66 protein-coding genes and 1 pseudogene (1 of these 67 running past the window's edge) are annotated in these 56,405 nt (G+C 71.1%); 64 read left to right on the top strand and 3 right to left on the bottom strand.

Annotation, left to right across the window (positions count from 1 at the left end; all coding sequences use genetic code 11):
* The 37 genes and pseudogenes from ABZX85_RS39575 to ABZX85_RS39395 all read left to right on the top strand — a co-directional run.
* A protein-coding gene (locus ABZX85_RS39575) for a hypothetical protein (RefSeq protein ID WP_355880366.1) crosses the window boundary here: on the top strand, nt 1-1,051 show its 3' portion. 131 nt of this gene lie to the left of the window's left edge; 1,051 of the gene's 1,182 nt are visible here — the last part of the coding sequence; its start codon lies off the left edge, out of view; its stop codon occupies nt 1,049-1,051.
* A gap of 11 nt (nt 1,052-1,062) precedes the next feature.
* Entirely contained in the window at nt 1,063-1,554 is a 492-nt protein-coding gene (locus ABZX85_RS39570) for a hypothetical protein (protein WP_355880363.1), read from the top strand.
* Between the two features lie 5 nt (nt 1,555-1,559).
* Nucleotides 1,560-2,006 carry a hypothetical protein gene (locus tag ABZX85_RS39565; protein WP_355880361.1) on the top strand — a complete coding sequence of 149 codons (447 nt, stop codon included), beginning with the start codon at nt 1,560-1,562 and terminating at the stop codon, nt 2,004-2,006.
* A gap of 2 nt (nt 2,007-2,008) precedes the next feature.
* Nucleotides 2,009-2,602, top strand: a complete 594-nt coding sequence (locus ABZX85_RS39560) for a hypothetical protein (RefSeq protein ID WP_355880358.1) — start codon at nt 2,009-2,011, stop codon at nt 2,600-2,602.
* A gap of 7 nt (nt 2,603-2,609) precedes the next feature.
* The gene (locus ABZX85_RS39555; protein ID WP_355880355.1) at nt 2,610-3,056 is read left to right on the top strand and encodes a hypothetical protein; all 447 of its coding nucleotides are present in this window, start codon (nt 2,610-2,612) and stop codon (nt 3,054-3,056) included.
* Nucleotides 3,057-3,145: 89 nt separating this feature from the next.
* Entirely contained in the window at nt 3,146-3,340 is a 195-nt protein-coding gene (locus tag ABZX85_RS39550) for a hypothetical protein (RefSeq protein WP_355880353.1), read from the top strand.
* Between the two features lie 591 nt (nt 3,341-3,931).
* Complete coding sequence (locus ABZX85_RS39545; RefSeq protein WP_355880350.1) at nt 3,932-5,254, top strand: TraM recognition domain-containing protein; 1,323 nt, start codon at nt 3,932-3,934, stop codon at nt 5,252-5,254.
* A gap of 26 nt (nt 5,255-5,280) precedes the next feature.
* Entirely contained in the window at nt 5,281-6,156 is an 876-nt protein-coding gene (locus ABZX85_RS39540; RefSeq protein ID WP_355880609.1) for a hypothetical protein, read from the top strand.
* Nucleotides 6,157-6,230: 74 nt separating this feature from the next.
* Nucleotides 6,231-6,794, top strand: coding sequence for a hypothetical protein (locus ABZX85_RS39535; RefSeq protein WP_355880348.1), 564 nt, complete (start codon nt 6,231-6,233; stop codon nt 6,792-6,794).
* Nucleotides 6,795-6,931: 137 nt separating this feature from the next.
* The gene (locus ABZX85_RS39530) at nt 6,932-7,732 is read left to right on the top strand and encodes a hypothetical protein (protein ID WP_355880345.1); all 801 of its coding nucleotides are present in this window, start codon (nt 6,932-6,934) and stop codon (nt 7,730-7,732) included.
* Between the two features lie 89 nt (nt 7,733-7,821).
* Complete coding sequence (locus ABZX85_RS39525) at nt 7,822-9,180, top strand: DNA cytosine methyltransferase (RefSeq protein ID WP_355880342.1); 1,359 nt, start codon at nt 7,822-7,824, stop codon at nt 9,178-9,180.
* 337 nt (nt 9,181-9,517) lie between these two features.
* Complete coding sequence (locus ABZX85_RS39520; protein WP_355880340.1) at nt 9,518-9,736, top strand: hypothetical protein; 219 nt, start codon at nt 9,518-9,520, stop codon at nt 9,734-9,736.
* 89 nt (nt 9,737-9,825) lie between these two features.
* A complete protein-coding gene (locus tag ABZX85_RS39515) occupies nt 9,826-10,413 on the top strand; it encodes a hypothetical protein (RefSeq protein ID WP_355880337.1) in 588 nt (195 codons plus the stop codon).
* Nucleotides 10,414-10,426: 13 nt separating this feature from the next.
* Nucleotides 10,427-10,951, top strand: a complete 525-nt coding sequence (locus tag ABZX85_RS39510) for a hypothetical protein (RefSeq protein ID WP_355880334.1) — start codon at nt 10,427-10,429, stop codon at nt 10,949-10,951.
* On the top strand, nt 10,948-11,442 hold the full coding sequence (locus ABZX85_RS39505; protein ID WP_355880331.1) for a hypothetical protein: 495 nt from the start codon (nt 10,948-10,950) through the stop codon (nt 11,440-11,442). The genes ABZX85_RS39510 and ABZX85_RS39505 overlap by 4 nt, the downstream gene beginning before the upstream one ends.
* Before the next feature lie 158 nt (nt 11,443-11,600).
* Nucleotides 11,601-12,254 carry a hypothetical protein gene (locus tag ABZX85_RS39500; RefSeq protein WP_355880328.1) on the top strand — a complete coding sequence of 218 codons (654 nt, stop codon included), beginning with the start codon at nt 11,601-11,603 and terminating at the stop codon, nt 12,252-12,254.
* Between the two features lie 15 nt (nt 12,255-12,269).
* Nucleotides 12,270-12,914, top strand: a complete 645-nt coding sequence (locus ABZX85_RS39495; RefSeq protein ID WP_355880325.1) for a hypothetical protein — start codon at nt 12,270-12,272, stop codon at nt 12,912-12,914.
* Nucleotides 12,911-13,102: a hypothetical protein gene (locus ABZX85_RS39490; protein WP_355880322.1), complete on the top strand. Its 192-nt coding sequence runs from the start codon at nt 12,911-12,913 to the stop codon at nt 13,100-13,102. The genes ABZX85_RS39495 and ABZX85_RS39490 overlap by 4 nt, the downstream gene beginning before the upstream one ends.
* A pseudogene (locus ABZX85_RS39485) lies at nt 13,089-13,430 on the top strand (DNA cytosine methyltransferase); the annotation flags it as partial. The gene ABZX85_RS39490 and the pseudogene ABZX85_RS39485, both read left to right, overlap by 14 nt.
* Before the next feature lie 145 nt (nt 13,431-13,575).
* A complete protein-coding gene (locus ABZX85_RS39480) occupies nt 13,576-13,905 on the top strand; it encodes a hypothetical protein (protein WP_355880319.1) in 330 nt (109 codons plus the stop codon).
* Nucleotides 13,902-14,183 carry a hypothetical protein gene (locus tag ABZX85_RS39475; RefSeq protein ID WP_355880316.1) on the top strand — a complete coding sequence of 94 codons (282 nt, stop codon included), beginning with the start codon at nt 13,902-13,904 and terminating at the stop codon, nt 14,181-14,183. Before ABZX85_RS39480 ends, ABZX85_RS39475 begins: the two co-directional genes overlap by 4 nt.
* Before the next feature lie 104 nt (nt 14,184-14,287).
* The gene (locus tag ABZX85_RS39470; RefSeq protein ID WP_355880313.1) at nt 14,288-14,605 is read left to right on the top strand and encodes a hypothetical protein; all 318 of its coding nucleotides are present in this window, start codon (nt 14,288-14,290) and stop codon (nt 14,603-14,605) included.
* Nucleotides 14,520-14,855, top strand: a complete 336-nt coding sequence (locus tag ABZX85_RS39465) for a DUF4913 domain-containing protein (RefSeq protein ID WP_355880310.1) — start codon at nt 14,520-14,522, stop codon at nt 14,853-14,855. The genes ABZX85_RS39470 and ABZX85_RS39465 overlap by 86 nt, the downstream gene beginning before the upstream one ends.
* Before the next feature lie 12 nt (nt 14,856-14,867).
* Nucleotides 14,868-15,623 (top strand): hypothetical protein, encoded by a 756-nt coding sequence (locus tag ABZX85_RS39460; protein WP_355880307.1) that lies wholly within the window; start codon nt 14,868-14,870, stop codon nt 15,621-15,623.
* A complete protein-coding gene (locus ABZX85_RS39455; RefSeq protein ID WP_355880304.1) occupies nt 15,620-16,126 on the top strand; it encodes a hypothetical protein in 507 nt (168 codons plus the stop codon). Before ABZX85_RS39460 ends, ABZX85_RS39455 begins: the two co-directional genes overlap by 4 nt.
* Before the next feature lie 36 nt (nt 16,127-16,162).
* Complete coding sequence (locus tag ABZX85_RS39450) at nt 16,163-17,002, top strand: winged helix-turn-helix transcriptional regulator (protein WP_355880301.1); 840 nt, start codon at nt 16,163-16,165, stop codon at nt 17,000-17,002.
* A gap of 116 nt (nt 17,003-17,118) precedes the next feature.
* Complete coding sequence (locus ABZX85_RS39445; protein WP_355880299.1) at nt 17,119-18,228, top strand: MFS transporter; 1,110 nt, start codon at nt 17,119-17,121, stop codon at nt 18,226-18,228.
* Between the two features lie 81 nt (nt 18,229-18,309).
* Nucleotides 18,310-19,002, top strand: coding sequence for an HAD family hydrolase (locus ABZX85_RS39440; protein WP_355880296.1), 693 nt, complete (start codon nt 18,310-18,312; stop codon nt 19,000-19,002).
* Nucleotides 18,999-19,538 (top strand): hypothetical protein, encoded by a 540-nt coding sequence (locus tag ABZX85_RS39435; protein ID WP_355880293.1) that lies wholly within the window; start codon nt 18,999-19,001, stop codon nt 19,536-19,538. Before ABZX85_RS39440 ends, ABZX85_RS39435 begins: the two co-directional genes overlap by 4 nt.
* A gap of 161 nt (nt 19,539-19,699) precedes the next feature.
* Complete coding sequence (locus ABZX85_RS39430; protein WP_355880290.1) at nt 19,700-20,647, top strand: hypothetical protein; 948 nt, start codon at nt 19,700-19,702, stop codon at nt 20,645-20,647.
* 92 nt (nt 20,648-20,739) lie between these two features.
* Nucleotides 20,740-21,042: a hypothetical protein gene (locus ABZX85_RS39425; RefSeq protein WP_355880287.1), complete on the top strand. Its 303-nt coding sequence runs from the start codon at nt 20,740-20,742 to the stop codon at nt 21,040-21,042.
* The gene (locus ABZX85_RS39420; RefSeq protein ID WP_355880284.1) at nt 21,039-21,899 is read left to right on the top strand and encodes a hypothetical protein; all 861 of its coding nucleotides are present in this window, start codon (nt 21,039-21,041) and stop codon (nt 21,897-21,899) included. The genes ABZX85_RS39425 and ABZX85_RS39420 overlap by 4 nt, the downstream gene beginning before the upstream one ends.
* A 229-nt stretch (nt 21,900-22,128) precedes the next feature.
* Nucleotides 22,129-22,326, top strand: a complete 198-nt coding sequence (locus ABZX85_RS39415; protein WP_355880281.1) for a hypothetical protein — start codon at nt 22,129-22,131, stop codon at nt 22,324-22,326.
* 250 nt (nt 22,327-22,576) lie between these two features.
* Complete coding sequence (locus ABZX85_RS39410) at nt 22,577-23,797, top strand: AAA family ATPase (RefSeq protein WP_355880278.1); 1,221 nt, start codon at nt 22,577-22,579, stop codon at nt 23,795-23,797.
* A complete protein-coding gene (locus ABZX85_RS39405) occupies nt 23,794-25,593 on the top strand; it encodes a hypothetical protein (RefSeq protein ID WP_355880275.1) in 1,800 nt (599 codons plus the stop codon). Before ABZX85_RS39410 ends, ABZX85_RS39405 begins: the two co-directional genes overlap by 4 nt.
* A gap of 257 nt (nt 25,594-25,850) precedes the next feature.
* Nucleotides 25,851-26,465, top strand: coding sequence for an NYN domain-containing protein (locus ABZX85_RS39400; protein ID WP_355880273.1), 615 nt, complete (start codon nt 25,851-25,853; stop codon nt 26,463-26,465).
* A 121-nt stretch (nt 26,466-26,586) separates the two neighbouring features.
* Nucleotides 26,587-27,975, top strand: a complete 1,389-nt coding sequence (locus ABZX85_RS39395) for an IS1380 family transposase (protein WP_355880270.1) — start codon at nt 26,587-26,589, stop codon at nt 27,973-27,975.
* A 629-nt stretch (nt 27,976-28,604) separates the two neighbouring features.
* On the opposite strand, the gene ABZX85_RS39390 is transcribed toward ABZX85_RS39395, so the two are convergent.
* On the bottom strand, nt 28,605-29,153 hold the full coding sequence (locus ABZX85_RS39390; protein ID WP_355880267.1) for a GNAT family protein: 549 nt from the start codon (nt 29,151-29,153) through the stop codon (nt 28,605-28,607).
* Nucleotides 29,154-29,164: 11 nt separating this feature from the next.
* The gene (locus ABZX85_RS39385) at nt 29,165-30,496 is read right to left on the bottom strand and encodes a hypothetical protein (RefSeq protein WP_355880606.1); all 1,332 of its coding nucleotides are present in this window, start codon (nt 30,494-30,496) and stop codon (nt 29,165-29,167) included.
* Nucleotides 30,497-30,728: 232 nt separating this feature from the next.
* On the opposite strand from ABZX85_RS39385, the gene ABZX85_RS39380 reads away from it, so the two are divergent.
* The 14 genes from ABZX85_RS39380 (at nt 30,729) to istB (ending at nt 44,040) form a co-directional block, all read left to right on the top strand.
* Nucleotides 30,729-31,133 carry a hypothetical protein gene (locus ABZX85_RS39380; protein WP_355880264.1) on the top strand — a complete coding sequence of 135 codons (405 nt, stop codon included), beginning with the start codon at nt 30,729-30,731 and terminating at the stop codon, nt 31,131-31,133.
* A 2-nt stretch (nt 31,134-31,135) separates the two neighbouring features.
* Nucleotides 31,136-32,608 carry an ATP-binding protein gene (locus tag ABZX85_RS39375; protein WP_355880261.1) on the top strand — a complete coding sequence of 491 codons (1,473 nt, stop codon included), beginning with the start codon at nt 31,136-31,138 and terminating at the stop codon, nt 32,606-32,608.
* Between the two features lie 83 nt (nt 32,609-32,691).
* On the top strand, nt 32,692-33,177 hold the full coding sequence (locus tag ABZX85_RS39370; RefSeq protein ID WP_355880259.1) for a roadblock/LC7 domain-containing protein: 486 nt from the start codon (nt 32,692-32,694) through the stop codon (nt 33,175-33,177).
* Nucleotides 33,174-33,614, top strand: coding sequence for a DUF742 domain-containing protein (locus tag ABZX85_RS39365; protein ID WP_355880256.1), 441 nt, complete (start codon nt 33,174-33,176; stop codon nt 33,612-33,614). Before ABZX85_RS39370 ends, ABZX85_RS39365 begins: the two co-directional genes overlap by 4 nt.
* Nucleotides 33,615-33,619: 5 nt before the next feature.
* Nucleotides 33,620-34,237, top strand: a complete 618-nt coding sequence (locus tag ABZX85_RS39360; RefSeq protein WP_355880253.1) for an ATP/GTP-binding protein — start codon at nt 33,620-33,622, stop codon at nt 34,235-34,237.
* Entirely contained in the window at nt 34,234-34,854 is a 621-nt protein-coding gene (locus ABZX85_RS39355; protein ID WP_355880250.1) for a GAF domain-containing protein, read from the top strand. The genes ABZX85_RS39360 and ABZX85_RS39355 overlap by 4 nt, the downstream gene beginning before the upstream one ends.
* Nucleotides 34,855-34,949: 95 nt before the next feature.
* Nucleotides 34,950-36,227, top strand: a complete 1,278-nt coding sequence (locus tag ABZX85_RS39350; protein ID WP_355880247.1) for an acyl-CoA dehydrogenase family protein — start codon at nt 34,950-34,952, stop codon at nt 36,225-36,227.
* Between the two features lie 220 nt (nt 36,228-36,447).
* On the top strand, nt 36,448-37,170 hold the full coding sequence (locus ABZX85_RS39345) for a hypothetical protein (RefSeq protein WP_355880244.1): 723 nt from the start codon (nt 36,448-36,450) through the stop codon (nt 37,168-37,170).
* A 156-nt stretch (nt 37,171-37,326) separates the two neighbouring features.
* Nucleotides 37,327-39,003: an SAM-dependent methyltransferase gene (locus ABZX85_RS39340; protein WP_355880241.1), complete on the top strand. Its 1,677-nt coding sequence runs from the start codon at nt 37,327-37,329 to the stop codon at nt 39,001-39,003.
* Nucleotides 39,004-39,059: 56 nt separating this feature from the next.
* Nucleotides 39,060-39,815, top strand: a complete 756-nt coding sequence (locus tag ABZX85_RS39335) for a GntR family transcriptional regulator (protein ID WP_355880238.1) — start codon at nt 39,060-39,062, stop codon at nt 39,813-39,815.
* A gap of 21 nt (nt 39,816-39,836) precedes the next feature.
* Nucleotides 39,837-40,748: an endonuclease/exonuclease/phosphatase family protein gene (locus ABZX85_RS39330; protein WP_355880235.1), complete on the top strand. Its 912-nt coding sequence runs from the start codon at nt 39,837-39,839 to the stop codon at nt 40,746-40,748.
* A gap of 44 nt (nt 40,749-40,792) precedes the next feature.
* Nucleotides 40,793-41,311, top strand: coding sequence for a GntR family transcriptional regulator (locus tag ABZX85_RS39325; protein ID WP_355880232.1), 519 nt, complete (start codon nt 40,793-40,795; stop codon nt 41,309-41,311).
* 236 nt (nt 41,312-41,547) lie between these two features.
* Nucleotides 41,548-43,179 (top strand): IS21 family transposase, encoded by a 1,632-nt coding sequence (gene istA / locus ABZX85_RS39320; protein WP_355880229.1) that lies wholly within the window; start codon nt 41,548-41,550, stop codon nt 43,177-43,179.
* A 6-nt stretch (nt 43,180-43,185) separates the two neighbouring features.
* Nucleotides 43,186-44,040 (top strand): IS21-like element helper ATPase IstB, encoded by an 855-nt coding sequence (istB, locus tag ABZX85_RS39315; protein WP_355880226.1) that lies wholly within the window; start codon nt 43,186-43,188, stop codon nt 44,038-44,040.
* A 185-nt stretch (nt 44,041-44,225) separates the two neighbouring features.
* Here istB and ABZX85_RS39310 read toward each other — a convergent pair whose 3' ends face one another.
* Nucleotides 44,226-45,698 (bottom strand): peptide deformylase, encoded by a 1,473-nt coding sequence (locus tag ABZX85_RS39310; RefSeq protein WP_355880223.1) that lies wholly within the window; start codon nt 45,696-45,698, stop codon nt 44,226-44,228.
* Nucleotides 45,699-45,932: 234 nt separating this feature from the next.
* On the opposite strand from ABZX85_RS39310, the gene queC reads away from it, so the two are divergent.
* The 13 genes from queC to ABZX85_RS39245 all read left to right on the top strand — a co-directional run bounded on the left by queC (nt 45,933) and on the right by ABZX85_RS39245 (nt 55,870).
* Entirely contained in the window at nt 45,933-46,640 is a 708-nt protein-coding gene (queC, locus tag ABZX85_RS39305; protein WP_355880220.1) for a 7-cyano-7-deazaguanine synthase QueC, read from the top strand.
* A complete protein-coding gene (locus tag ABZX85_RS39300) occupies nt 46,637-47,326 on the top strand; it encodes a 6-carboxytetrahydropterin synthase (protein WP_355880218.1) in 690 nt (229 codons plus the stop codon). The genes queC and ABZX85_RS39300 overlap by 4 nt, the downstream gene beginning before the upstream one ends.
* Nucleotides 47,296-48,048, top strand: coding sequence for a 7-carboxy-7-deazaguanine synthase QueE (locus ABZX85_RS39295; RefSeq protein ID WP_355880215.1), 753 nt, complete (start codon nt 47,296-47,298; stop codon nt 48,046-48,048). The genes ABZX85_RS39300 and ABZX85_RS39295 overlap by 31 nt, the downstream gene beginning before the upstream one ends.
* Nucleotides 48,038-48,682 carry a GTP cyclohydrolase I FolE gene (gene folE, locus ABZX85_RS39290; protein WP_355880212.1) on the top strand — a complete coding sequence of 215 codons (645 nt, stop codon included), beginning with the start codon at nt 48,038-48,040 and terminating at the stop codon, nt 48,680-48,682. Before ABZX85_RS39295 ends, folE begins: the two co-directional genes overlap by 11 nt.
* A gap of 242 nt (nt 48,683-48,924) precedes the next feature.
* Nucleotides 48,925-49,707, top strand: a complete 783-nt coding sequence (locus tag ABZX85_RS39285; protein WP_355880210.1) for a reverse transcriptase domain-containing protein — start codon at nt 48,925-48,927, stop codon at nt 49,705-49,707.
* Between the two features lie 5 nt (nt 49,708-49,712).
* On the top strand, nt 49,713-50,297 hold the full coding sequence (locus ABZX85_RS39280; RefSeq protein ID WP_355880207.1) for a formylglycine-generating enzyme family protein: 585 nt from the start codon (nt 49,713-49,715) through the stop codon (nt 50,295-50,297).
* A complete protein-coding gene (locus ABZX85_RS39275) occupies nt 50,294-50,749 on the top strand; it encodes a DUF6884 domain-containing protein (protein ID WP_355880205.1) in 456 nt (151 codons plus the stop codon). The genes ABZX85_RS39280 and ABZX85_RS39275 overlap by 4 nt, the downstream gene beginning before the upstream one ends.
* A complete protein-coding gene (locus tag ABZX85_RS39270; protein ID WP_355880202.1) occupies nt 50,746-51,780 on the top strand; it encodes a glycosyltransferase family 2 protein in 1,035 nt (344 codons plus the stop codon). The genes ABZX85_RS39275 and ABZX85_RS39270 overlap by 4 nt, the downstream gene beginning before the upstream one ends.
* Nucleotides 51,777-52,727 carry a radical SAM protein gene (locus tag ABZX85_RS39265; RefSeq protein ID WP_355880199.1) on the top strand — a complete coding sequence of 317 codons (951 nt, stop codon included), beginning with the start codon at nt 51,777-51,779 and terminating at the stop codon, nt 52,725-52,727. Before ABZX85_RS39270 ends, ABZX85_RS39265 begins: the two co-directional genes overlap by 4 nt.
* Entirely contained in the window at nt 52,724-53,269 is a 546-nt protein-coding gene (locus ABZX85_RS39260) for a phosphoribosyltransferase family protein (RefSeq protein ID WP_355880196.1), read from the top strand. The genes ABZX85_RS39265 and ABZX85_RS39260 overlap by 4 nt, the downstream gene beginning before the upstream one ends.
* Complete coding sequence (locus ABZX85_RS39255) at nt 53,266-54,390, top strand: glycosyltransferase family 4 protein (protein ID WP_355880193.1); 1,125 nt, start codon at nt 53,266-53,268, stop codon at nt 54,388-54,390. The genes ABZX85_RS39260 and ABZX85_RS39255 overlap by 4 nt, the downstream gene beginning before the upstream one ends.
* Complete coding sequence (locus ABZX85_RS39250; protein WP_355880190.1) at nt 54,390-55,262, top strand: 5'-3' exonuclease H3TH domain-containing protein; 873 nt, start codon at nt 54,390-54,392, stop codon at nt 55,260-55,262. The genes ABZX85_RS39255 and ABZX85_RS39250 overlap by 1 nt, the downstream gene beginning before the upstream one ends.
* Nucleotides 55,256-55,870 (top strand): PIG-L family deacetylase, encoded by a 615-nt coding sequence (locus ABZX85_RS39245; protein WP_355880187.1) that lies wholly within the window; start codon nt 55,256-55,258, stop codon nt 55,868-55,870. Before ABZX85_RS39250 ends, ABZX85_RS39245 begins: the two co-directional genes overlap by 7 nt.
* The last annotated feature ends 535 nt before the right edge of the window (nt 55,871-56,405 follow it).

Raw genomic sequence — 56,405 nt, 5'->3', positions numbered from 1 at the left:
CGGCCGTCTGACCATCGACACCGCACCCGACCAGCAGAACCTGTTCCTCCACGTGCGGCAGACCGTCGCGTTCCTGCGCCACAGCGGAGTCCAGGTCGAGGCCGCCCCGGAGTTCGACTACACCGCCGCCAGCCAGCCCCCGCTGCCGAGCCAGGCCCAAGCAGCCGCAGGTGCGGACCCTGTCGTCCGCCTCGCGCCGCCCGCCCAGTCCCTGGCGCCCGAGGTGGCCATCGGTCGGCATCCACAACTGGGCATCGTCGCCCGCATCCCCTTCGTCCAGCCGCACATGCGGCAGGCGCTCACCGAGGCGGGGTTCGTGCGCACATCGCCGATCTCCGACCTGTTCGCGCTCGACGAGCCAGAACACGAAGGCGATCTCCGTGCCACCCGCGCGGTCGCCCAGCTGCGCAACCAGAGCGTGCGTGTCGCGACCGACCTCGCCTTCGAGCCGCTTGGCAGCCCGTACGTGCCGACCGACCCGTTCGCCACCCGGCTCATCGCGGCCATGGACCGCACCCCGCAGTCCCCGGCACAGAGCCCGGCACCCGAGCACACGGACCTGTTCGCCACTCGGCTCATCGCCCCGCAGGACCGCAATCCGGCATCACCCACCCGCGCCGATGCCCAGTCCGACCCGTTCGGCACCGTCGTGCACACCGGGCCCAGCGCCCAGGACCGTGGCGCCGACGCGCTGCTGCACGACCGCGTGGCGATGAACGGCGAGGTCGCCGCGAGCCTGCGCGCCATCGACGCCCAACTTCGCGCCGACCCCGCCGGCGTCGACTTCTCCCGCGTGGAAACCGTGATCGCCCAGGCGGACACCGTCCTGGCCGGCAACAGCCGGGACCTCGCCGCTGTCGCCACCCGGCCCGCTACCGCCGCCTCCCGTCCGGGTCCCACCAGCGCCCGCACCCGCGCCGCGCTCGCGACAAGCGGCCGGGTCCGCTCCAGCGCCGCCCTCCACGCGCAGGGCGCCGCTTCCGCCGCTGCTGCTGTCCCCGCCGTCGACCCGCGCATCCAGTGGGCTGCCGGCCACTCGAACTCGCGTTAAGGAGAGCCAACTTGGCCGTCAAGAAGATCTGGTCCGTGGAGCACTCCTGCGGCCACAGCGTCGACCACGACCTGTCGGAACGCCCCGCCGACAAGCGCGCGGGCTTCACCCGCTGGCTGGCGGAACGTTCCTGCAAGGAGTGCTGGCTGACCGAGCGCCAATCGGACACCGCCTCCCGCGAAGCCTGGCTGGCCGAGCGCCGCGCCGCCGAGCAGCAGGCTGCCACCGAGTGGGCCGAGCAGTTCCGCATGCCCGACCTGGACGGTCCGCCCAAGGCCGTGCCGTGGGGCGAGCGCTGTCGGCACCAACTGGTCACCGGCGCCTACCGGGTGCTCGTCGAGGAGGGCGACCTGGACGAAGCCGACTGGCAGGAGATCGAGGACCAGGTGCGCCTGCTCGACACGGCGACCTGGTGGATCGACCAGCGCGACGCCGCCCCCGGCGATCTGCCCGAGCTTGTGGCCGCCGCGCAGGATGCCCGCACCACCGAGAACCCGTACTGAGCCGCGTGATCGAGCGCCTGTTCCACTTCTACGTCGAGGACTCCGAGCACGGCCCTTACCCCGGCCTGGTCGACCCCCGCGACACCCTCGGGCACATCGGCCCCCACTGCTCTCCCGCCTTCTCCCGGCGCACCGCCGAGCAGATCGTCGCGGACCTGCACAAGGACAACTGCGGGATGACCGCGCGCTGGGACTGCGAGGTACTGACCTTCGACTGGACGCCCGACTACGACGGTGATGGCGGCACCGAGTCCGTCGCCCCGGACGAGCGCGGGCTCTACCGGATCGGCGGTCGCTGGCCCTGGGAGTACGACGGCCCCCTCGAAGTCGCCGAGCGCCACCAGGCGGCCCTCGCCCGATCGGCCGCCCGGCCTGCCACCGCTCCGCCGCCAGCCGCAGAACCCGTTCCGGTCGCGGCGGCCCCGCCCGCCGCAACCGCGCCGGGGAGGTGACCGTGCACCCTTTCATCTCCCGCCACTTCTCGGCTCAGGACCTGATCGCCAGCCTGGTCACGGCGGCAGCCAACCGGGGACAGCGGCTGCGGCTGCTGGACGCCTGGAGTCCGGTCCCCGAACTCTCCCTGCTTGGCCAACAGGCGTTCGTCGCCGAGCTGACCGCCCACCTCTCCCGGACGGCAAACCCGGCCCAGGCGGTGAGGTCCCGGATGGTGTGGCAGTGCACGCTGCGCACCGACCCCGACCGGGCCCCGGCCCCCGACTACCGGTTCGCCGAGGTCGCCCGGCGGATCTTGGCCGCCACCGGGATCGCCGCACCGGACGACCCCGCCGCCTGCCGCTGGGTCCTCATCCGCACCGACCCGCACGAGGCCCGCCTCCTGGCCCCGCTGGTACGCGCCGACCAGACCCTTGCCGCGACGTCGCGCGACCGATCCCTCGCCCTGGCCGTGTGCCAGCTGGCCGAGCACGAGGACCGCAACCCGCGCTTCACGGCTGCCCGTTCGGTCCCCGCCCAGCGTGCCACCGTCGTCGCCGCACCACCGGCCGCCGTTCCGCAGGCGGCGGCCCGCCCCCTCCACCGTTCTCCGTAGGAGCCCTGTGCCCAACGACCCCACCCTCGCCCTCGTGGAGGCCGCGGTCGCCCGCGCCAGCGACGCGCTGCGGCAGATCGAGAAGCTCGCCCCCGAGCTGACCGCGGAAGAGGCCGCCGAGGTCGTGCAGTGGATCGGACTGCGGCCCGGACCGGCCCACCGGCTCGCCGCCGCTGTGTACGCGCTCGGCAATCAGCTCGGCACCGAGCTGGGCGACCAGCCCGAGGTCTGGGAGCCCGTCCTGGACGCGGGCGCCCGGTTCGCCGCCGCCGGGTACCGCGCCGCCGCTCCAGTCGCTTACGCCGCCGACGGCCTCGTGGACGTAGCCGCCCGCCACCACGCGGCCACCTCCAACTCCCCAGCGATCCGGGCTGCCGGCCCAGGCCCGCAGATCCAGGCCGCCCCCACCGCCGTCACCCCGCACTCCCGGATCGTCGAACCGCCCCACCGCTGACTCCGGAGAAGCGAATACCCCCCCCCACAGCCGAGGACGAGTTCCTCGTCCGCCCGCTGATGGACCCGGAGTACAGCCTGTTCGGGCGGATGACCGCACTGCTGAACACCACCTCCCAGCGGCTCAGCGAGATCTCCGCCGTCGACCCGGTCGCCGAGGAACCAGCCACCTCCCGGCGGGTCGCCGCCCTCACCCGAACCACCGCCCCCGGCCACGGTCGCCAGCCCCCACCGGCAGCCGTACCCCCAACACCGGCCCGCCTCGCCAGCGCGGCCTCGCGCTGAGGCAGCCCGCCTGACGCCGGCCTCAGCAGGCGGACATCCAGGTTTCGGCCGATGCCCATCGGCGACCACACCGCCGCCCTCGGCCACCTGCCGCCGACCTTGGCCGCGCTCACCGTCAACTCCCCTCTCCCTCAAGGAACCATCCCCTGCCCGCCACCCCGAAAAGCCCCTCACCGAGTCCGGGCACCGATGCCCTGCTCTACGCCCTCATAGGTGCAGGCTCCGCCCTCGCTATCTTCGGCTCCCTCGCCTGGATCGGCGGCAACACCGCCAACTCCCTTACCAGCAACGGTCCCTGGCACACCCCGTTCGAGCCGGTCACCGCCGCGCTGCATCCCGCTGAGCTGTATCCGCACCTGTCGTCGCTGGCACTGCTGATCGCCACCCGCGTCATCCCCGGGATCGCCGCTCTCGCCCTGGCCGCCACCGGCCTGTGGCTGTGGTCCCGGCACCGGAGCAAGCCCAGCGGCCTGGCGACTTCCCGCGACCTCTCCCCGCTACTGCCCGCCGAGATCACCGCCAAGGCCCGCGACCTGCGGCCGAGCCTCGCGGGCTGTAAAAGATCGGGCAATCGGCCCCGATGACAGTGGGTTGCTGCTCGGCAACCTCGCCCCGTCCGGCCCGGAGGTGCGCGCCTCCTGGGAGGACGTGTGCGTCGCCATCATGGCGCCGCGAAGCGGCAAGACCACCAGTCTGGCCGTCCCCGCGATTCTGCGCGCACCCGGCCCCGTTCTTCTGACCAGCAACAAGGCCGCCCGAGATGCCTACACCGCGACCTTGGAGGCGCGGTCCGAAGCCGGCCGCGTCTGGACCATGGACCCGCAGGGCATCGCGCACACCCCGCAGGGCATGTGGTGGGACATCCTGGCCGACGCCAAGGACCTCCCCGGCGCCCGCCGCCTTGCCGGCCATTTCGTCGCCGCGGCAGTTGACGAAAGCTCCCAGGGGGATTTCTGGAGCACCGCCGCCCAGAACACCCTCTGCGCCCTCTTCCTGGCCGCCGGATGCGACCGCCGCCCGATCACGGACGTTCTGAAGTGGCTTGCCGTGCCGTCCAACCGCACGCCGATCGACATTCTCCGCGACCACAACCTGATCGCCATCGCGGACCAGCTGCAGGGCACCGTTTCCGGAGCGGTGGAAACCCGCGACGGAATCTATGAAACCGCCCGACAGTACGCGGCGTGCCTGCTCGACCCGAAGATATCCCGATGGGTCACCCCGAATCCCGACCTGCCGCAGTTCAAGCCCGAGAAATTCGTCACCGCCGAGGACACCCTCTATCTGCTGTCCAAGGACGGCGGTGGATCTGCGGGTGCCCTGATCGCGGCAGCAGCCGACTCCGTCATGCGCACCGCGGTCATCCAGGCCGAACGCTCCGGCGGACGACTCGATCCCCCGCTGCTCGCAATCCTCGACGAAGCCGCTAACGTCTGCAAAATCTCGGACCTCCCCGACCTTTATTCCCACCTCGGGTCACGTGGTGTCATCCCGATCACCATCCTGCAGTCCTACCGTCAGGGCCAGAAAGTCTGGGGTGAGGCGGGCATGGACGCGATGTGGTCCGCCGCCACGGTCAAGGTTGTCGGCTCCGGAATCGACGACGCGGATTTCGCGGACAAGCTCTCCCGGCTGGTTGGCGAGCACGACGTGGAAACCGTCTCGCATTCCACCTCGGAATCCGGGCGGTCCACCTCGACCAGCATGCGCCAGGAGCGCATCCTGCCGCCGGACCAGATCCGTGCCCTGCGCAAGGGCACGGCCCTGTTGTTCGCCACTGGCATGCGCCCCGCCATGCTTGACCTGCGGCCCTGGTACAAGGAGCCCGGTGCAGGAGCGATCGGCAAGGCGTCCTCACGGCAGACCGATCTCATCACCGAGCGCGCGCTCGCTGCGGCGGGTGAGACCGAGTGAATTATGCCTCCGAACCCGCCAATCGCATTTTGTCGCTAGGAGCCGGAGTACAATCGACCACCCTTCTCCTGCTGTCCGCGATCGGCGAGCTTCCGAAACTCGACTACGCGATTTTCGCTGACACCGGCTGGGAACCGGAAGCCGTTTATCGACATCTGGACGAGGTGGAGCGCCGAGTTGCCCGACCGGCGAACATCCCGATTCTTCGAGTGCCCTCGGGAAACATACGATCGGACGCCCTCGACCCGGGGCACCGATTCGCTTCGATGCCTCTGTACATCCTGAACAGGGACGGCAGTCCGGGAATGACCCGACGCCAATGCACAGGCGAATATAAGATAAAGCCTATCAAGCGGGAAGTGCGCCGAATTCTGGGCTACTCGTACCCCGCGCGAGTCCCGCGCGGGGTGTATGTCGAGCAGTGGATCGGCATCTCGACCGACGAGTTTCATCGCGCCAAGGACTCGGACGTCAAGTACACCCGTCACAGCTTTCCGCTGATCGATCTCGGACTGTCGCGCCAGGACTGCATCAAGCTCCTTGCTGATCACGGCTGGGAATCCACCCCGAAAAGCGCGTGCCTCGGGTGCCCGTTTCACGGAAATGCTCAATGGAGGCAGATCCGCGACGAATCTCCGGAAGAATGGGCGGATGTCGTCGAGTTCGACGCCGCGATTCGCGCAGGAAATGCTCGGGCGAATTCCGAGGGCCGGCCACTGCTCGGCCAGGCTTACCTGCACCGCTCTCGGCGACCGCTGGCCGAGGCTCCGATCGACCGGCTCAGTCGCGCGGAACTGGCCGCCCTGCAACAGCAGCTTCCGCTGGTCGAGGACGAGTTGGAGAACGGGCCCGAGGACGGCTGTTCCCCCTTCAGCTGCCGCTCCGGTGAGGCGGTCGCGTGAGTGTCCAGAATCCTCACGACGGTGCGCTGAGCGGCGCCGTCTCACATTTCTCCCTCAGCGCCGTCCCTAGGGCCGTGACGCTGATCGTGCAGGCCGCCTCCGCGCAAGAGGCTGAAGAGGCCGCTCTCCTACTGGAGGACAGTGACTTCGGAGTCGCAGACCTCGCCCGCATTGGCTTCCGCATCGACCAACTCGGCTTCGGCGATCCCGAGATCGAGGACCTCGAACCGTGTGACTCCCCCGGCGACGAGCCCCGCCAGCCGTCCCTCTTCGCGCCCCGGGCACCCTCGTGGACGGAGCGGCTCAATCGCGCCGAGACCCCAGGGCAACTGGCCGACGTGCTGGAGGGCGCCAAGGACGATGCGGTCGGCGCGCTGCACCAGTTCCTGGAACAAGTCAGTGAGGTCTTCCGCGAGAGCGGTGACGAGCCCCGCGCGGCGAGTTTCGCCGCACACGCCGAGGCGCTGCGGCGACTGAGCGACGAACTCCGCTACCGGGCACATGACTTGCGGCCCATCGCCCACACGGCCCGGGCTGATGCCGCGAACATCACCACGAGCCGGGCTGCCGCAACAACTGCCACTGCGGAGCCGGTGCGCTCCTCAGTGCCACCCCCACGTCCAAGCCGTTCCCCCTGACCGTTCCCTCACTTCACCCAGGAGGTACCCCCATTTCCTGGAGCACCCCTGTCGACCAGGCCAAGGCCCTGCGCCTGATCTGCCCCCTGCCGGACGGCTCTGTCGCCGGGCTGCGGCAGGTGGCCCGCCGAGGCGACATGGTCGTTACCGCTGAACTGGCCCAGACCATCCGGGAGGACAGCTGGAGCGGCATCCGCATCCGTATCGTCTCCCCGTCCGCCGACGCAGTCGACGCCAACTGGTTCGGCTTCTCGCAGTACGACGTCTTCAACGAGAGGCACCACGCACCGTCCGCCCGCGACGGCCGCGGCGAACTCGCTCGCTACAACGCCGACTTCGTGCTGGTCGCGGACGGCATCGATGCCCGCCGCCTCCGGGACGCGGTTGCCGAGTACACCGCCGCCTTCGCGCCGCCGCCCGCGCCTGAGTTCACCGCAGCCGCCCACCTGGGCGCTCTGTTCAGCATGGCCCGTCGACTCGACCACCTGGGCTCCATCAAGCCGAAGACCCTGGCCGGCCGCGCCTTCGCCCATGCAGAAGTCCTTCGGGACGTCGCAGGCGAAATCCACCTCGACCTGCTGCCGCTCACCGGCGAGCGGCAGGCGGCCGACAACGCGCCGGTCGAGGTGACCGAGGGTCTGGCCGATCTCCGCAAGCTGCGTACGGCGCTGGCCGCTCTCGCCCACTCTGCCGACTTGGGCGACCACCCAGGCTACGGGGAGATCTTCAGGGGCCACGCGGCGAACCTGGACGGGATCGACCACGAGATCACCGCCGACCTGACGGCGGACCGTGCTGCCGCGGAGGGCGCCCGCCCCAGCGCTGCGGTGAGCACGTCCCCGACTGCCCTCGCCACATCAGGGGTCGACCGGTCGGGCGCCGGCACCACACCCTTCGCCTCGACGCCGGACCGGGCGGCGGAGAGGGGACGGCGCTGAGCTACCGGTACCCCGAGATCCCGCCGCACGACTACCAGCCTCGGCTGTCCACCGCAGGGGATCTGCGCTGGCCCGACGAGGGCCCGCAGATGGGGCCGTGGACGCACCAGCAGCTCGTCGCGCTCGCTCGCCCCTGGCCCGTGGCCTGGTTGTTCCCGCCCCGCCCTGGCGATCCCCAGCGAGTTGTCAACTTGTTTGCGGGTCCCGGTGGTTGGGAGCAGGGACTGCGAGTCCTGGACCCTTCGGGGTTCGACGTGGTCGGCGTCGAGATCGGCTGGGACGCCTCGGCGACCGCCGTCGCGGCCGGGCACCGGCGCATCGTCGCCGACGTGCGGGCCCTCGACCCGGTCCACCCCGCGCTGCGGTACGTCGAGGGTCTCACGGTCAGCGCACCGTGCCAGGTCTGGTCTCCGGCCGGCAAGCGCGCGGGCCACCAGGAGGACAACATCGAGCTGTTGCTCGACACCTTCACCCTGGCATGCGAGGCCAGCTTCGGTCACTACCACGACACCGGGGAATGCGAGGACGCCGACATCTGCGGCATCTGCTCCGACCCGGACTGGGACGGCTACAGCGGTTTCACCGGACCGCTGTTGACCTTCGACGAGGCCCGCTCCCTGGTGCCACAGATGAGTGACGAGCGCATCGGACTGATCGCCGAGTCGCTGATCTGGTCGCTGGCGCTCACCGCCCGCTACGACAACCTGCGCTGGATGGCGATGGAGCAGAGCAGCGCCCTGCCGGAGGTGGTGCTGGACGCCATCTCGGAGGAGCTGCAGATCGCCGACTGGTGCTCAGCCGACTACCAGGTCCTGGATGCGGCCGATGTCGGCGTCGCCGCCCACCGTCGCCGCGTCTACCTCGTTGCCGGCCGCCACCACTACGTCAACCTGCAGGCCATGCAGCCCTCCGAGCCGGTCCCCGGGCGCACTCTCGCCGAGGCCCTCGGCTGGCCGGAGGGGGTACGGGTCAACACCCGTGGAACCAGGCGGACGTCCGGCGGCAACGAGTTCTCGGCCGATCGCACCGCTCCGGGCACCACCAGCAAGATCCGCGGCTGGTACTGGGCGGACAAGAAGGATCGCAAGTACACGGTGCCGGAGGCGGCCCTCACCGTCGCGATGCCGGCCGACTACCCGTGGACGGGCTCCCGCTCGTCCACCTGCCAGCAGCTCGCCGACATTGTGGTCCCGACTGAGGCCGCGCGCGTGGTCGGCGGCGCGATCCTGCGCAAGGAATGGGAGCGTCCGGTCTCCCAGTATCTGGACACGATCTACAGCCCGCAGAGCCGGTCCCTGGCAGCCCCTGCCACAGCCGAGCCCGTGTCACCTCGGGCAACCGCCGCCACCTCCAGCGGCACCGCCCAGGTGCAGATGCTGCCCGGCTTCGACGACCTCTTCGTCGCCGCCGCCCCCACCGCGCGCAGCCGGGCGGCCCGCCCGCGGTGACCCCTCCCCGGCTCCAGTACCGGCCACGCGACGGAGCCGGGGAGGCCATTGCCCCTCCGCTACTTCGGGAGCCTCACCATCGACCGCCTGCCTGACCACCCGCCCGCCGTGCCAGACCAGTTCTCCGGCGCCGGTGCCTGGTCCGCCTACCAGTCCTCGTTGTCTCGCTACGCCGCCCACCAGGCCGCCATCAGCCAGGCGCTCCGCATGAGTAGGCAGACCTCCGTGGAGTCTCCGCGCCCCCTCCTGGCGCGCTGCCTCCGACGCTCCAGGCGCTGAACCCATCCCGCCTCGACTGGCCCGTCAACCTCTCCTACTGGCAACAGATTTGTTCACCATGGACTCCCCCCTGCTGTCCATAGGCGCCCCGCCCCTCCCCATCCCCGGGACGGACACCGACGTGCCGGGCGCGCTCCCGATCCGGCGGATCGACGGGCGCTGGCACCTGACCGTCGGCTCGGGCCACGTCCCGATCGAGGACGACGCCCTCACCCGCGATCAGGAGGCGCTCGCCGCGCTCCTCACTCCCGCCGCCTCGCCCGGGCGGCGCCCTTGAGCGTCGACAGCCCCGGCCTTCGTCCTCAACTGGAGGCCGGGCAGGCCGTACTCTCCCCTCCCCGCCGCTGGCCCCAAGCAGAGAGACCCATGCCTCTACCCGTCCCCTCAAGCGCCGCCCAGTGGCTGCGCGCTGCGGCCGACCACACCGAGTCGCTGGAGAACGCGCTGCCCCGCGCTTACCGCGAAGAGGGCGTGCCGGACCTGGCCGAACTGACCGGTCACGCCGAAGCGATCGACGAACACCACCATGCCGTCCTGGACATCACCGCCGCCCTGACCGCGCGCCCGCACCCGGACAACGCCGAACGGGCCGAGGCTCGAACGCTCGCCGCCGCAGCCGAACAACTGGCTCGGGCGGGCGCGTCGATCAGCCGTGCCGCCGAGATGGCCGCCCGACTGTACGACGTCGCAGGCGTCGGCGGACAGAGCGGCGAGGAAATCCGCGAGCGCGCGACCCGGCACATCAACCAGTCCCTCTCACACACCCGCATCGCCCTCCGAGACGCCACGGAGCAACTGCGAACCGAGGCGACACGGTTGTCGCTCGCCACGCCAGCCGGGCGAGGCCCCGCAGCGGTGGCGCGTTCGACCGCTCGCGGAGCCCGCGTCATCGCCGCCCCTCCCGCGCGGCCCGCCGACCTGCCCCCGCACGCAGCCGCCGGCCGACGACGCTGAACCAGGAGTCACCGTGACAAGCACACCCAACGCCTTCACGCGCGACCTGGCTACCGTCGCCGGCATGCTGCGCCTGCTCGGTCGCGTCACCGTCGCGCCGCCGGGGCCAGGCCAGCTGGCTCCCGACCCCTCCGCCATCTCGCAGCGGATGGCCCAGGCCCTCGCCTTCGAGCGCGAGTGCGCGGACAACGCCCGGCACCTGCGCAAGCTCAGCACCGACAGCGCTGCCGACCCGCCGCTGGCCGTCGCGTACGCTGCGGCGGCCGTCCGTGCCGCCACCATCACCCGACACCTCGGCGTCGCCTTCGACCTGTCCGTCAAGTGCGCCCTGACCGCGCGCGGGGCACCGCGCAGTGCGGCCGAGTCACTGCACCAGCGTCGCCGCAAGGCAGCGGGGCAGGCCCTGACCGAAGCCGAGAAGGAGGCCGACCGCGGCCACCAGGAAGTCCTCGGCTTCGTCACCCGGATCGCCTCCGACACCGCCGGGCCCCCGGCCGCTCAGCCCCTCGCTGAACCCGCGCCCCGGGAGCGCCGATGACCGGTGACCCGCAGGACGTGGGACGGCTCCTGCAGGACATGGCGGCCGACACCGAACGGGCGGCGCTCCGGCGGCCGGGGCCCGCTGGACCGGTTGGTGTCGCCGACCAACTCCAGGACGTGCTCGCGCTGCAGCAGCGCGCTGTCGACGGCGTTGCACGGTTCAACCAGGCGTCTCCCGAGCAGCCAGCGGCCCGTACGGGTGCGCTCGTGTACGCCTTGGCGGCTGCCACGCTGGGCCTGGTCGGCGCGGTGCTCGGGGAGACCCTGGAGGCCGCGGCCCACCTCTTCGACCCCGACGCCGCGCCCCTCAACGCCCAGCAGCTAAAAGTCCTGGAGGGCGTCGTCGCCCAGGGGCTGGAGAACACGCGCCTGGGCCTACAGTCCCTGTCGGCCGATCTCCTCACCGCCGGCGCGGCCGTCAAGGCGGGCCCGCCGTGGCCGAGTGTGCCCCTCCCTGCGGCGGCCGTCGCCTTCGCCGCCCCATCGTAACCGGAACCGGCGCCGATGCCGCCCGCCGCAGGCGAGTACGAGCCGCGCGCCGACGCGGCACGTCAGCGGACACGGCACCTGCTCATTGTCGTGTCACCGCCCGCCACGGCCGCCGATGCGCCACAGCCGACCACGACCGTCCTGCCGTTCCGCCGTCCTTGACCCGGCGACTACTGCCCGGTCAGCACCCGCACCGTTCGGAGCCCACCACGCCCACCCCAGCACCCACACCAACTCTGGGTGACTACCAGCAGCGCCTTCGTCTGGTCGCCGACCAGGCCGAGGCCCTCGCCGAGAAGCTCCCCGGCCCCTTCGCTACCGACCCCGGTGTCCCAGACGCCCGCGTCGTCGCCCAACAGCTCAGCGCCCTCCAGTTCGTCCAGACGAGCACGCTCGGCGCAGCCGACTACGCCAACCACATTCCGCTCGACCCCTCTGCCACCACCGCCGCGCGGCTGACCGCCATCGCCCTCGCCGGTGCCCACACCCGGGTCACGGAGGCGACTCGGCACCTCGCGCACCTGTTCCAGCACTCCGTCAGCGCGGACGTGTGGGCCGTGCCCGACGCGCAGCCGGTCGACCCCCGCCAGATCTACGCCGCCGCCCGGCATCAACTCGGCGCCGCAGCACGGGAGCTACAGACCGAGGCTGACCGCCTCCCGTCCGCCGGCCTCTCGCACCTGCCCGCCCAGGCTCGCCAGCCCGCAGCAGTGAGCCTGCCGCAGCGGCTGCGCCGTGCTCTCACCCGCCGCTCGGCCGAGCCCACCCCCCTCACCGCCCTTCCCCGCAGCGCCGCCAAGCCGCGCCGCTGAAACCAAGGCCCCGCCATGATCTACACCACCCCTGTCGAGCTCCAGTCCCAGTGGCTGCACGGCACCGCCAACAACCTGCACGCCTTCCGCGAAGAACTGTGGCGCCTGTACACCTTCCGCGACCCTCAGACCGCCCGTCTCGGCGCGCTGCTGGAGGGGATGACCCAGGCGCAGGAGACGCTGCTGTCCAACACCACCGACGAGTACGACACCGTCGCGCCCGACTCCACCAAGCCCGAGGACATCGCCTGGCGGCGGTGCACCGTCGCGTACGCCTACGCCGGTCTGCTGAACGCCAAGGCGATCCTGCGCCTGCAGCCCGCCCTCGTCTCCGCCACTCTCGCCCGGCTCACGCCCGGCCCCGCCTACGCCCCGCCGCACCGCCTGGCCTACTTCAAGTCGCTGTCCGCCGGCCGGGAGGTCCTCGACGAGGCCGTCTGGAAGCTGCGGGAGGTCGCGGAGCACCTGACGGCCCCCGAGGAGCCTGACCTGCTCAAGGCGTTCACCGGCGACGCCGCCTTCCGCATGGTCCGCTCGGCCGCGGTGATCGCCAAGCCTGCCGAGCCGGACACCACCCGCAAGGCGGCCGGGCCCGGTGCCGTGGTCGTCGCCGCGCCGCACAGCCGCGCCACCAGCGCCCGCACCGGGGCACGCCGATGAGCGCACCCAACCGAGCGGGGCCGCGGATCGGGTCGATGTGCTCGGGATTCGGCGGCCTGGACATGGGAGTTCAGGACGTGCTCGGCGGCGAGGTGGTCTGGCACGCCGAGATGAACCCCGCCGCCGCGCAGATCCTGGCCCACCACTGGCCCAGAGACGCCAAATCTCGGCGATATCAACGCAGTTGACTGGTCGAGCGTCCCCCCGATCGACGTCCTGACCGCGGGCTTCCCGTGCCAGGACCTGTCGGTCGCGGGCAAGCGTGCCGGCCTGATGGAGGGCACCCGCTCCGGACTGTGGCTGACCATCGCCAGCGCGATCGACGTCCTCAAGCCCAAATTGGTGGTGATCGAAAACGTACGCGGAATCCTCTCCGCAGCCGCTGCCTCGCCAGCCGATGGCGACCTGGAATGCCCCTGGTGCGATCTGGGAGACGGCGGAGGTGAGCCTGCTCTGCGGGCACTTGGCGCGGTACTCGGAAGTCTGGCCAACCTCGGGATGGATGCGCGGTGGACGGTGCTATCCGCAGCAGCCGTCGGTGCCGCTCACCGCCGGGAGCGCCTGTTCCTCGCGGCCTGGCCCGGCGGCGCCGGGACTGCCGACACCGCGGGCACGCGATGCGAAGGGCCCGGATGCCTGGCGGGCGGACCTGGGACACACGGTGTCGCTGCTCAAGACCCCGACCTCCAACCTGGGGCAGATCGGCGGCAGCCAACACCCGGACAAGCGCCGCTCGGGTGGGCACGGTCCGAACCTGTCGGACGAGGTGGAACACCTTCTTCCCACCCCGAAGGCCAGCGACGGGACGCACGGGGGCCCGAACTCCCGTGGGTCCAAAGGCGATCTGACGCTTCCCTCGGCGGCGGCGCAACTGCTGCCCACACCACGGGCCTCGGACACGGGGCAACCGGGCCGCAGGGCCGGCCAGGGGTTCCGGCCGCCGCTGTCGGCGCTACTGCTGCCTCTGTGGGAGCGGACTCCGGAGGAGTGAGCCGGTGGGGCCCGTACGCCTCGGCCGTCGCCCGGTGGGAGCGGGTCACCCGGCCCGCCCCGGAGCCGGTCGACAGGAACGGTCGCCTCGCCCCGGAGTTCGTCGAGTGGATCATGGGCCTCGATGCCGGCCATGTCACCGGTGTTCCCGGCCTGTCCCGCTCGGCCCAGCTGACTGCCCTCGGCAACGGCGTCGTCCGCCAGCAGGCAGCTACGGCGCTGCAGTTGCTCGACGTCCCCGGTCTTCTCGCCGCCGCCTGCTGTGGCGGGCGGCGGTGAGTCGGGCGCCGCTTATACCGCACGATCGGCCGGACGCGTCCGGCCGATCGCGGCGGAATCTTGTCTCACGTCCCCGCGACCGCCCCGAAAGGCCCCTTCCTCCTTTGACCGCATCCGAGCCCGACGAGGGCGCCGAGCCGAACTCCGGCTACAGCGACGCCCAGATCGAGGCCCTGTCCGCGAAGTTGACCGCCCTGGCGGCGGGCTTCGACGCGCAGGCCGAACAGCTGGCCACCATGTCGACCGCGCTGGAGCCCGAGGACGACAGCGTCGCCGTCGAGCCCATGTTCATCGTCGCCTTCGAGGACCCGGCCTACTGTAAAAGAGGTCGAACTCATGGTCCCGTGGGTCGACGAGATCTTCACGAAGATCTATGGACCCGAAACCACGGCGTCGCGGCCGTGGTGCGTGCGCTGGCCTGAGCATCCCGAGGCCGTGGCCCGGCTGCACGCCCTCTGGCTGGCCTGGCAGGCCGCGATCGATCCCGAATCCGGGCCGAACGGCCCCAGTGCCTGGCAGCGCGACCACCTCGAGCCCGCGCTGCTCAAGCTCCGTTCAGCCGACGGCCCGTTCGGCGCGTGCACCAGCTCCGGCGGCCACGTCAGCCACCGCCTGCTGGAGCACCCGGCGCTGACCGACCCCGACTCCCTCACTCCTCCCCCCTCGACCTGACCGGAGGCCGACATGCCCGACCTCAGCCTGCCCGAGTGGCAGCCCGCGGACACCGCCTCCGCCCGAGCCCAGCAGCACTTCCTGGAAGCCGAAGGGGTCTACGACCTCCTCATCGAGACCGACCCCGAAGACCTCGACGGCCCCGAGCCCGACAGCGACAACTTCCTGCTGTTCGAGAACCTCGACGCCTACTACGAGACCTCCAACCCCGCGCTCGCCGCCCACCTGCACTACGGCATCGACGGCACCTTCGCCCTGGCCACCCACCCGGCCCCCACCTTCGCCATCGCGGCGGCCTGGCTGGTTGCCCGCGGCGCCGACCCGGGTGCCTTCCTCCACCCCGCCGGCCACGGCGGCACACCGGTCGACGAGCGCAGCGCCGCCGTCGCCGCCCGCTTCATCGCCGACCACGCCCGGTACGAGCATGTCGAGCACGTGGTCGAGCCGGACGAAACCTGGGTGATGCTGCGCGACACCACCTCAGCCGGTGCCACTCGCCCGTTCCTCCTGCAACTGGAGACCGGCGATCCGGAACGCGGCTACACCCTGCGCGAGGGCAGCTTCACCAGCCCGCAGGAGGTCCAGCAGTGGCTGGAGACCCGGCGCACCGCGCTGCCGCCCGTCGCCCAGGGCGAGGCCACCGTCGTCTACAGCCCGAAGGCCCTGGCGGCGCGCGCCCGCATCATCGCAACGCCCGCCAAGGGCTCCGCAGCCGAGGCCGCCCCCGCCCCCCTCCCGGCACCGGCCGGGCGGCGGGCCGTGCGGTGAGCGAGCAGCGGCCGAGCAGTCCTCCGGTGGGGTTCTCCGCCCACCCGGAGGCGCTCGCCGACCTCCTCGACGCACCCGCGGACGTTCGGGACCTCGCGCTGGAGTACCTCGACCGGCTGCTGCGCGCCGAGGTCCGCGGGCCGCTGCTGGACCAGCAGGACGACCGCGACCTGCGCGGAGCCCGCAAGCTCTACCTCGACGACCGCAACGCCTTCCGGCTCGTCTACACCGAGCAGCGCGCACCGGGCAACCCACGCCGGCTGCTCGGCATCCACCTTGTCGCCGTCGGGCGGCGCTACAACATCGAGGTCTACAAGACGGCGGCCGAACGACTCAAGCAGGCCGCCACCCAGGAGGTTCCGCGCCCGAGCATGCCGGCTCGGTTCCAGGCCGCCCTCGCCTCCTCCGTCTCCCGGCCCTCCCCGGCACAAGCCACCGCGACCACCACCGGCGCAGCCCCACCCACCGTAGTCGCCGCACCTCCCCCCGCCGTCCGGCGCTGATCCCGACACGACCCCACTGCCACAACGGAGTTCGCCATGCCCGCCACCGCCAACGTCACCGCCCTGGACCGCGCCCAGCTGGCCGCCGAGGGGATCTCCACCCCCTGGTCGACCCGCGTGCTGCGCACGCTGGGCTCCTCCGGCCCGCTGCGCCCTGGCGAGATCACGGGCTCCTCCCCGATCCCCGCAGGCAGCCTGCAAAAGGTGACCGGTCTGCTGGAGCGCGCGGGCGCGATCACTCGCCTGCCCATCCCCGGCAGCCGCCGCTACGAGCTGGCTCTGACCGATGCCGGCCGGGCGTTGGGCCCGGCCCACGCCGCCGCCCTGGCCTGGGCCGACCGCCACCTGGTCGGCCGCGAGGACCTGGAGGAGCCGGAGGCGATCGACAGCGCCATAAGCCTGTTCGCCATCCCTCACACCGGGGCCGTCTTGTTCGAGCTGATGGCGGGCGAGCCGTTGACGGTTCCACAGCTCGTGGAGCGGCTCCCGGTCAGCAGCACCGCCATTCTTCACTACCGCCTGCCCGTGCTGGCCGAGCATGGCCTGATCTCGCGCAGCGGCACCCCGCGGACCTACCGGTGGACGACCAGCGAGGCCGGTATGCACACCGGCGCCATGGTCCGCGAGCTGTCCGGGTGGGCGGAACGGTACCTGCCCAGCGCCGCCCACCCGGGCTCCACCGGGCGAGCAACCTCCTCCATCACGGCGGCCTCTGGCACCGACGTCGCAGTCGTCGCCGCGCCCAGCCCCGCCACATCGCGGACCGACGCCGCGCGGCTGCGCCGGGACACCCTGCGGATCCACTTCTCCCACGCGCCCGCCAGCTCCCAGCCCCCGGCACCCCTGCACAGTGCCGCAGCCGACCTGCGCCGCTGAACCGCCCGCCCTCGACCGGAAGCTCTGCCCTGACCACCACCCCCGTCACTGACACCGTCCAGCGGTCCGGCCCGGATAGCCCGATCCGCAGCGTCCTTCGCACTCCGTACGTCACCGTGCTGCTCACCGCCACCCTGGTGGGACGGCTTCCTACCGCCATGGCACCGCTCGCGCTCTTGCTCGCCGCCCGTGCCGACCACGCGGGGACAACGCTGGGGGCGCTGCTGGCCGCGCTCTACGCCCTGTGCGGAGCAGTCAGCCAGCCGCTGCTCGGCCGGGCCGTCGACCGCCGACGCCTGGCCAGCGTCGCGCTGGCCGCAGCCACCGTCGCGGGCATCGCGTTCGCGGCGCTCGCAGTCGTCGGCATCGGCCGCTACCCGGTCCTCTCAGGGGCCCTGGTCGCACTCGCCGGGTTCGCCACCCCGCCGCTGGAGGCCGGGCTACGAGCAATGTGGCCGCGCCTGGTCGCCCCGCAGGACCAGCAGGCCACGTTCGCCCTGGACGCCACCGCCCAGGAGGTCGTCTACGTCGCCGGGCCCACCCTGACCACCGTCCTGTGCCAACTCCTTTCACCTGCTGCGGCGTTGACCGGATGTGCCGTCCTCGGTCTGGCGGGCACCGCGCTGGTCGCCTCCCGCCGCCCGGCCCGCGCCCTCAGCCCGGTGCGGCGGAAGGCCCACTGGACGGGGCCGCTGCGCTCGCCTGGTGTTCTGGTCCTACTGGGCTCCGCCACGCTGCTGGGCGCGAGTCTGGGATCGTTCAACGTCTACGCGCTGGCCGCCGCCGATCGCCACGGCACAGGATGGCTCGCCGGGGCACTGCCGGCCGCCCTCTCCCTCGGCAGTCTGGTGGGCGGCATCATCTGGGCCCGGCTCGCCCACAGCGTTCCCGCCGACCATCTGCTGCGCACCATCAGTGTGCGCTTCGCCGCGCCGTTCGCGCTGTTCCTGCTCACCCCCGAACCGGCTCTCGCCGTGGCCGCCGCCGTGCTGCCCGGCCTGTTCCTGGCGCCGTGGTTCGCCACGGCGTTCCGGCAGGGCGATCGGCTCGCTCCCCAGGGCACCGCCACCGAGGCCGCGGCCTGGCTGGTTGCCGTGATCAGTCTCGGCGGCGCTGCCGGCACCGCGCTGGCCGGGCAGCTCTCAGCGGCCGGTCCTGTCGCTGTCGCCGCGCTCACCCTGGCGAGCGCCGTCGCCGCCGCACTCGCTCTTGCCCTGCGCCGCTGACCTGCTCGTGCCCCGATCCGCGCCTTGCGCGCCCGGTCCGCGGGCGCAGACCTACCCCAACACTCTTTCGGAGAAGCCTTCTTGCACAACGCCACCGTCCCGACTCCCGTCACCGTGGTCTGGGACTGGAACGGAACCCTGCGCGACGACGTCCAGGACCACCTCGACGCGCTCAACACCACTCTGCCCGACCTGGGCCGCGCCCCGCTCACGCTGGAGCGCTATCGCGCCGAACACCGTACCCCGATCCGCGCCTTCTACGACGCTCTGCTCAGCCGGACCCTGACTGACCAGCAGTGGCACGACGCGGACACCGCCTTCCAACGCGAACTCGCCCAGCACCCGGTGCGGTTGCAGCCCGGTGCCCGTGACCTGCTGCTCGGGCTGCGAACCCGGGGTATCCGGCAGAGCCTGCTGTCCCTCTCCCCGCACGACCGGCTGCTGACCGAAGTCCGGGAGGTCGGCATCACCGGTCTCCTCGACCGGGTCGACGGCCGCCGCGAACCGGTCGCCGGCAGCAAGGCCCCCGCCATGGCCCGACACCTCGCAGCCCTCGGACAGGCCACCGACCCGGCGCGCACCATCGTGATCGGCGACACGGTCGACGACGCGCTCGCCGCATTGTCCGTCGGCGCAATTCCGGTCCTGCACACCCGCGGCCTCCACTCGCCCGAGCGGCTGGCCACCGCCGGGGTACCCGTCGCCGACAGCCTGCAGGACGCCGTCGACATGGGGCTCGCCATCATCAACTCGACCCGGCCGGTACCCCGGTGAGTGCCGAAGACCGGCGTGGGAGGCCCGTCGCCCAGTGGAGGCCCCGCGTCCCCGGCAACACCGACCTGGGCACGCGCCTGGTGTGCGTACGACTTCAGGTCGAGCACCTCCACCAGCTACCCGGCCGTGGCACCGACACCGTTCACGGCGCCATAGCCGACCAACTCGCCTCCGAGGCACGCCGACTGGACGGCATACAGACCCGCATCGTGCAGCTTGCCACTCGCCTGCACCGCGACCTGGAGTCCGTGATCGACGGTCGTGGTGCCGATGAGCCCACCACCAACGGCATCCTCCAGAGCACCGCCCCGGATATCGATCTGCTCGCCGCGCGCTGCGCCGAACTCCGCCGCTCCCTGACTGAACTCGTCGAGGTGTACAACGGCCTGCCCCCGTTCACGGCTGCGTCCGCCGCCACCGAAGTCAACTCGCCCCGGCAGCGCGCCGCGTCCACCCGCGCGCCCCGCCGCAGCACCGTCGAGACGAGTTCCGCAGCTCTTACTCCGGCGAAGCCCGCGCGAACACGGGACCGCTGACCGCAGATGTTCCTGCTCGAAGGAACCACGGCCTGACCGCCTACCAGGACACCGGACCGGTCAACTACGCCGAGGGCACCTCGGGTCTCGCCTGCCGCGCTCCGCACGGCTCCAGCAGTACCTCCACACCCTCGAGAAGACCGGAGAAACCCATCACCGACGTGAACGAGCCGCCCTTCACCATTGACGAGGCCCGTCAGGTCGAGGACCTTGAACCCCACACCGAGGATGACCACCGTGAGTGGGGCGCGCTCGCCAACGAGCCGCTCCTCGCCATTGACGAGGTCCTTCAGGTCGAGGACCTTGAAGCCCAAACCGAGGATGACCACCGTAGGTGGGGCGCGTTCGCCTACGAGCGGAACATCGGCATCCTCGCTGTGCAGCACACCGCCAACCCGCACACGCCGCTGCTGACCGACTCCTACCTCGTCGTCCATGACGGCACGATGACCTGGGACGTGCCCGGGTCGCCGCAGCTCGCGGGCATCCACGTCCAGCGCGACCTCGGAGCAGGGACGTTCAGGCTGGACTACAAGCGGGCGGCGATCGTGGCGCTCGCGCAGAACTGGCTCGTCTCCTGCGGCGCCGACCTCGATCAGGTGACACCGCGCGACGAGGCACTTCCGACCTGCGATAAGTCCAGCCGCGAACTGGAGCAGCGGCTCGCCCTGTCCGGGGACCGGTACTGGTTCGCGAACTCGTACACCTCCGACCTCGTCCTGGACCCCGCCCGCTCCTCGGGCGGGCCGCCCAGCACCGACGAGGAGCTGATCTACGACTTCAATACCTGGATCATCGCCCAGGACGAACGACCCGAACCCGGCCAGCACCCCGTCCGGGTGTTCTACGAGGACGTCGACTTCCTCGGCCGCTCGTACACCCTGCGGGAGGGCGGCTTCCCGGACCTTGATGCCGCCTACGAATGGACCCGGCGTGCCGGGGAGCCGGACAACCCCCTCCCGCCCATCGAGATCGAGGCCGCCACCAGCCCGCGCAGCGCCGCCGCTCGCGCCACCAGCCCCGCCGCGGCTGCCTTTCCTACTGAACCAGTCGCCGAGACCCCGCCCACCGTCAACGACCAGACCGCCACCCGCCCCCGCACCTGGTGACGGCCTCACCTCGAGGAGCACCTATCTCCACCGACGTTCAGCGAGTACGACGCCGCCCGCGTACCACCGAGCTTCGCACCGCGCAGACGTCCGTGCGCCTGACGCCGACCGCGCTCGCGGCCATCCGCGAGCGGGCGGCACACGAACACCTGACGACCGCCGGGTTCATCGCCACCGCCGCGCTGGCCGCCGCCCTGGCCAATGGTCCCGTCGGCCGCCCCGAGACCGACCCACGCCGACCGCTGGCCGAAGCGCTCGACCGCTTGGCCGGGGAACTGCGCACGCTCACCGACACCGTCACAGACCCCAAGCAGGCATCGGAAGTACTGGCCATACTGCCCGACCTGGCCCAGCGGACCTACGCCGTCCTCGACGCCGTGCTGGAGGCCGCGTGATCCCCGAGGCGTCCACCGGCAACAGCCCCCGGCCACTGCTGGCCTATCTCTACGGCCCCGGCCGGCGTGAGGAGCACGAAGACCCACACCTGGTCGCGGCCTGGGACCGGGCCGGTGCGCCCGATCCCGGCCGCGACCCGGGTGCCACCGTCGCCCGGCTCGCCGCCCGGCTCGACCAGCACGCCCAGCTGCGGGCCGCCGAACTCGGCGCGATCCCGCCCAACCGGGTCTGGCACTGCTCGGTGCGCACAGCCCCCGAGGACCCGCTGCTCACCGACGGCCAGTGGGCGCGGGTGGCCCGGCGAATTGTCGCCGCGACAGGACTCGCCCCCACCGAGGGGCCCAGCTGCCGGTGGGTGGCCGTGCGGCACGCCGTCCACCACATCCACATCGCCGGGATCAGCGTGCTGCCGGACGGATCTCGGCCAGCGATGCACCGTGACTTGACCCGCGCGCAGGCGGAGTGCCGGGCGATCGAGACGGAGTGGGGCCTTCGCCCAGTCGGCCAAGGCGAGCGCGTCACCACCAGCTATCCGACCACCGCCGAGATCATCAAAGCGGAGCAGCAGGGCTGGGATCAGCCATCCCGTGTCTGGCTCCAGCAGCGCATGCGCCAGGCCCTGGCCGGTGCCGGCAACGTCACGGAGTACGTCGCCGCTCTGGAGGCCGACGGCGTTCTGGTGCACTGGCGGACCGACGAGGCGGGCGCCCGAGTCGGGTACAGCCTCGCCCGCCCTGGCGACACTGGGACGAGCGGAATGCCGGTGTACTTCGCCGCTGGCCGCCTCGACTCCGCGCTCGCGCTGCCCCGGCTGATCTCACTGCTGGCCGACAGCACCTCCCTGGGGCAGTCCTGAGCAGCCCCGGCTGCCGTCCCGTCCTTCGCCTCGTCCTGCCCTGCCGGTAGAACTCCTCGCTTCGCAACAACGCCACAGCCGCCCAAATCCCAAGCCCCGAACCGAACAACACGGAGAAATCCTGACCTCGTATCCTCTCGACTCCGTCGCCAACGTCAAGGCCAGGGTCCAGGGGCCCCCGCACGTCCACGAGGGGGCGGCGCCAGCAGAGCGCACAGCCGAGCCGTTCGTGGCGATCCGGCACACCAGCACCGGCGAGATCACCACCACCCGCTACAACGCCGCCGCCCGACGGATTCTGATCGGGGCCAGCTTCGAGGAGACTCCTGACTGCACCGGCCCGATGCACGGGCCTGCTCAGCAGCCGGTGGGCTGCTCGCCGCCGGCCACCCTGTGCGCCTGCACCGAGCACTCGGCCAGCCGGTGAGCGCCGACGCTACGCCCCTACCGGGCACGCCCGTACAGAGCGGCGACAACACCTCCCGCGCCGAGGCCGCCCGCACCACCCGGCCCAGCCGCGATGTTTCCAACCCGCGCGAGCGGGCGGTCCGGTGTCCCCCTCTTGCCGGGACCGTTCGCCGACGTCGGCCCAGCACGTGATCAGCTCCGGGACCGGCCCGCCTCCCCAGAGCATCACCAACCCCGACCGCACGCGCACCCTTTGAAGGATCCTCGCTTTGACCACACCCGGACCACCCACGACCCCGCTCCGTACCAAGGGCGGCGAACTACGGGCCAAGGTCGCCCGGCTGCTGGCCGACCGTCCGACGGACACGCTCACCATCGGGGACATGGCCAGGCAGCTGGGCCACTCCCACGGTGCCGTCCGCAATGCCGCCCACACCCTGGCGATCCGCGGAGAGGCCGACCAACTCGGCACCGGACAGCCGCAGTTCCGCGCGAACGCGCAAACCGCAGCAGCCGCGCGGGCAGCGGTGATCAGTCCACCGGGCACCCACTCCCCCCGTGCCCAGGCGGCCACGGCCCGTACGACCGCTCCCGCAACGCCCACGCCCACGCCGAAGCAGACTGGCCCGATCCGCCGCGCCGGGGGCCAGCTCTACCACCCCCGGGAGCTGGCCGACCTGCCCGACGTCGAGGCACTGAACCGCCTGCGCGACGCCGACGTGCCGGTGCTGCTCTACGGACCCCCGGGCACCGGCAAGACGTCCCTGGTGGAGGCAGCGTTCCCCGACCTGCTCACCGTCGCCGGAGACGGCGACACCACGGTCGGCGACCTGATCGGCGACTACACACTGGACGACAGTGGGGGCTACGTCTGGCAGGACGGTCCGCTGGTCACCGCGATGACCGAGGGCCGCGCCCTGCTGATCGACGACGCCACCCTGATCTCACCGAAGGTCCTGGCGGCGCTGTATCCCGCGATGGACGGTCGCCGCCAGATCCAGGTCAAGGCCCACAAGGGCGAGACCGTCAAGGCCGAGCCCGGCTTCTACCCGGTCGCCGGCCACAACCCCGGCGTCCACGGCGCTGTCCTCACGGAGGCGCTCGCGAGCCGGTTCAGCGCGCAGATCCAGGTCGGCACGGACTACGACCTCGCTACGGCCCTGAAGATCGATGCCCGGGTCGTGCGAGTCGCCCGCAACCTCGCCGCCCAGGTGGAACTCGGCGAACTCGGCTGGGCCCCCCAGCTGCGGGAACTGCTCAGTTACCAGAAGATCGAGGCCGTCCTCGGCACCAAGGCGGCACTCGCGAACCTGGTCGGCATCGCTCCCCCGGAGGACCGCGACACGGTGGCCGATGCCGTCAGCAAGATTGTCGGCATCAAGGACACCAAGCCGCTCACCCTGGGCCGGCAGCTCTCCGCCTCGACCACATCGCCCGCTCGGCAGCCCCCGCCAGGCACCGGCTCCGCCCAGCGGGGACGCTCACGATGAGCGCCCATCACCACGTCCAGCACCCTGCCACCACACCCGAGGACGACGCCGACCTCGCGCGCTGGGACGACGACGGCGCCCCGCCCCCGCAACCACGCTCGTCACCTGCCGCGTGGCTGCGCGTGGGAGCCGAACTCGGCGACCGGCTGGTCGCCCTGTCCGGCCGCCAGGATCTCCTCGTCACCTGCCGCCCCGGCACCCGCAGCGGCGCCCCGGCCGCGTACATCCCCGCCCTGGCGGAGATCGAGTTCGACTCCCGCCTCTTCGCACCTCTCCAGCCCCACGAGGTCCGCCCGCGGATCGCGGGCGACGAGGAACGCTATCCCGCCGCGTGGGGAGTGCTCGTCCACGAGGCCGCCCACGCCGTCCACTCCGTATGGGCGGAGCCAGCCGGTGCGGACCCCCGTGTCGTCGAGGCCGCGCTCCTGCTGGAGGAGAGCCGCGTCGAAGGCGCCCATCTGGTCAGGCGGCCCACCGACCGCCCGTACCTGCGCACCAGCGCCCGGACCCTGGTCATCCCCGACATCGCCCACCCCAGCATCCAGGGCATCGAGCACGCCGCTAGCGCGGCGGCCCTCATCCTCGGCCGCCGGGACGCCGGCATCCTGGACGCCAGCGAGACCAAAGCCGTCGCCGACCTCTGCGAACAGGTCCTGGGCGCCGACCTGCTGGCCACCCTCACCGGCATCTGGACCGCGGCCCACCAGTGCGCCGACCACGACGCCACCACCATGCTCGCCCACGCCCAGGACTGGTGCGACGCCCTGGACACCGCCGCCCCCGCCCTGCCCGTACCGGAAGATCTCACCGATCTGCTGTCCGGCGCGGTGACGGTCGTCATGGACAGCATGGCCGCCAACGACGCAGCCGACCTCGCGGCACAAACCGCCGCCACCAATGCCGTTGCCGCTCGGTCCAAGGCACAGGCCCAGGACCGCGCCCAGCAGGCCGGCCAGCGACGCAAAGCCGCCGCCACCGCCAAGAGCGTCTTCAACCCCCGCGGCACCACCGTCCACCCCGACGGCACACCGGCGCCCTACGACAACCCGGTCACCGGCACCCGCAAGCCCACCGCCGCCGAGCAGAGCGCCGCCGCACGCCTGAGCCGCGCGCTCCGCGCAGCGGCCTACCGCGAGCGAACCGAGGAGCGGACCACCAGCCCCACCCCGCCCGGCCGCCTCAACCTGCGCGCGGCCCTCGCCCGCGACGCCCAGCGCGCCGCCGGCTCGATACCCACCGCAGAACCGTTCACCCACACCCGCCGGCACAGCTCCCCCACCCCACCGCTGCGCGTGGGAATCGCCGTGGACGTCTCCGGCTCCATGTCGGCCGCCTGCAAACCCGTCGCGTCCGCTGCCTGGATCGTGGCCCGCGCAGCAGCCCTGACCGGCCCCGACTCCCGCACCGCCACCATCGCCTACGACTACGACCTGACTGCGCTGACCCGACCCACCCACCGGGCGCCAGACCGCGTGACGACGTTCGCCGCCAACGGCGGCAGCCACAACCTTTACGCCGCCATCGACGCACTCGACCACGGCCTCGACCTCAGCCGCCCCGGTACCGGCCGCCTCCTCGTGATCGTTACCGACGCCCAGTACACCCTGGACGAAACCGCTCAAGCGGTCACCCGCATCAAGCGCCTCGCCACCGCCGGCTGCGCCGTACTCCAGCTCACCCTCACCAAAAACTCCCTCCACCTGCCAGGCACCACCCTGCTCCACCTGCCCCAGCCCTCCAGCGCCCCCGCAGCCATCGCCAAGGCCGCTACCGAAGCCATCCGCAAAACACGCTGAGACGCCGCCACACAACCAGTCTGCTGCTCTCCGGGCCAACTTCGACGGAGCTACGCGGCCTATACCCCCTCGTGGGGAGCGGGCGCGTGAACCGGCGACAGCGCCAGCCTGAACGAGTGGTTGCTACGAAAAGTAGTCGAGGAAGTACGTGCAGTGGGATTGCGATCTGCCTCAAGACGCGTTACGTTGGCGTCACTCCTCCCCGTCGTCCGGGCCTAGCCCGCACTGGCGGGGATTATTTTTTTCCAGGAGGGTCCTTGAGCGACAGAGTCGTCGTCTTCTACGACTACCAAAACACCTACATGCAAGCCCGTCGGCTCTACCACCAGAGCTGGGAAGACTGGAGCATGGGACAGTTCAATCCCGTAGCCCTCGCCCAGCATCTCGCCGCTGACAGCCCATATGACCGCCACCTTCATCAGGTGCGCATCTATCGCGGCCAGCCCGACGCGACCAGGCAGCCCGGCTCCTACGGGGCCTCACGGCGGCAGCACGCCCAGTGGGAGAGCGACCCACTCGTCAAGCTCGTTACCCGGCCCCTGCGCTACCCATCCGCATGGCCCACTGAGCGAGCTCAGGAGAAGGGCATCGACGTCCAGCTCACCCTGGACTTTGCCGTCATGGCGACCCGCGGCGAATACGACGTGGGGATCATGGTGTCGGCCGACACCGATCTGAAACCCGCACTCGAGTACGTGGCCGAGCTGATGGCCTCCCGAGGAAGGCCGCGAGCCGAAGTGGCAGCCTGGTCCATCAAAAACCAGCACAGTCGGCGGCTCGCCATCAGCAGCAGGAATCTCTACTGCCACTGGATCGGCGAAGACGTCTACAAGGCGGTCCAAGACAAGACCGACTACACCCGCAGTAGCTGAGCCTCGATCCACCGCGTGACGGGTGCCTTTTGGAGAGGGAGACGAGAAGAGGTGCCTGCTGACCTGGGATGATGGGAGTTCTCACGCTTCCAGCAGGCCCAACCAGCAAGGCACCTCGTAAGTGAAATCCTCCCACAGCCCGGCGACGGTGTTCGCCGCGTTCGACGAACCGAATCTGATCGCGCATGCCGGGCTGGTCCCGGCCGTCCGGCTGGCCGAGCGGTGCGACCTGCCGCGGCTGGTCGCCGAGAAGGTCAAGCTGACCGGCGCGAGGAACGGCGCGGGCACGGCCGCGGACGCGAAGGCCATGTCCATCGTGGCCGGGATGGTCGCCGGCGCGGACAGCATCGACGACCTGGATGTCCTGCGTCACGGTGGCCTGCCCCGTCTGTTCGGCGGGATACGGGCCCCGTCCACGCTGGGCAGCTTCCTGCGTGCCTTCACCTGGGGACACGTACGCCAGCTCCAGTCCGCGGCACGGGCGTTCACCTGTAACCTGGCCGCGCACACCGGCCTGGTACCGAAGACGGACGAGGTGGTGTTCGTCGACATCGACTCCAAGGTCAAGCAGGTCTACGGGCCGGCCAAGCAGGGCGCCTCGTTCGGTTATACGAAGGTCCGCGGCCTGCACTTCCAGATCGTCACCGTCAAGACATCCACCTGCGCACCGGTCATCGTCGCCACCAGACTGCGCAAGGGCTCGGCAGGCTCCGGCAAGGGAGCGGCGAGTCTGCTGCGCGAGGCCCTGGCCACGGTGCGGGCGATGGGCATCACCGCGCAGATCATCGTCCGCGCCGACTCCGCGTACTTCTCCCACAAAGTTGTCGACGCCTGCCGCACGGCCGGCGTTCGCTTCTCCCTGGCGGTCGCGGTCACGAAGACGGTCCGCGAGGCCATCGTGAACATCGCCGAGGACGCCTGGACGCCGATCGAGTACACCGACGCCGTCTGGGACGACGAGGAGGAACGCCGGGTCTCCGACGCGGAGATCGCCGAGATCCCCTTCACCGCCTTCACCAGCAAGAAGAAGCAGTTCCACACCACGGCCCGGCTCATCGTGCGGCGCGTGAAACGCCTCAACCCCGAGAGCGTCCCTGACGGCCAGGCCGAGCTGTTCGGCGTCTGGCGCCACCACGTCATCTTCACCGACAGCCGCTTCACCCTCGTCCAGGCCGAGCCCATGCACCGCGAACACGCCCAGGTCGAGCAGGTCTTCGCCGACCTGGAGGACTCCGCGCTCGGCCACCTGCCCTCGGGCAAGTTCACCGCGAACGCCGCCTGGCTGACCCTGGCCGCCACCGCCTACAACCTCACCCGGGCCGCCGGTCACCTCGCCTCCACCTTCCACGCCAGAGCACGCACCGGCACCATCCGCCGCCACCTGATCAACATCCCGGCCCGGATCACCGCCGGCGCCCGCCGCTTCACCCTGCACCTGCCGCAACGCTGGCGCTGGGAAGCCGACTTCACCGACCTGTGGACGGCCACCGGACAGCGCATGACCACCTGACCCACGCCACCGCACCGACCGCCCGCGACCAGGAAGACCTCGGAGACCCCGCACCGGACGGTCACCCGGCACAACGCGCTGCCCGCACCCGGAAAAGCCACCGGAACCCCGCCCGAGATCGAAGATCAGAATTCACGCGGTGGATCGAGGCTGAGAAGCCGAAGGCCCCGGACACCGCCAGCGATCCCATGCTCCGGGGTCTCCGGGACCGGGGTAGGACTGGTGATTGTTTGCGTCATGTGTGTACCGGGTTTCAGCGAGAAGGCAAGGACATCGCGTCGTACATAGGCGATTCCAGGGCGGGCTGGTTGTCGATGATGCAGGTCAGCGCGATGACGCTCTCTGAGTGAGTATGTCGGCGAGTCCGGTCGCCGTTTGTCGCTGACTACGGTCGGCGGATGCCCGGTGCTCAATGTCGTTCAGTTCCGTCAACGCTCTTGAGCTGCCCCGCAGAGCCCGCGCGCCCCGGGGCGTTGCTGCAACTCGTCGCTACGGCCGTCGAGAAGCGTTCCCGGAACTGGGCCACACACGTTGCTGCTGCCCATCAACATTCTCACTCTGAGCGACCTGCGATCGGGGGGGGCGGGTACAGTGCAGCGTGCGGCGGCGGGACATCGACAGGGCCGTTTTCACCCTGCCTGCCATTCGCGGTCCAGGATCGCGTGTACTACGGAGTCCCTCCATTTCCCGGCCTTCAGTACGTGCTCGCGGATCGTGCCTTCCTCGACCATGCCCACAGCGGCCATGGTCTTCGCGGACGCCTCATTGAGCGGGGAACGCGCCCCCCAGACGCGGTGGAGGTCCAGGTCTTCGAAGCCGGTGCCGAGTAGCAGTCGTACCGTCTCCATGCCGTACCCCCTACCCCATTTATCCGGGCGGAGCGCGAACCCCATAGTGGCTGTGCGCTGTTGGTGGGGGTCGAGGGCCAGACGGCCGAATCCGATCAGCTCGGTTGTCGCTCGTTCGACGACAGCAAGCGCGTACTCGGTACGTGGGGTCTCGGTGGCGGCCGTAATGGATCGGGCAACGATCTGCTCGACCTGATCGCGGGTCCGAGGGGTGAAGCTGAGGTGCTCCGTGGCTTTGGGGCTGCCGTAGACGGCGAGCACCGGGTCTACGTCCTGTGCGCCGAGTTCACGCAGAGCGAGCCGTGCGCTGGAGCGAGCGACTGGGTACATGCTCTCGGACTTTACCGGCCTGGTAGCGCGGGGCGGCTGACCTGAAATGTCTCGATCTCGGCGCTCAAGTCCTGCGCCACGAGGGCGGTTTGCGCGGGCGTCTGCGCCAGGGCGTTGCGCACGCGCATTGCCGAGACGACGATGCCGTTGTTGCGGTGCGAGGCTGGGAGGTTGAGGACCGGACGGATGGCTTCTGCGGCGCCATCCAGGCTTCCACCATGGAGGTGGATGAGCGCGAGGTCGCACTGAGCGCCTGCCAGGTCGCCAAAGGCCCAGTTCGGGGAGTTGGGATTACTGAAGCCCTTCACGGCCTCTTCTGCCTGCGCGACGAGCTGTGCGCTGCCGTGTCCGAGCAAGGCATCTGACTCCACCTTGTAGTAGAGCTGTTTTTCCTCAGCGTAGGTGAACAGTCCGCCAAGACTGTCGAGGTCATCGGCCACGACACGCTCTCGGCGGTCGGCCGCCTGCTCGTTGGCCATGCGTACTGTCTCGTCGTCACCGAGTACCGCAGCCGCGCGAGCTTTGAGACCCAACAGCCATAGCCCGACGGTACCGTTGAGGTTCGCGGCGGTCTCGGCGCCCTGGCAGGCGTAGTGGTAGGCGTCCGCCGGCCTGTCCGCCCAGTATGCGATCAGACTTTTGAGGCCGTCGGTGAGCGCGATGAGTCCACGGTGTTCGGCGTCCCTCGCGCATGCCGATGCGACCCGAGTCATCGTCATGGCCTGATGGGGGTCCTCCATGTCGTTGAACCCCTTGGCGACGAGGAACGACAGCACCGCACCCTTGAAGTACAGGTCGCGAAGTTGCGAGGGCCGGACTCTTCCGCCGTCAAGAAGTCGAAAGACCTGGTCGTGGGTCTCCAGCAGGTTGCTCCAGATCAACGAAAGGGGTACCCGCGGGTACTCGATAACGAGGCGAAGCACCTCGTCGTCGAGGAGGCCGAGAGTGTCGTCCCCCACGCGGTCGCGGTCCACTCCCAGGAGGAAGTCCTTCGAGCGTCGTACTGCCATCGCACCGGTCCTTTTCATCTCGCTCAGGCTCATGCCGATGTCGGCGTGGAGTGCGGCCGGTGAGGTGTCCGTCAGCGGGACGAAGGGCGGCGTGACCTCCTCTGTGATCTCGGACCACAGGTCATCGATGCTGTAGCCGAACATCTCGACGAGGACGGGCCTGAAGACCCGTTGAGGTTTACGGCCTTCGTAGATCCACGCCTCGATGGTCTTGGGCGCAGGTACGTCCGCTTTCTCGCACCCTAGTTGGGCCGCCGCTTCTCGGTACTTCACGAGGAAGTCGTCGGGGTGCCTTATGCCTTGTTTTTCGCATATCCGCCGGAAGAACAGCATGGCCACAACACCTCCCGCTTCGTCATCTGATACGTCACCGCGCTACCGACAGTAGGACGCTTCCTCAGTCAAGTTGCCCTGGAAAGTAGATGTTTAACGGTTCCGAGGAAGCTCCGAGGGCATTCAGAGGAGTTCGGTCAACTTCTCGTCAAGAGCCGGGGGGCGTTTGGGGGTAGAGCCGTCCGGGCGTGGTTGCCACGCTCGTAACTCCCCTCGCTGAGAGTGTCCGGACATGACCAGGGAGTCCTCCGTGCCCGCTCAAGTTCTTGCTATCACCAAGCCGTTGGAGACATTCCCACGGCCAGGCTCCAAGGTTGAGCTGAATGCTTCTCACTTGGTCGCTCGGGTGAACGGTGCCGTGGAGCAGTGCGGGCGCGAACCCGTCGCGCCGGCTGTTTCGGCGAACGCCGACAGGTCGCTGGTCGTGTTGGTGCCCCAGCTCAGAACTTCCCAGCTGGGAAAGGCGGCCGTCTCAGATGCCTCTGCCATCTGGCTGCGGGAGCTGCGTGGTGAGGTCGTCTGCCGTCCACAGCCGGACGGGGAAGGCGGCACCGCTTTTGTCCGCCTTCTCCTCCTCCCCGCCGGCCCCACGGTCCTGCCCGTCACGTCCGTATCCGTCTCCGCCGAGGAAGCCTGATCATGTTCACCCACGTGTCTTCCCGCCCGGCCGCGCACCGCCGTCCGCGGCCCGAGCCCGACCGGTTCGTGCTCGGCCGCTTCCGGGTGGCGGTGCTGCTGGCGCAGTCGACGGCCGTGCTGGCGGCGGGAGTTGCTGCCGTCGGCGGGTGGCTGGTGTCGCCGGTGGTGGGGCTGGCCGGCGTGGTGGGCGGGCTGGTGGCCGCGGTGGCGGTCGGGGAGTGGCTGGCGCGTGTGGGAGCCGGTGCGGTGGGGGTCCGGTGGGAGGGTCTGCGGGCGGCGGAGGGGGAGCGGGTGGTGGCTGCCGCAGTGGCGGTGGAGAAGACGGTGCGGTGGTCGACGGAGGAGCTGTTGCGGGGGGTGCGTCCGCCGGTTCCCGAGGAGGCGGTGGCGGTGGGGGTGGAGGGTGCTCTGGCGAGGACGCTGGAGGTCCTGGAGGACGTGAAACAGCAGTGTGTGATCGCGCTGGTCGATGTGGAGGAGGCGTCGCGCTCGTCCGTGCTGCTGGAACTCCTGCGGCGGCTTCCGCAGCGTCAGCATCCGCTGCTGGACCGGATGCTGCGGGCGCTGAGCGCCTTGGAGGCGGAGACGGACGACCCGGAACTCCTGGACCGGATCTATCAGATCGATCATCTGGCGACGCGGCTGCGGCGGCGGGTGGAGAGCAGCGCGATCCTGGGCGGTGCGTCTTTGCGGCGGGCGACGGAGCCGATGCGGGTGGCGACCGTGCTGCACGGTGCGGTCTGCGAGGTGGAGCACTACCGGCGGGTGGCGGTGGAAGCGGGTGGGGTCGGGGTCGGGTTCGCGCTGCCCAAGCAGGCGGGACCGGACGTGATGCACCTGATGGCGGAGCTGATCGAGAACGGGCTGGAGTTCTCCGCCCCGGAGACACGGGTGGAGGTGTCGGTGGCGGAGTCGGAGGGCGGGCTGACGATCCGGGTGACGGACCGGGGCCTGCCGATGCCTCCGGCCCGCCGGGACCGGCTGAACCGGCTGTTGGCCTCCCCCTACGAGGCGGATCTGGCGCGGCTGGTGAGGGAGGGCCAGGTCGGGCTCGTGACGGTGTCGACGATCGCCCGGGAGCATCGTCTGACGGTCCGGCTGGTGGAGAATCCCGGCGGCGGGACGACGGCGCTGGTGGGTGTGCCCGCGCATCTGCTTCTGAGGGTTCTCCCTCTCACCTCCCCGGACGTCCCGGCCCCCGCCGCCCCGGCTCCGGCCGTGTCCAGGGCTGTGCCCGCTCCTGCGGGACCGCGCCCGAGCCGTCCGCCCGCGCGGCAGCCGGTGGCCGGCCCTCCCGGGAAGGAGGGCGGTGTGCCGGCCCTTCCGCGCCGGATACCTGCCCCGCCTCCGGTCCGCCCCACGCCGGCGCCGCCGAGACGGCCCGCCGATGTCGATCCGGGACGGTTCGCCGATTTCCGTGCCGGGCAGCGCGCCGGACGCGACCACACCCACGCCGCCCCGCCCGATTCCTGAACCCCGGCGCCGCCTGTGCCGCCCGCCTGCCCCTCCCCCTCCTTCTTCTTTCTCCCTGACACCCCGTACGGAGTGATTCCACGATGACCACCTCTGACATGCCCACGACGAACACGGCTGCCGGGCAGCCCGCCGACGGCACCCCGGCCGGGGAGATGGCCTGGCTAGTGACGACGTTCGTCGACCAGACCCCCGGCGTGACGCACGCGATGCTGCTGTCCCGCGACGGACTGTCCCTCCTCGACAGCGGCCTGAAGAAGGAGTGGGCCGACCGCCTCGCCGCCGCCGTGTCCGCCCTCGCCTCCACGGCCACCGCCATCCCCGGCCCCGGGGGCGCCGCGCACCCCGACCAGGTCCTGATCGAACGCTCCGACGCATGCTTCCTCATCCAGTCCACCGGCCGCACCAAGGCGTTCGACAACCGCACGGTGGACACGGTGCTGTGCGTGGTCACCGAACCGGCCGCGGTCCTGCGCACGGTCGGCCTGGAGATGGGACGGCTGGTCGACCGGTTCGCGGCCTTCATGACGGTCGAGGTCCGTACCGCCGGAGACGGCGGCGGCCGGTGAGCGCGGTCTCCCGGCGGCCCCAGGCCCCCAGGCTGGTGGCGGTGTCCGGTGAGCAGGAGTCCGAGTTCGTGCGGACCTACGAGGTCACCGGAGGCCGGACCCGGCCCCGCCGCCTCCTCGCCGTGGACAGCGTGCTGGGTCCCGGCCCGGCCGCCCCGGCGTCCGGTCTGCCCCCGGTCCACGATCAGATCGTGGCGCTGTGCCGGGGCGGCCCCCGCTCGGTCGCCGAGCTGGCCGGCACGCTGCGGCGCCCGGCCACCTCGGTGAAGGTGGTCGTCTCGGACCTGATCGACCACCACGTCCTGGCCCTGCACACCGCCCGCCCCGCCGACACCTACGGCGACGACGAGGCGCCGGACGTCGAGGTGCTGGCCGCGCTCCTGGAGGGCCTGAGGAAGAAATTCCCCGACGCCCGCTCCCTGCTCAGGGCCGGGTGAGCGCCGTGACCGTGAACACCCCGCACGCCCCGGCCCCGGCCGTGGTGGTGGACGGCGTCTCCCGGCTGAAGATCGTGATCGGCGGCGGGTTCGGTGTCGGCAAGACGACCGCCGTCGGGGCCGTCAGCGAGATCGAGCCGCTGTGCACCGAGGAGACGATGACCGCGGCCGGCACGCACACCGACAGCCTGCACGGCGTCCCCGACAAGACGTCCACGACGGTCGCGCTCGACTTCGGCCGCCTCACCCTCGGCCCGCGCCTGCAGCTGTTCCTGTTCGGGATGACCGGCCAGGACCGGTTCAAGGAACTGTGGCACGAATACGCGCGCGGCGCGGTCGGCGCCGTCGTCCTGGCCGACACTCGCCGCCTGGCGGACAGCTTCGACGTCATCACCTTCGCCGAGTACAACCGGCTGCCCTTCGTCGTCGCCGTCAACGAGTTCCCCGACGCCCACCCCCACCACCTCGACGACGTCAGGGACGCCCTCGGCGTCGACGCCGACGTCCCCGTCGTGGCCTGCGACGCCCGCGAGCGCGCCTCCGTCGCCTCGGTCCTGATCACCCTCGTCGACCACACCACCCGCCGGCGCCCCAGCCCCTTCCCCTCCCTGGACACCCGATGAACCACCACCCCCAGCACCACCCTCCGTCGCCGCCGGGCTCCGAGCACGGTGTGCTCCGGCTGCCCCGGCAGCCGCTCGCCCCCGACGGCATCGTCCTGGGCAGCGAGGCCCGCCAGGCCGCCCTGCGGGAACGCACCGCCCTCGTCGAGCAGCTCGGCCTCCCCCTCGACGGCCACCCCCTCTTCGACGACTTCGCGGCCCTCCTCGCCCGCAGGACCGGCATGGCATACGGGTTCGTCAACATCGTCCTGGAGGAGCAGACCTTCATCGGGCTGCACCAGCCCTCGCCCGGCAGCGGCTACCCGGTCGTCGGGCGGACCATGAGCACCGACCACGGCTGGTGCCCCTACGTCATCGACCGCCAGAAGGCGCTCCCCCTGCCCAACGTGCACGCCCGCCCCCGCTACAGCGCCAACTTCGTCGCCGAGACCGTCGGCATCTCCTCCTACTTCGGGGCGCCCCTCATCCACACGGCGAGCGGCATCACCCTGGGCACGGTCTGCACCATCGACCCCGAGGAACGGCCCCTGAGCGACGCCGCACGCCTGCGCGACATCGTCGTCGCCGTCGGCGCGGAGGTCCTGGAGGCGATCACCTCCCGCGCCGCCATCGGCTGACCGCCCCCGCCCACGTTTACACGCCGTCACCGCCGTACGTCTCCGGCCGCACCCGCGTGGTCCCGGCCGCCGACCAGGAGAGGGAGATCCCCGCCGTGTCCGACAGAGCGTCCAGCCCGCCCACCGCTCTCGACCCGTTCCTCACCGACGCCCACCGCCGCCTGTGGGAGACCGTCGACGCGTTCGCCGCCGCCGAGATCGCCCCCAGGGCCGCCCGCGCGGACGCCGACCCCACGGTGGTCGAGCGGGAGATCCCCCGGCTCCTGGCCGACCAGGGCTGGTTCGGGGTCACGCTGCCCGAGGACATCGGCGGTATGCAGGCCGGGCACGTCGCCCGGGTCATCCTGATCCACCGCCTCGCCCGCGTCAGCGCCGCAGCCGCCGCGATCCTCCAGGCCAGCCTCATCCCCGTCGCCGCCCTCCACCACTTCTACGGCGGCAGACGGCGCACCACACAGCTCCTGCTGGCCGTGTCCGAGAGGCGGGCGCTGCCGTCGATCGCGGTCACCGAACCCGAGCACGGCGGCCACCTCGGCGGCATCCAGACCACCGCCGAACGCACGAAGAGCGGATGGATGCTGACCGGCGTCAAGACGGCCGTCGGCAACTCCCACATCGCCGACTTACACATCGTCGTCGCCCGCACCGCCGCCCCCGGCGTCCGGACCTCGCAGGCGCTGACCGCGTTCGTCGTCGACGCCACGGCGCGCGGCGTGACCCTGGCCCAGCACCGGCCCGCGCTCGGCCTGCACGGCTTCTCCTTCGGCGAGATCCGGCTCGACCGGGTCCGCGTCCGCGACGACCAGCGCCTCGGCGAGGTCGGCGAGGGATTCGCGGTGGCCCAGTCCAGCAGCATCCTCTACGGCCGCCCCAACCTCGCCGCCGTCGATCTCGGCCTGCACGAGCGGGCGGTCTCCCTCGCCGTCCGCCACACCACGGCACGCCCCCGCCACGGCGCCACCCTCGCCGACCTCGGCGTCGTCCAGGACCGCCTCGGCCGCATCACCGCCAACGCAAACGTCGCCCGCCTGCTCCTCTACCACGGCGCCCACCTCCTCGACCGCGGGCTGCCCTGCGACCAGCAGCTCATCACCGCCAAGCTCGTCGGCCACGAACTCGCCGCCGACTCCGGCAGCATCGCCCTCGAACTCCACGGCGCCCACGCCCTCCACGCCGGTCACCCGCTGGCCCGGGTCTGGCAGGACATCCAGACCACCTACGCCCCCGCCGGCACCGGCGAGATCCAGCGCCTGCGCCTCGCCCAGGCCGCCGTCGAGGACGAGACCACCCCGCACGACCAGCACCGCCCCCAGTGGTCACAGCTCCTCGCCGACCGCCTCCGCCACCACCCTCCCCTCACCACCGCCGCCTGAAGACCACCCGCGCACGGCACCCCGTGGACCCCCAACCACCGTGCGCGGGACCCCAGCCCCGCCGCCGGACCGCTCACCCGGTATCCCCGACGGCGGCGGGGCCCCTCAACTCCCTTTATGTCACCGGGCAGTCGGCGGTCCGGAGGCATAAAGGGGCTTCATCTCTCCGGGAGCCTGCCGAACCGGCGGCTCTCTCCCACCGGACACACGAAGGACGTTCATGCCCACCGTTCCCGACCTGCGATCCGGGACGAAGTCCCTTCCCGTTCCCGTGCGGTGCGAGGCCGACGCCATGGCCCGGCGCACCGGGAGCCCCCCTCTCGTCGAGCACGAGTCGCCGGCCCTCATCCGTGTCAGCCACATATCCGGCGCCCTGCGGGTCGAGGCCGTCTATCAGCACGGCAGCCGAGGATGGAAGCAGTCCGGCCGCCGTCTGCTGCTCGACGGGACACGCCACAAGTGCCCGGACGTCTGGGGCAAGTACGACGCGCTGAGCGAGAGACTGAACAGCGACGGAACGTTCGCCCTCCCCGAGATCGTCCCGTGCGGTGAGGACGCTCTCCCCACCGTCATCCGGGAGAACCTGGCCATCGCCCGCCGACGGTTGGCCGGCAGACCCGGCATCGCCCTCTCCACGGGCCGCGACGCCCGCAACAGATACGTCCTGGTTCTCACCTCCGTGAAGGCCACCGTGCACCTGCTGTTCGAGCCTCTTCGGCGCAACGGCCAGGAGAGCGCGCAACCGGCACTCATCGATCCGGTCCGCATGGTCACCGCAGACGGCGAAGACCTCACCGAGGAAGTCAACGGCAAACTCCACAAGGCCCTCGCCCGGCTGTACGCCGAACCCGCACCGGGTGCGGACGACGGCGGGACGGGCGCCGCCCAGGACTCCCCGGCAGGAGGCCCTTCCTCCCGCAAGGGAACCGTCCTGCGGCTGTGACAACGCCCCGTCCGGCCCGCCGACGGCACCCCGGCCACCAGACACTCCGCCCTGCGCACGTCCTGGTCCGGGCGACGCCCCGCCGCCGGGCACATCCCGCGAGGCGTTCCGCGACCCGCGTCCACCCCACCGCCAACCCAACACCGGCGAGAGAAGATGATCACCGCAACTGCGACCCCCCGCCCGGCAGCCCCGGCCCCACCGCCGCCGTCCGGGCCCTCGTGGCACCAGCACCTGAAGGGCCTGCCGGCCGTCCGGCCCAGCGGTATCGCCGCCCAGGTGGCCGACCCCCGGGTGAGGACCGCGATCGCAGGCGCCTACCGCGCCGGCGGGACGATCGGCCGCATCCAGGTCCGTTCCGGCTACTCCCGCCGTGTCGTCCAGCTCGTCCTCACCCTGGAGGACATCCCGCGCCCGCACAGCGGACGACGCCGCACGCCGGACGTCCCGGACGGCCACGACACCTGGGGCGACTACACCCTGGCCGCGCTGCGCGGGAAGATCGCCGACGGCGCCTATCCCGCCGGCAGTGTCCTGCCGGCGCCCGAGAAGCTCGCCGCCGAGCTGGGCACCCGCTGCTGGGCCGTCCGCCGGGCAATCCCCCGGCTCGCGGCCGAACGCCTGCTGCTGCCCACGTACCGCGGCACCGTCGTCCTGGGCCCCCGCACCGTGCGGGGCCTGGTCGCCGAGGTCACTGTCGACGGGCGTGTCGAGCACTGGCACCTGCCGGGTGCCCACCGGGCCCGCGCCGACGCGGTGCGCTGGACGCTCCTCTCCCGGATCGCCGACGACAGCTACGTGGGCGGGCGCCTGCCCTCGCGGAAAGCCCTCGCCGTCCTGCTGCCCGAGTCCGTCCACGTCGTACGCACGGCCGTCGGGCTGCTGACGGCCGAGGGCCTGCTCACCACCGCCGGCTCCAGCGGCACCTGGGCCACCCCCGGCAGCCGGGAGACCGCCCGCACCCTCCTCGCCGCCCGCACCACACCCGCCGGCCGTCCCGGCGAACTTCCGCCCCGACCCCAACTCGCCGTTCCTGCCTCGCCGACCGGACCGCCCATGCTCATCAACAGCGCCGTCCCCTCCTCCGCCCGCGTCTGGAACTACTGGAGCGGCGGCAAGGACTGGTACGAGATCGACCGCGCCGCCGCCGATGCCTACCAGCGCACCGCGCCGCAGATCATCGGCATGGTCAGCGACGCGTCCGCCTTCCACGTCCGCGCGCTCACCCACCTCGCCGGGCTGGGCATCACCCAGTTCCTCGACATCGGCCCCGGCCTGCCCACCCCCACCAGCACCCACGCCGTCGCCCAGCACCTCGCCCCGCACGCCCGCATCGTCTACGCCGACCACGACCCCCACGTCACCACTCACCTGCGCGCCCTGTGCCCCGGCACCGCCGAAGGCGCCATCACCTGCATCGACGCCGACCTCCGCACCCCGGACGCGATCCTCGGCGCCGCCCGCACGGTCCTCGACTTCGGCCGGCCCATCGCGCTGCTGCTCCTGGGCGTCCTCGGCCACATCCCCGACGACCCCCAGGCCCTCGCGATCCTGCGCCAGCTCACCGGCGCCCTGCCCCCCGGCAGCTACCTCGTGCACCACGACGCCGCCGACACCAGCCCCGACCTCGCCCGCGCCCAGCACGACCACAACAACACCGGCACCACCCCCTACACCCTCCGCACCCTCGACCAACTCACGCTGTTCTACGCCGACTTGCAGCCTGTGGCCCCCGGCATCGGTCCCGTGTCGCAGTGGCGCCCCGACCCCGGCACCGTGCCGCAGCCGACCGCGATACACGGCGGGGTCGCCCGCGTCCCGGTCCCGGCCTGAGCACCCCTCGCCTCCTCCTGTCCCGTCGCGGCGGGCGTCCTTCCCAGCGGAGACCCATGCACCCCACCCCTCTTCAGTCCGGGACCGTCCACGACCGGGCCTCGGAGCTGACGCTCCTGCTCGCCGGCCGGATCGCCGACGGCCACTGGCCTCCCGGACACCACTTCACCTGGCCCCAGCTCGCCGCCGAGTTCACCCTCGACCAGTACCTCGTCGTGACGGTGCTGGCCCCCGCCCTGCGGGCACTGCGCACCGCCGGCGCGATCGAGACCCGGCCCTGCGCGGGCCACCGCGTCACCACCGACGAGCCCTGGCCGCCGGACACGATCTCCTCGACACCCCACTACCGGCACATCGAGACCGAACTCCGCCAACGCCTCCACTCCGGCATGTACCGGCCCTCCAGCGTGTTCCCCTCCGCGCTCGTCCTGGGTGAGGAATTCGGTGTGTCCGCGACCACCGTGCAGGTCGCCTGCCGAAGCCTCGTGAGCCAGCAGATCCTGATCCCGCGCCAGGGCATCACGTTCGTCTGCCCCGACCTCACGGACCTCAGCCCGCGCCAGGTCCTCACTCCGGCCGGCCGCCGCACAGCCGGCCGGTACGAGCGCCATCGTGCCTTCGGCAAAGAGCTGACCCTCGCCGCGTGGGCCCGCGACCCACGGTGCCAGGTCAGCTACTCCACCCTCCGCGCCCGCTACGTCGCGTGGCGCTGGCCCCTGGAGAAGGCCCTCGGACCCCTCACCCGCACCCGGCTCCCACCCACCCCTGAACGCCCCCGCATCCACACGAACCACCAACAACCGCCGGAGTAACCACCGATGGACCCCCGCACGATGGCCACCCGCATACACGCCACCGCTCCCGCCTCGCCGCCGGCCGAACCCGACGGCGCCGGTTTCCGATTCCGTGCGGTGAGCTGGAACCTGTTCAACGGCGGTATCGACAGCGGCCTGAACCAGGACGTCGAGCAACGCTTCGACGACCAGATCGGCATCCTCGCCCGACTGCACCCGGACATCCTCGCGCTCCAGGAATGCACCCGCTGGGACAAGGACGGCCGGGCCGACACCGTCGCCGCCGAACTCGGCCTGAGCATCACCGAGATGGCGTGCTCCCGGGTCGGCAACGGCCGCAACCACACCATGCTCCTGCACAACCCCCGCCGGTTCGCCCTCCTCGACGCCCAACTGCGCGGCACCCAGGTCTTCCACCACGCCCTGATCAGAGCCCATCTGCGGCCCCACGACGCCCCGTCCGACGGCAGCGCCGACCTCAACGTCCTCGCGACCCACCTCAGCTGGACCGACGGCGCCACCCGACTCGCCGAGGCCCGCTGGATGACCGACTACGCCGGCCCCTTCCCCGGCACCCCCGACCACGGCCTTCTCATGGGCGACCTCAACACCCCCCACCCCGACGACGTCATCGACTGGGACGACGTCCCCAACAACCTCCAGTCCCGCTACCGCCTGGTCCGCGACGACGGCACGTTCGGGGACGCCGACACCCGCGCCTACGGCGTCCTGCTCGCCGCCGGCTGGCAGGACCCCGAAACCCTCACCCGCCGGCCACGCACCGGAACCGTCGGCCACTACTACGCCAACGAACCCACCCCCATGCGCCTCGACCACGCCCTGGTCCACCACCTCACCGCCCACACCTACCGCACCCACGACACCCCCCAGACCCGCACCGCCTCCGACCACCTCCCCGTCGTCCTCGACGCCGAGATCCCCGCTCCCTGAACCCTCGACTCCCCTTCCACACCACCCCGTCAGGACCACCCAAGATGACCGACCTCCTGCCCGACGACTTCCGCGGCCTGAACCTCGACCTGGCACAGGCGGGCCAGGCGGGACGCGTCTTCCGGGGCTTACACGACGCGATCACCAACGGGCAGCTCCCGCCCGGCACACCACTCACCTACGACGACATACAGACCGGCTACAAAGCCCCGGTCCCCGTGGTGACCGCCGCGTTCCGAGGTCTCGCCCGCACCCACCTCACCGACACCCCCACCCACACCGGCACCCACGTCCTGCGCCCCCTGGAACGGCCCGCCCGAGGACACCGGGAAACCCAGACCCAGTACGTCCAGCGCACCGTACGCCACCGCATCGCCGTCGGCTTCTACCCCGTCGGCGACCTCCTGCCGTCCTACCGGGACCTCGGCCATACCTTCGGCGCCTCCGCCAACCTGGTCCACCACGCCCTCACCCCCCTCATCCACGCCGGCCTCCTCACCCCCTCCCGCACACCACCCGGCATCCGCGTCGCACAACACCCCACGACCGGACGCCGCCCATGACCCACAACGAGCACACCACCATGCCCGCCACCACACCCCGCTGAGAGCACGACGACATGCCCCCGGACCACCACTGGCTTTGTCACTCTGAACGGGGCCCACCATGCTGCTCTGATTTGAGCCCACGTCTGGGGTCGCGTGGGAGTGAACAGGGGTTGTGTCAGCGTGAATTGGACCCATCCACCCTCTTGCGCGGGAAGACATGCCGTGTTCCGCCCGGCCGAGGAGGGGGACCCGTGGAGTCGTGGAAGGAACCGGTCTTTGCGAGGATCCGCCGTGATTCACGTGAGGAAGGGCTGTCGATCCGGGCGCTTGCGAAGCGGCACCGGGTGAGTCGGCGGATCGTGCGCCAGGCCCTTGCTTCCCCGGTGCCCCCGCCGAGGAAGCGTCCGGTGCGGACATCGCCGACGCTCGGTCCGTACCACGAGCTGATCGATGCCTGGTTGCGGGCGGATATGAACGCCCCGGTCAAGCAACGGCACACGGCCCGCCGGATCACCGACCGGCTCGCCGAGGAACACGGCTGCAAAGCCACCTACGGTGCGGTCCGCTCCTATATCTACCGCCGTCGTCCCGAACTGCATCTGGAGCGACAGCAGGAACAGAGCGCCCGTCACGGATTCCTCGATCGCTCCCGGCGTCCGGGCGAGGATGCCGAGGTCGACTTCGGTGAATTATGGGTCGATCTGAGCGGGGGGCGACGCGAGTTGACCCGCTGTCACCTGTTCGTCTTCCGGCTGAGTTTCAGCGGCCGGGCGGTGCACCGGATCTACCCCACCTGCGCACAAGAGGCATTCCTGGACGGTCACGTGCACGCCCTGCGCGTCCTGGGCGGCGTCCCGACGGGCCAGGTGCGCTACGACAACCTGACCGCCGCGGTCGAACGCGTCCTGCGACCGGGCCGGGGCCGCGTCGAGAATCCTCGCTGGCGGGCCTTTCACGAGCACTACGGTTTCCGTCCCTGGTACTGCGAGCCGGGACTGCGCGGCGCACACGAGAAAGGCGGCGTCGAAGGTGAAGTGGGGTATTTCCGGCGCAACTACCTCGTCCCTGTGCCTGTTGTGGCGGATCTGGCCGAGCTGAACGCGTTGATCCCCCGGTGGGAGGAGAGAGAACTGCGGCGCCGGATCGGCTCGCGCGAGCACACTGTCGGCGAGGACTTCGCGCTGGAGGCGCCGATGCTCGCGCCGCTGCCCGAGGACGCCTTCGACGTCCGCCATCCGCTGGAGGCGCGCGTGGACCGATACGCCACCGTCACAGTGCGCACCAACCGTTACTCGGTTCCCGCCCGTCTGATCGGTGCCCGCGTACGCGTCATGGCCGGCGGCCTGGACCTGGTCATCTACCAGGGCCGCGCCGAGGTCGCCCGCCACCTGCGGCTGTCCGGAAGCGGTGGCCGCTCGCTGGTCCTCGACCACTACCTGGAGATCCTGCTCGGCAAGCCCGGCGCCCTCCAACGCGCCGACGCCCTCGCCCAGGCCCGCCGCCAGGGCGTCTTCACCCGTGAGCACGAACAGCTGTGGGAAAAGGCCCGTATCGCCCTCGGTGACGACGAGGGCACCCGCACCCTCGTCGAAGTCCTGCTGCTGCACCGCCGTATGGACCGCACCGATGTGCTCGCCGGGATCCGTGCCGCACTCGCCCTGGACAGCACCGATCCCGACCTGATCGCCCTGGAGTCACGCAAAGCCGCCGCGTTCCACGGCCGCAGCCCCACCGTCACCGCTCCCGGCACCCTCGACGGCGCCGACCGGCCGGTGCCCGAGCGACGGCGCCGCCGCCCCGACCTGCCCTCTGACACCCGCCCCGCCCCCAGCCTGTCCGCTTACGACCAGCTGCTGCAACACCGGCAGCGCGAGGAGCCGTGACCCACGATGGCCCGCACCCAGCGCGCGCTCACCGACCAGGCCGCCGACGCCGCCGTCGAGGCCGCCTGCAAGGTCCTGCACCTGTCCACGATCCGCGCCACCTACCAAGACCAGCTCGCCGCTGCGGCCCGCGCTCACCTCAGCCACCGTGCATTCCTCGCCGAGTTGCTGATGAGCGAGTGCGAGGTCCGTGAACGGCGCCGCAGCGAGACCCGCCTGCGCACCGCCGGCTTTCCTCGCCCCAAGTGGCTGGTCGACTTCGACTTCGATGCCAACCCCGCTGTCAGCCAAGCTGTCATCGCCACCCTCGCCGAGTGTGAATGGATCCGCCGCGGGGAGCCCCTCTGCTTGATCGGCGACTCGGGCACGGGCAAGAGCCACCTGCTGATCGCCCTTGGCTCGGCCGCCACCCAGCAGGGCTTCCGGGTGCGCTACTGCTCGGCCGCCAAGCTGGTCAACGAACTCGTCGAAGCAGCCGACGAGAAGATGCTGACGAAAACGATCGCCCGCTACGGACGCGTCGATCTCCTTTGCATCGACGAGTTCGGCTACCTCGAACTCGACCGCCGTGGCGCCGAGTTGCTCTTCCAGGTGCTGACCGAACGCGAAGAGAAGAACAGCGTTGCGATCGCTTCGAACGAGAACTTCAGCGGCTGGGCACGGACCTTCACCGATCCACGGTTGTGCGCGGCGATCGTCGACCGGCTCACCTTCCGAGCCACGATCATCGAGACCGGCACCGAGTCGTATCGCCTCAAGCACGCTCGCAGCCGTATCCCGCAGCAGACCATGGACACCCCGTCGGCGAGCACGACAACCGAAAGGAACGAATCGGACCCGGGTGGGTCCAAATCAGAGTGACACCGGGTCCAATTCAACGCAGCACAACGGCTCCTGCCGACGAGGCAACTGGACTCAAATCAGAGCAGCATGGTGGGCCCCGTTCAGAGTGACAAAGCCACCACCACAGCCGACACGTCAACTCCGTCGAAGCCATGCCGACCGACGGTGGTCACGCCGCGTCGGATCACGTGGGTCTCTCCGAATCAGCCGTACGTCCACCGCGAGCCCGTACCCCGGTACTCCTCCACCGGGATCGGGGAAACGCCGGGCGTCATCCGCTCCCGGTAGAGGACACCGTCGAGATGGTCGACCTCATGGGCGACGAGCCGGGCCATTCCGTGGGAGAACCGGGAGAGCCTCGGGGCTCCGTCCAGGTCGGCGTGGGCGACGACGATGTCCAGCGACCGGGGAACCAGGCCCCGTACGTCGAAGAAGGACAGGCATCCCTCGTACTGGGTGTCCTGTTCGGCGGAGACCTCCTCGATGCCGGCGTTGATCAGGACCACAGGTTCGGCTCCGGGTTCCGGGGGCAGGACGACGGCGGCGCGGCGGTCGATGCCGAGCTGCGGCGCCGCGATCCCCATCCCCTTGCCGAACGTGTGCAGCCTGCGTACCCGACTGATCGCGGCGAGGAGTTCACCGACGACGCGCTGGGCCTCGTCCGCCTCGGCGGGAAGGTCGAAGGGACGGGCGGGGCGGTCCAGGACGGGTTCGCCGTCCTGGACGATGCCGGCGGTGGCCATGGCCTGGCTCGCGGAGAGGCTGTTCACAGGAGCGGTCTCTTTCGTGTCGGGGCCGGCCTTGAGGAGCCATTCGAGGCGGAAGCGGGCGTGCAGGGGCGGGTCCATGGTGGTCCACGTGAACACCGTCCGGTCGTCCTGTTCGGTTCGCCGGGGCGGGGTGCGCAGGGGTACGGCGTCGGCGCTGAGGGAGGTCTCGGTTCCCCAGACCTCCGGTTCGCTTCCGGTCGGGAAGGCGAGCTGTACGGACAGGCGGTGGGTGGGGAGGCGGACGGCTCGCTGGAACCAGCGGCCCCACTTGTCCGCACCTACCCGGTAGGAGTAGGTGATCTCCGCGCTCTGGCCGGGGTAGAGGGGGAAGCGGCGGGTCGGATTGCGGAACTCGATCCACAGTTCCTTGACCGCGTCCCGGTCGTGTTTGACGGTCCATCCCATGGGCTCGCCGCCGCACCGGGCTTCGAGAGCGAGTTCCTCCCAGGTGAGCGGGGAGCGCCGGTACAGGGTGTTGGACCGCTCGGGGTCGTCGGGGTGACGGTCCACGGCGATGCGGACGAGGTAGCGGGTGACGGGCTCGGTCCCGTCGTTACGCATCAGCCGTCGCATCCGCAGGTGGTAGTCGCTGCCGTCGAAGGAGAGCTCCGCCTCGTCCTCCAGGACCACCAGCCCGGCCCCGGCGGCGGACTCGGACGGCTCGGCGGCCGGCGCCGGGGAGTCACCGTTGCTCTGCCAGGCCCGCCACAGGGCCCCGCCCGCGTCGAGTTCGGCGTCGGCGCTGCGCGCGAGAGTGGCGCTGCCGCGTTCGCGGCCGGCTTCGAGGTGGCTGACGTACGAGGCGTCGATGTTGAGCCGGGCCGCGAGGCCGCGCTTCGACAGCCCGCGTGCGGTGCGCCAGTGAGTGAGCTCCGCCGCGAACCTGCCGTGTTCCCCGCTCTCCAAAGCGCCGCTCCTTTCCGGGAGTTGGGTGAGGACGTGAGTGAGTGCACCTCACCGTCGCCTCATCCTGCCCGCCTGGGGCCGAATGGTGCCAGGCGGTGGCTGCGAGTGCCGGTTCCGCGCCCTCCGCCTTTCTCCCGTCGCCACGGCGACTTTCGTCCTGCCGCCCCTTCGCGGGCGGACTCACTCCACATGCTCCGGACGCCGAACGTCCGGAGGTCTCGAAGGGTTTGGGAGATGACTGGACCTGTGCCGCGTCACGCGGTCGTGATCGCCTCCGGAGGGCTGGACAGCTCCGCCGTGGCGTACTTGCTGGCGTCGAGGGGCGCCAGGGTGAGCTTGCTGTCCTTCGACTACGGCCAGCGCCACCGCAAGGAGCTGGCGTACGCCGCCCTGGTCGCCGACCAGCTCGGGGCGTCGCACGAGGTGGTCGATCTGACGACGCTGGGACGTCTCCTCACCGGGTCCGCGCTGACCGACCCGGCCGTGGCCGTGCCGGACGGGCACTACAGCGACGCGGGCATGAAGGTCACGGTGGTCCCCAACCGCAACGCGATCATGCTGTCCGCGGCGGCGGGAGTCGCTGTCGCGTCCGGAGCTGACGCCGTCGCCTTCGGTGCCCACGCCGGGGACCATGCCGTGTATCCGGACTGCCGCCCGGAGTTCGTGGAGCAGTTCACCCGGGCCGTCCGGGTGGGCAACGAGGGCTTCCTGGCAGAGGAGTTCGAGATCCTGGCGCCGTTCCTGACCGCGACGAAAGCGGACATCGTGACGGCGGGGGTGGAGTTGGGGGTGCCGTTCGAGCGGACGTGGTCGTGCTACAAGGGCGGCGACGTGCACTGCGGGATGTGCGGAACCTGCTGGGAACGCAGGGAGGCGTTCCGCCTGGCGGGCGTCGCGGACCCCACCTCCTACGCGACCGCCGCCCTGGAGGAACGCCGGTGAACGGCTCGTGGCGTATCGGGAAGACGTTCCGTTTCGAGGCCACCCGTGAGGTGGCGGGCCGTCTCGACGGCCGGACGTTCACCGCGGAGGTCGTGCTGGCCTCGCGGGAGCTGACCGACCCGGGGTTCGTCGTCGACTTCGGTGAGCTGGCGCCCGTGAAGGAGCACATCGACGCGTGGCTCGATCACCGGCTGCTCAACGAGGTCGTGGCCGACGCCGGAGACGACGGCCTCGCCCGGTACTTGGAGACCTGGGCCCGGGAGCACCTCACCGCGGAGGCCGCCTCGGCTCTCTTGCACGTCCGTGTCTCCTCTGGACGGCCCGTGCCCGTTCCGGCACATCTGGCGGTGACCTTCGACGCCTCCCACCGTCTCGACGGGCTGCCTTCCTGGCACCGGTGCGCTCGGCTCCACGGGCACTCCTACCAAGTCGTTCTCCCCGTCCAGGGGACTGCGTGGCCTGCGCCGGTCGAGGTGCCGTCGTTCCTGGCGGACTACATCACCGACATGTTCGACGGCCGTCTCCTCAACGAGGTCGTCGGTAACCCGACCTGTGAGCACCTCGCCGAGCACCTCGCGCATCAGGTGTACGAGCAGGGCTTCACCGGCCCGGACGGACTCCCAGTCGGGGTGCGGGTGTCGGAGACGGAGAGCACGTGGGGCGAATACCTCTGGAGGCCGGAATGACGGTGCTGGACGCGCGTGTACCGCGCGGGCGTCCGAGCCTGCGGGTCTCGGAGACCTTCACGGGAACGGTTCAGGGCGAAGGGCTGAGCACGGGAGTCCCGGCGTCCTTCATCCGGCTGGCGCTGTGCAACCTCTCCTGCCGCGACTGTGACACGCCCTACACCTGGGACACGAGCAGGTTCGACCTGCGCCGGGAGTCGACCTGGCAGGAGGCCGGTCACCTCGTCGAGTGGGCTCTGGCCCAGCCGGAGCAGCTCGTGGTCGTCACCGGGGGCGAACCCCTCCTCCAGCCGGACGTACTGCCGCTGGTCCAGGGCCTGCGGGCGGGCGGCCGGGAAGTCGAGATCGAAACCAACGGCACCGTCGTGCCCGCGCCGGAACTGGTCGCGGCCGGGCCGTGGTTCAACGTCTCGCCCAAGTTGTCCGGCTTCGGCGAAGGTATGCCGCAGGACAGGCGCATCGTGCCGGATGCTCTGCGGATCCTGTCCGCCAGTGGCCAGGCCCGCTGGAAGTTCGTCGTCCGGACGCCTGGCGAGTTGCCGGAGATCGCCGATCTTGAGTCGGCGTACGGGCTTGCCCCGATATCGGTGATGCCCGAGGGAACGACCGCCGAGGCGGTGCTGGAGGGGATGCGCGTCTTGGTGGGACCGGTCGCGGAGCGCGGGTGGCGGCTCGGGACCCGGCTGCACGTTCTCCTGTGGGGTGATCAGCGTGGCCGTTGATCCGCAACCGCAATTCCGTGCGACGGCAGACTTCCTCATCGAAGACACGCCGCCCCGGACCGTGATCGACCAGAAACAAGTGGCCGCCCTCTACCGGGAGTTGCTGCGCGCCCTGGGAGAGGACCCCGACCGGGAGGGACTGAAGGAGACGCCGGCGAGGGCGGCCCGCTGGTGGGCGGAGTTCCTCGGGCACGACCCGGGACGCACGGACACGCTCTTCGTCCACGAACAGGCCGGCGGTGACGGGGAGGAGGTCGTGATCGTCTCCGGGATCACCGTGTCGTCGGTCTGCGAGCACCACCTGCTGCCGATGACGCTCGACGTCACGGCCGCCTACTGCCCCGCCGGTCAGGTCCTGGGCCTGTCCAAACTGGCCAGGATCGCCCAGGCCCACGGCCACCGTCTCCAACTCCAGGAACGCATCGTCAACGGCATCGCCGAGGACCTTTCCAAGGCCACCGGCGTCCCGGACATCGCGGTCGCCGCGACCGGAACACACCTGTGCATGAGCATGCGCGGAGTACGCGCGACGGGCGCGGTCACCACCTCGGTCGTCGCACGGGGCCGTTTCACCGCCGACGGACCGCTCTCCCTGCTGTTCCGCGGAATCGTGCTGAAGGGAGCCGCCTCGTGACCGGCGCGGAAGGCTCGTACGGCACCGGAACGCCGGGGCCGGAGGGGGCACGGAGTCGAGGGCCGCAGTCAGCGGGGGAATCGGGTGCCGACATGACGACGCCTGGGTGGGGCCGTCGTTCCGGCTCTCCGGGACCGCGCGTGTGGGAAAGCGGTCCGTGGGAGGAGAGCGGGATCGTTCCAGCCACCCAGGCTTCTTCGAGTGTAGCGCCCAACTCTCCTTCTGTGGCGGCTCATTCACTGATGCCGTACCTGATCCAGCCGATCCATCTCAAGCGCGCGGCCCGTGAGTGCATGCGCCGATCCTCCTCCCCGGGAGCCGACGGGATCAGCTGGGCGGGGTTTCGTACCGGACTGTGTGAGCGGCTGGAGGAACTCGGCGAGCAACTGCGCGACGGAACCTGGCAGCCCGGACCGCTGCGGGCCTCTCACGTCGTCGCCTACACCGGCAAACACATCGACACGGTGATCCCCACGGTCCGCGACCGCGTCGTCCACCGGGCGATGCGCCGGGCTGTCGAACCCGTCCTGGACGTAGGTGCGTTCGCGCCATGGGTCTCGGGCTTCAGGAGGGGCCGTAACCGGCTCACCTCCTTGCGGCAGGCCGCCGTCCATCTGACGCAGGGGCGGACCTGGGTCGTCGATGTCGACGTCCAGCGGGCCTCGGCCGGCTCCACCGTGGAGGAAGTGATCGGCTGGCTGGCCGGCCACGTCCACGACGGAACGTTCCTCGCCAGGTTCCGCACCGCGCTCGACGTCCTGCCCGAACCGATCGTGCCCGGTGTCGGGCTGAGCCCGATGCTCATCAACCTGCGTCTGGCCCAGGCCGACGCCCGGGTCCGGAACTTCGCCGCGGTCCGCTTCGCGGACAACTACTGCCTGTTCACCTTCAGCCGCCGCGAGGCCGACGAAGCGTACGAGGCACTCACGGCGGCGCTCGCCACCGTCGGCCTGGTGCCTCACCCGGGCAAGAGCCGCATCCGTTCCTCGGCACACGCCGAGGACCTGTTCCTGATCGACGGGTGACCCTCATGTCCCAGTCCTTCACCCCGTCCGATCCCGATCCGGCGGGAAGCGTCATCCGCTGGGTCCGGGTCGCGGGCGGTGTGTGCCGCTTCGGGGACCGGCAACGGCCGATCACCGTGCGCCCTCTGGAGTGGACCCGCACCTTACTCACCCCGGCGCAGCTCGGCGACCGTACCGGCCTTCGGCCACTGACCGGCCTGACCCAACGCGAGGCGGCGGACCTCGCGCGGAAGCTGGGCGGGCGGCTGCCCCGTTCGCTGGAGTGGGAGTGGGCGGCGTCCGGCCCCAACTGTCGCCGCTACCCCTGGGGCGACGAGGACCCCACCGCCCGGCGGGCCAACCTGCGTGGAGGGCCCGGGTGTTCCACGCCCGTCGGCGCCTATCCGGACGGCGCGACGCCGCAGGGCCTGCTCGACATGGCTGGCAACGTCTGGGAGTGGACCAGCAGCGCCACCCTCGGCGACGGCTTCGTCCTGCGCGGCGCCTCCCACAACTCCCCGGCCCTGTACGCGAGGTCGACGTTCCTGAACGCGGCGCCGGCCGAACTCGCCTCGGCGGGGATCGGCTTCCGGGTGGTGCGCGAACCATGACCCGGCCGTTGCCCTCGACTCTGGCCCTTGTCGGCTGCTCCCGCACGAAGACGCCCACACGCTCCCCCCTGCCCGCGCTGGAGCTGTACGCCGGGGGTATCGCCCCGCAACTGCGGACCCGCGTCGGACACCTTCCGGATCTGCGCAGACGCGTCTGTTTCCTGTCCGCCCGGCACGGCCTCGTCGACGCCGACACCCCTCTCCTGCCCTACGACCAGGCGCTCACCGCCGAGCGCGCGGACCGTCTGCGCCCTGAGGTCCACCGGCTTCTGCGCCCGCGCCTGGACGCGCTCGGTGCCCCGGCGCGGCTTCTGGTCGTGGCCGAACCGCTCTACCTGGTGCTGGTCGCCGACATCCTCGCCGACCGCGACCGCCCGCTCGTGCACTGGATTCCCGACCCTCACGGCTGGCCTCAGGCGTCCGCCGTCCTCGACGATTGGAACTGGCCGTGACGCTCACCCTGGCCGAGGCCCTCGCCGGCCGCCCCAACGACCACCGCGCGCTGCGTACGGAGTTCGAGACCCGCACCGGCCTGCCCTGGCACGCTCCCACCCCCGCCGCCCTCGCCGCGGGCCGTGCCCTGTCGGTGGTCGTGCCCGCCCGCAACACCGCGCACTCGCTGCGCCCGGTCCTCGACGCCCTCGCCTCACAGGACACCCAGGGGTCCGTCGAGATCATCGTGGTGGACGACGCCTCCACCGACGCGACCGCGGCCATCGCCGAGGCCCACCCGGCCGTCGACACCCTCGTCCGCCTGCGCGAACCGGCCGGCGCGGCAAGCGCACGCAACGCCGGCACCGCGCTCGCCCACGCCGACACCGTCGTCTACCTCGACGCCGACATGGTCATCCCCCCGCACGTCCTCGCCGACCTCGCGGCCCGTTTCCGCCCGGACACGATCCTGGTGGGTTTCCGGCACAACGTCCCCTACACTCCCGGCATCGACGGAAGCGCCCAACTTCCGGACAGACAAACGGACTTGACGGCCGACCATCGGGTCACCTGGCGCAGCGACGGCGGCAAGCAGTTGTACACCGGCGTCGTCCTCGACGGCCCGACCACCGGCAGCCCCCTCGACGACACCGACGACTTCCAGGCCCTCGGCCACGGCGCCATATACCTGGACTGGGACCTGCCACGCACGGTGGTCACCGCACTGCTGGCCGTCCCCCGAACGAAGGTCGTCGACGTCGGCGGATTCGATCCCGCCTTCGGACGGATCGGGTGGGGCATGGAGGACACCCACCTCGGCGCCGTCCTGATCGCGGCAGGCTGTCTGGTCGTCCCGCTGCGCCAGTGCGTCGGCTTCCACCTGGACCCTCCCGACGCCGACGCCCAGTGGCGGACGAAACTCGCCGCCTGGCGCGACACCCTGAGCTACTACCAGATGCTCCTCGACGCCCCCGCCCCCTCGGGCCGCGCCGACCTCTTCGACTCCCGCACCAAGCAGCTCCTCACCGATGCCGAGGTGATCACCGCATGACCGTACGAACCTTCTCCTGCGCCGTGCTCGGCAGCACCTCCCTGGTGCACGACCCCGCAACCGGCCTCACCCACACCCCCGCCCGCCGCCTGCCCTCCGGACGGCTGCTCCTGGACGACACCGAGGTGGCGGCCTGGCCCCTCATCGCCCAGCGCCAGGTCCGCACCCGCCTTCCCCTGAACATCTGCTGGTCCCCCGTCGTCCGCTGCAACCTGGCCTGCCCGCAGTGCCTCGACGACAAGACCCTCACCGAAGCGGACGCCCCGGACCGCCGCCGGATCGCCGGGATCCTCGCCGACTGCGGAACCCTCGGCAACGACATCTCCGGCGGAGAGCCGCTGCTCCTGCGCGACCTCCCCCACCTCCTGGAGGTCCTCAGGAACGGTCCGTCCACGGTCAGCTGCACGACCAACGGCTGGCATCTGGAACGCCGCGCGACAGAACTCGCGCCCGTCCTGGACGCGGTCCGCATCAGCTTCGACGGCCCCGACGCCGCCTCCCACGACCGCTGGCGCGGCGCGGGCAGCTTCGAGAGGGCCGCGTCCGGCGCCCGCGCCGCCGTAGCCGCGGGACTGCCGGTGCAACTCCAGGCCGTCCTCATGCGCTCCACCGTCCGCCGCGCCCAGTCCGTCGTCGACCTCGCCGCCGACCTCGGAGCCATCGGCGTGACCTTCCTCCAGATGCTGCCGATCGGCGACGGCGCCCACCTCGCGAAGACCGAGATGGCCAGCGACGCCGACGCCCGGCACCACGTCGGCCTGGTACAGGTGCCGCCCGGGACACGGATACGGCTGCGGACCCGCGAACTCGCCGACGGATTCACCGTCGTACGCGCCGACGGGCAGGTGTACCGCAACGTGCACGGCGCCACCGGCATCCAGCCGACCCGCCCCCTGCTGACCGCCGCCGACCTGCGCCTGCCGCTCCCGCAGGAGGCCCGGACATGATCACCGCCCCGCAGCGGATCTTCCGCCACCACCACCCGTACGTCCTCAACCGGCCGGTGTACGAGGCGGCCGTGGACCTCCTCGCCTCCGCCGTCGCACGCTCCGGCCCGGTCACGGCGGTGATCGGGATCGCAGGCGGCGGCACGGAACCCGCCGAACGGATCGCCGCGCGACTCGGTTCACCTGGGTGCCGGGTCACCGCCCGGCACAACATCTCCGACGACCTGTACGCCCAGGCCACCGGAACGGTGGAGGTGGCCGTCCCCGGTGACTTCCCCGAGGCACTGGGCGGCCGGCTCCTCCTGGTCGACGACATCTGCGGCACCGGCGCCACGTTCACCGCGGTCACCGCCGCCCTGACCGCCCGTCTCGCGCCGGACACCCAGGTGGAGACCCTGGCGCTGTGCCGCAACGTGGGCAGTCCCCTGCGCCCCGACCGGTGGGCCTGGGACGTCGACGACTGGGTCGTCTTCCCCTGGGAGACACCTCCCGAAGTCCCCGTCCGCCCGCTCCTCCCGCCCGAGAGGATCAAGACACCGTGACCGACGCATCCACCGCTTCCCGCGGCATCGTCTTCGTCCTCGTGTCCTGGCGGATGGACGCGCCCGCCGGGATCGAGCGCGCTACCGCCGCCCTCGCCGCAGGGCTCGCCGCGAACGGACACCGGGTCGCCATCGTCACCGCCGCACAGCAACCGCCGGGCCCCGCGCTCGACGGCGTGGCCGTCGAACCCATCGACCTGCCCATCTCCTTCCCGTGCGACGACCAGGGTCTGCGCAAGGCGATCGGGCAGGCCGAGGACAAACTCCAGGCCCAGCTGCGCGAGATCATCACCCGACACCGTGCCGACACCGTCGTCTTCACCGACGCCCTGTGGGGCCTGGGACGCCTGCCCGGCCCCCTGCCCGACGGCGTACGCCGCGTGCTGGCCGTGCACGTTCCGCCCGCACCACAGGACGCTGCCATCGCTCTGGACCGCGCCGACACGGTGATCGTCCCGTCCCCGGTCGTATGCGCCGAGGGCCGGCCGACCGACGCCTGGCGAGTGGTGCCCAACGCGCTCCTGTACCCGCCGTCCGCGCCGCCGGACGAAGAGCGCGTCCGGCGGCGCCAGTTCGCCCCCGTCCGGATACTCTCCCGCCTCGGCCATGAGAAGGGGCTCGTCCCACTCCTGAAGGCCGCCGCCGACTGGACGTACAGGCTGGAAGTACGTGTCGCGCACGCCGGGTTCGAGGAGACCGCCGGCTCCCAGGCCGCGCTCCTCGCCCGGTGCCGGGACCTCGCCGACGCCTCCCCGAACATCACCCTCCTGGAGCGGCCACTGGCCTGGCGCGCGGTACCGGACTGGCTCGGCGCGGCCTCCGCCGTGATCGTCCCGTCCCTGCGGGAGACCTTCGGTCTGGTCGCGCTGGAGGCCATGAGCACGGGTGTACCCGTCATCAGCTATCCGGTCGGCAACCTGCCCGCGCTCAAAGGGGCTTTCCCCGACGCGCGGCGACTGGAGGGAGACCCCCGACAAGGTGCCGACACGCTCCTGCGGGCTGCCGGGGACCTCCTCGCCGATCCGCTAGCCTACGGTCGAACTTCACAGGCCATGTACCACCTGGTTCAGGACTACAGGCCCGACCGAATCGCTGATCTCTTCTTGAAGGCGGTGTCGTGATGGGTGCTGTAGCCCCGTCGTCCTCCCCTGTCGCCCCGCTGTTCCTCGTCGACGGCTTCAACGTGCTGTGGCGCGGCCACTTCGGATTCCCCGCGCCGATCTACTCACGGGACAAACAGCGCAACCTGACCGGACTGTTCGCGTTCTTCGCCCTCCTGCGGGTGACCCTGCGGGACGACCTGGACACCGACCCCGCCGAGGTCTGCGTGGTCCTCGACGGCGAGCACGGCAGCGCCGAACGCAAGGACGCGGACGCCGACTACAAGGCGAACCGGGAGAGCACCCCGGCCGCCCTCGAACCGCTCCAGTTCCTCGCGCCACTGAAGGACGCTCTCGACGCGTACGGGATCGCCTGGGTGGAGATCGACGACGCCGAGGCGGACGACGTCGTGGGCACCCTCGTCCACCGTCACCCCGACCGCACGATCCGCATCATGAGCGCCGACCAGGACTACTACCAGCTCCTCGACGGCGAACGCGTCCGGATCATCAACCGCTCCCGCAAGGCGTCGAAGCGCATCATCACCGACACCGAGGTCCTCAACCGCTACGGCGTCACCCCCGGCCAGTGGCCCGACTACCGCGCCCTGACCGGCGACAAGTCCGACAACCTGCCCGGCGTCAAAGGCATCGGCGCCAAAACCGCCGCCGAACTGCTCTCCGACGGCCTCGCCCTCGACAACCTGCGCCCCAGCGGCCGTCTGACCGGTACCAAGGGCGCCGCGATCGAGTCCGCGTGGACGGACGTACTGCGCTGGCGCGACCTCAGCCGCATGCGCCACGACATCCCCATCACCTGGCAGCCCACCGGCCAGGCGAGCCCCGCCCTCCCCAAACCCGCCGACGTCATCGAGAAACTGGGGATGTGGTGACCGTGCCCGGCCCCGTCATAGCCGTCATGGCCCACCCCGACGACCTCGAACTATGGGCCGGAGGCACCCTCGCCCTCCACACCCAGCACGCCCCGGTCACCGGCGCCGTCCGCTCACACGATCCCCAGCGCGACGCGGAAGCCCGAGCCGGCGCCCGCATCCTCGGCATCGACATCGAACTCCACCCGTGCCTGGACGCCGCGACGATCGCCGACCTGATCCACCGCCACCGACCCGACGTCCTCCTCACCCACCCCCTGGACGACGTCCACCCCGACCACCGCGCGACCGCCGAAGCCGTCCTGACTGCACTCCCCGACGCCCACATCGCCACCGGAACACCCCGCAGGCTCTACACCTGCGACACCTACAACTCCCTCACCCTCAACGGACCACTCCACGCTCCAGTGATCATCGACATCACCACAACGTACGAGCAGAAGACGGCCGCACTCGCCCAACACCGCTCCCAGCCCATCACCGAACACTTCGGCCCCATGGCCGACAACCTCAGCGCCCTGTGGGGCGCCCGCATCGGCACGACCCGCGCCGAGGCATTCCGCCCCCTGTCGATCCTGGGACGCCTACCAGCCACCGCGCACCTCTGAACACGCCACTCACTCCTCCTGGTTATGCAGGAGGTGAGCATCCACCCCAGACACGAAGCAATCTCCTCGCGAGCGGGATGGGCGGGGCGCCGCTCGCAGCAACCCTCGCCCAGGAAAGGCTGGGCACGCTTCACCCAGTCATCACGACCGCAGGTCTCGGGGCCGGCAACCTGCCTGCCGCCGACCATCAGATTGTGTCGAAGTCCACTGCCCTAGGCGAAGCCGAGCTGAGACGACTTCTCCAGGACGACAAGGCAGCAGCAAGCAACCAGTGCCGCATTGCTGGTCCGTGACTGTTGAGGTGAGTATCCGCCTTGACCACAGCTACACCACCCGAAGTCCGGCAGGTCGGTCCTCATATCGTTTCGGATGGCTGACGATCCATAGCAAGTCCGGCGCTGACCGGCTCGCGGACTGATGCTCTCGTGACGTGCCGAAGGGCGGTGGGGGCACAAGGAATGTTCCTTGTGCACACCTGGGCCTCAAGGGCGACGGCAACAGGCCGGCCGCTCCGGAGGCGTACGACGGCACAGTG

This window comes from Streptomyces sp. NPDC004539 (genome assembly GCF_040610055.1).
Classification (GTDB): domain Bacteria; phylum Actinomycetota; class Actinomycetes; order Streptomycetales; family Streptomycetaceae; genus Streptomyces.
This window is presented reverse-complemented; position numbering and strand designations above follow the sequence as displayed.

Excerpts from the sequence above, each read along its gene's own strand:
- ABZX85_RS39515 (WP_355880337.1), top strand. The coding sequence starts at position 9,826 with ATGCCTCTACCCGTCCCCTCAAGCGCCGCCCAGTGGCTGCGCGCTGCG.
- ABZX85_RS39390 (WP_355880267.1), bottom strand. The coding sequence starts at position 29,153 with ATGTACCCAGTCGCTCGCTCCAGCGCACGGCTCGCTCTGCGTGAACTC.
- ABZX85_RS39530 (WP_355880345.1), top strand. The coding sequence starts at position 6,932 with ATGGTCGTTACCGCTGAACTGGCCCAGACCATCCGGGAGGACAGCTGG.
- ABZX85_RS39325 (WP_355880232.1), top strand. The coding sequence starts at position 40,793 with ATGACCGACCTCCTGCCCGACGACTTCCGCGGCCTGAACCTCGACCTG.
- ABZX85_RS39460 (WP_355880307.1), top strand. The coding sequence starts at position 14,868 with ATGCCCGACCTCAGCCTGCCCGAGTGGCAGCCCGCGGACACCGCCTCC.
- ABZX85_RS39520 (WP_355880340.1), top strand. The coding sequence starts at position 9,518 with ATGGACTCCCCCCTGCTGTCCATAGGCGCCCCGCCCCTCCCCATCCCC.
- ABZX85_RS39490 (WP_355880322.1), top strand. The coding sequence starts at position 12,911 with ATGAGCGCACCCAACCGAGCGGGGCCGCGGATCGGGTCGATGTGCTCG.
- ABZX85_RS39505 (WP_355880331.1), top strand. The coding sequence starts at position 10,948 with ATGACCGGTGACCCGCAGGACGTGGGACGGCTCCTGCAGGACATGGCG.
- ABZX85_RS39345 (WP_355880244.1), top strand. The coding sequence starts at position 36,448 with ATGCCCACCGTTCCCGACCTGCGATCCGGGACGAAGTCCCTTCCCGTT.
- ABZX85_RS39355 (WP_355880250.1), top strand. The coding sequence starts at position 34,234 with ATGAACCACCACCCCCAGCACCACCCTCCGTCGCCGCCGGGCTCCGAG.
- ABZX85_RS39330 (WP_355880235.1), top strand. The coding sequence starts at position 39,837 with ATGGCCACCCGCATACACGCCACCGCTCCCGCCTCGCCGCCGGCCGAA.
- ABZX85_RS39280 (WP_355880207.1), top strand. The coding sequence starts at position 49,713 with ATGTCCCAGTCCTTCACCCCGTCCGATCCCGATCCGGCGGGAAGCGTC.
- ABZX85_RS39525 (WP_355880342.1), top strand. The coding sequence starts at position 7,822 with ATGGGGCCGTGGACGCACCAGCAGCTCGTCGCGCTCGCTCGCCCCTGG.
- ABZX85_RS39335 (WP_355880238.1), top strand. The coding sequence starts at position 39,060 with ATGCACCCCACCCCTCTTCAGTCCGGGACCGTCCACGACCGGGCCTCG.
- queC (WP_355880220.1), top strand. The coding sequence starts at position 45,933 with ATGACTGGACCTGTGCCGCGTCACGCGGTCGTGATCGCCTCCGGAGGG.
- ABZX85_RS39370 (WP_355880259.1), top strand. The coding sequence starts at position 32,692 with ATGACCACCTCTGACATGCCCACGACGAACACGGCTGCCGGGCAGCCC.
- ABZX85_RS39405 (WP_355880275.1), top strand. The coding sequence starts at position 23,794 with ATGAGCGCCCATCACCACGTCCAGCACCCTGCCACCACACCCGAGGAC.
- ABZX85_RS39275 (WP_355880205.1), top strand. The coding sequence starts at position 50,294 with ATGACCCGGCCGTTGCCCTCGACTCTGGCCCTTGTCGGCTGCTCCCGC.
- ABZX85_RS39340 (WP_355880241.1), top strand. The coding sequence starts at position 37,327 with ATGATCACCGCAACTGCGACCCCCCGCCCGGCAGCCCCGGCCCCACCG.
- ABZX85_RS39375 (WP_355880261.1), top strand. The coding sequence starts at position 31,136 with ATGTTCACCCACGTGTCTTCCCGCCCGGCCGCGCACCGCCGTCCGCGG.
- ABZX85_RS39385 (WP_355880606.1), bottom strand. The coding sequence starts at position 30,496 with ATGCTGTTCTTCCGGCGGATATGCGAAAAACAAGGCATAAGGCACCCC.
- ABZX85_RS39265 (WP_355880199.1), top strand. The coding sequence starts at position 51,777 with ATGACCGTACGAACCTTCTCCTGCGCCGTGCTCGGCAGCACCTCCCTG.
- ABZX85_RS39285 (WP_355880210.1), top strand. The coding sequence starts at position 48,925 with ATGCCGTACCTGATCCAGCCGATCCATCTCAAGCGCGCGGCCCGTGAG.
- ABZX85_RS39260 (WP_355880196.1), top strand. The coding sequence starts at position 52,724 with ATGATCACCGCCCCGCAGCGGATCTTCCGCCACCACCACCCGTACGTC.
- ABZX85_RS39550 (WP_355880353.1), top strand. The coding sequence starts at position 3,146 with ATGACCGCACTGCTGAACACCACCTCCCAGCGGCTCAGCGAGATCTCC.
- ABZX85_RS39450 (WP_355880301.1), top strand. The coding sequence starts at position 16,163 with ATGCCCGCCACCGCCAACGTCACCGCCCTGGACCGCGCCCAGCTGGCC.
- ABZX85_RS39250 (WP_355880190.1), top strand. The coding sequence starts at position 54,390 with ATGGGTGCTGTAGCCCCGTCGTCCTCCCCTGTCGCCCCGCTGTTCCTC.
- ABZX85_RS39495 (WP_355880325.1), top strand. The coding sequence starts at position 12,270 with ATGATCTACACCACCCCTGTCGAGCTCCAGTCCCAGTGGCTGCACGGC.
- istB (WP_355880226.1), top strand. The coding sequence starts at position 43,186 with ATGGCCCGCACCCAGCGCGCGCTCACCGACCAGGCCGCCGACGCCGCC.
- ABZX85_RS39380 (WP_355880264.1), top strand. The coding sequence starts at position 30,729 with ATGACCAGGGAGTCCTCCGTGCCCGCTCAAGTTCTTGCTATCACCAAG.
- ABZX85_RS39465 (WP_355880310.1), top strand. The coding sequence starts at position 14,520 with ATGGTCCCGTGGGTCGACGAGATCTTCACGAAGATCTATGGACCCGAA.